52 protein-coding genes (1 of these 52 cut by a window edge) are annotated in these 55,639 nt (G+C 65.4%); 23 read left to right on the top strand and 29 right to left on the bottom strand.

All coding sequences use genetic code 11. From position 1 onward, the window contains the following. The 3 genes from pnp to VQ065_RS27090 form a co-directional block, all read left to right on the top strand. Positions 1–2,018, top strand: the 3' portion of a protein-coding gene (gene pnp / locus VQ065_RS27100) for a polyribonucleotide nucleotidyltransferase (RefSeq protein WP_003095181.1). It extends 88 nt beyond the left edge of the window; only the last 2,018 of its 2,106 coding nucleotides appear in the window; its start codon lies off the left edge, out of view; it ends in the stop codon at positions 2,016–2,018. 272 nt (positions 2,019–2,290) lie between these two features. Further along, positions 2,291–2,635: a BON domain-containing protein gene (locus VQ065_RS27095; RefSeq protein WP_003095177.1), complete on the top strand. Its 345-nt coding sequence runs from the start codon at positions 2,291–2,293 to the stop codon at positions 2,633–2,635. Positions 2,636–2,684: 49 nt separating this feature from the next. Beyond that, entirely contained in the window at positions 2,685–2,882 is a 198-nt protein-coding gene (locus VQ065_RS27090; protein ID WP_003095174.1) for a CsbD family protein, read from the top strand. A 59-nt stretch (positions 2,883–2,941) separates the two neighbouring features. Here the strand turns inward: VQ065_RS27090 and VQ065_RS27085 are convergent, their stop codons facing one another. From VQ065_RS27085 to dksA, 16 genes are all read right to left on the bottom strand, one after another. After that, a complete protein-coding gene (locus VQ065_RS27085) occupies positions 2,942–3,256 on the bottom strand; it encodes a DUF2845 domain-containing protein (RefSeq protein ID WP_003095173.1) in 315 nt (104 codons plus the stop codon). Then, entirely contained in the window at positions 3,253–3,546 is a 294-nt protein-coding gene (locus VQ065_RS27080) for a DUF2845 domain-containing protein (RefSeq protein ID WP_003100541.1), read from the bottom strand. The genes VQ065_RS27085 and VQ065_RS27080 overlap by 4 nt, the downstream gene beginning before the upstream one ends. A 4-nt stretch (positions 3,547–3,550) precedes the next feature. Beyond that, on the bottom strand, positions 3,551–6,820 hold the full coding sequence (locus VQ065_RS27075) for a DUF748 domain-containing protein (RefSeq protein WP_003095164.1): 3,270 nt from the start codon (positions 6,818–6,820) through the stop codon (positions 3,551–3,553). 124 nt (positions 6,821–6,944) lie between these two features. After that, positions 6,945–7,826 carry an oxygenase MpaB family protein gene (locus VQ065_RS27070; protein WP_003095162.1) on the bottom strand — a complete coding sequence of 294 codons (882 nt, stop codon included), beginning with the start codon at positions 7,824–7,826 and terminating at the stop codon, positions 6,945–6,947. A 96-nt stretch (positions 7,827–7,922) separates the two neighbouring features. Then, positions 7,923–9,860, bottom strand: coding sequence for an acetate--CoA ligase (acs, locus tag VQ065_RS27065; protein WP_003095161.1), 1,938 nt, complete (start codon positions 9,858–9,860; stop codon positions 7,923–7,925). A 193-nt stretch (positions 9,861–10,053) separates the two neighbouring features. Continuing rightward, the gene (pgi, locus tag VQ065_RS27060; protein ID WP_003095158.1) at positions 10,054–11,718 is read right to left on the bottom strand and encodes a glucose-6-phosphate isomerase; all 1,665 of its coding nucleotides are present in this window, start codon (positions 11,716–11,718) and stop codon (positions 10,054–10,056) included. A gap of 88 nt (positions 11,719–11,806) precedes the next feature. Continuing rightward, entirely contained in the window at positions 11,807–12,187 is a 381-nt protein-coding gene (gene panD, locus VQ065_RS27055; protein ID WP_003095150.1) for an aspartate 1-decarboxylase, read from the bottom strand. 93 nt (positions 12,188–12,280) lie between these two features. Beyond that, positions 12,281–13,132, bottom strand: coding sequence for a pantoate--beta-alanine ligase (panC, locus tag VQ065_RS27050; protein WP_003095149.1), 852 nt, complete (start codon positions 13,130–13,132; stop codon positions 12,281–12,283). Then, positions 13,129–13,929: a 3-methyl-2-oxobutanoate hydroxymethyltransferase gene (gene panB / locus VQ065_RS27045; RefSeq protein WP_003095147.1), complete on the bottom strand. Its 801-nt coding sequence runs from the start codon at positions 13,927–13,929 to the stop codon at positions 13,129–13,131. Before panB ends, panC begins: the two co-directional genes overlap by 4 nt. 249 nt (positions 13,930–14,178) lie before the next feature. Beyond that, on the bottom strand, positions 14,179–14,667 hold the full coding sequence (gene folK / locus VQ065_RS27040; RefSeq protein ID WP_003095144.1) for a 2-amino-4-hydroxy-6-hydroxymethyldihydropteridine diphosphokinase: 489 nt from the start codon (positions 14,665–14,667) through the stop codon (positions 14,179–14,181). Continuing rightward, positions 14,664–16,067 carry a polynucleotide adenylyltransferase PcnB gene (locus VQ065_RS27035; protein ID WP_003095142.1) on the bottom strand — a complete coding sequence of 468 codons (1,404 nt, stop codon included), beginning with the start codon at positions 16,065–16,067 and terminating at the stop codon, positions 14,664–14,666. The genes folK and VQ065_RS27035 overlap by 4 nt, the downstream gene beginning before the upstream one ends. A gap of 899 nt (positions 16,068–16,966) precedes the next feature. Further along, on the bottom strand, positions 16,967–18,403 hold the full coding sequence (cbrB, locus tag VQ065_RS27030; RefSeq protein WP_003095138.1) for a two-component system response regulator CbrB: 1,437 nt from the start codon (positions 18,401–18,403) through the stop codon (positions 16,967–16,969). A gap of 26 nt (positions 18,404–18,429) precedes the next feature. Further along, positions 18,430–21,381 carry a two-component system sensor histidine kinase CbrA gene (gene cbrA, locus VQ065_RS27025; RefSeq protein WP_340080490.1) on the bottom strand — a complete coding sequence of 984 codons (2,952 nt, stop codon included), beginning with the start codon at positions 21,379–21,381 and terminating at the stop codon, positions 18,430–18,432. Next, entirely contained in the window at positions 21,365–21,541 is a 177-nt protein-coding gene (locus tag VQ065_RS27020) for a hypothetical protein (protein WP_003095129.1), read from the bottom strand. The genes cbrA and VQ065_RS27020 overlap by 17 nt, the downstream gene beginning before the upstream one ends. Before the next feature lie 69 nt (positions 21,542–21,610). Next, positions 21,611–22,492, bottom strand: a complete 882-nt coding sequence (gene gluQRS / locus VQ065_RS27015; protein WP_014603534.1) for a tRNA glutamyl-Q(34) synthetase GluQRS — start codon at positions 22,490–22,492, stop codon at positions 21,611–21,613. 67 nt (positions 22,493–22,559) lie between these two features. Continuing rightward, positions 22,560–23,006 carry an RNA polymerase-binding protein DksA gene (dksA, locus tag VQ065_RS27010; protein WP_003095122.1) on the bottom strand — a complete coding sequence of 149 codons (447 nt, stop codon included), beginning with the start codon at positions 23,004–23,006 and terminating at the stop codon, positions 22,560–22,562. A gap of 192 nt (positions 23,007–23,198) precedes the next feature. On the opposite strand from dksA, the gene VQ065_RS27005 reads away from it, so the two are divergent. Both VQ065_RS27005 and sfsA read left to right on the top strand, forming a co-directional pair. Next, on the top strand, positions 23,199–24,371 hold the full coding sequence (locus VQ065_RS27005) for a pyridoxal phosphate-dependent aminotransferase (protein WP_003095120.1): 1,173 nt from the start codon (positions 23,199–23,201) through the stop codon (positions 24,369–24,371). Next, positions 24,371–25,078: a DNA/RNA nuclease SfsA gene (sfsA, locus tag VQ065_RS27000; RefSeq protein ID WP_003095118.1), complete on the top strand. Its 708-nt coding sequence runs from the start codon at positions 24,371–24,373 to the stop codon at positions 25,076–25,078. The genes VQ065_RS27005 and sfsA overlap by 1 nt, the downstream gene beginning before the upstream one ends. A 33-nt stretch (positions 25,079–25,111) precedes the next feature. On the opposite strand, the gene trmA is transcribed toward sfsA, so the two are convergent. Both trmA and VQ065_RS26990 read right to left on the bottom strand, forming a co-directional pair. Further along, positions 25,112–26,203: a tRNA (uridine(54)-C5)-methyltransferase TrmA gene (gene trmA, locus VQ065_RS26995; protein WP_003095115.1), complete on the bottom strand. Its 1,092-nt coding sequence runs from the start codon at positions 26,201–26,203 to the stop codon at positions 25,112–25,114. Further along, the gene (locus VQ065_RS26990; RefSeq protein WP_003095114.1) at positions 26,200–27,495 is read right to left on the bottom strand and encodes an NCS2 family permease; all 1,296 of its coding nucleotides are present in this window, start codon (positions 27,493–27,495) and stop codon (positions 26,200–26,202) included. Before VQ065_RS26990 ends, trmA begins: the two co-directional genes overlap by 4 nt. Before the next feature lie 413 nt (positions 27,496–27,908). Here VQ065_RS26990 and VQ065_RS26985 point away from each other — a divergent pair, with 413 nt between their 5' ends. Next, positions 27,909–28,385: a SecDF P1 head subdomain-containing protein gene (locus VQ065_RS26985; protein WP_014603535.1), complete on the top strand. Its 477-nt coding sequence runs from the start codon at positions 27,909–27,911 to the stop codon at positions 28,383–28,385. Between the two features lie 21 nt (positions 28,386–28,406). Here the strand turns inward: VQ065_RS26985 and ypfJ are convergent, their stop codons facing one another. Together ypfJ and VQ065_RS26975 are read right to left on the bottom strand one after the other, a co-directional pair. Further along, positions 28,407–29,300 (bottom strand): KPN_02809 family neutral zinc metallopeptidase, encoded by an 894-nt coding sequence (gene ypfJ, locus VQ065_RS26980; protein ID WP_003095112.1) that lies wholly within the window; start codon positions 29,298–29,300, stop codon positions 28,407–28,409. 67 nt (positions 29,301–29,367) lie between these two features. After that, positions 29,368–30,222: a PhzF family phenazine biosynthesis protein gene (locus VQ065_RS26975; protein WP_003095108.1), complete on the bottom strand. Its 855-nt coding sequence runs from the start codon at positions 30,220–30,222 to the stop codon at positions 29,368–29,370. Between the two features lie 169 nt (positions 30,223–30,391). Here VQ065_RS26975 and alaC point away from each other — a divergent pair, with 169 nt between their 5' ends. Further along, on the top strand, positions 30,392–31,627 hold the full coding sequence (gene alaC / locus VQ065_RS26970) for an alanine transaminase (RefSeq protein ID WP_003100170.1): 1,236 nt from the start codon (positions 30,392–30,394) through the stop codon (positions 31,625–31,627). A 58-nt stretch (positions 31,628–31,685) separates the two neighbouring features. On the opposite strand, the gene VQ065_RS26965 is transcribed toward alaC, so the two are convergent. Beyond that, positions 31,686–32,135, bottom strand: coding sequence for a DUF411 domain-containing protein (locus VQ065_RS26965; RefSeq protein ID WP_003095106.1), 450 nt, complete (start codon positions 32,133–32,135; stop codon positions 31,686–31,688). A 248-nt stretch (positions 32,136–32,383) separates the two neighbouring features. Between VQ065_RS26965 and VQ065_RS26960 the strand changes: the two genes are divergently transcribed. Further along, a complete protein-coding gene (locus VQ065_RS26960; RefSeq protein WP_003095105.1) occupies positions 32,384–32,833 on the top strand; it encodes a DUF4345 family protein in 450 nt (149 codons plus the stop codon). Between the two features lie 3 nt (positions 32,834–32,836). Here VQ065_RS26960 and VQ065_RS26955 read toward each other — a convergent pair whose 3' ends face one another. The 3 genes from VQ065_RS26955 to phuR form a co-directional block, all read right to left on the bottom strand. After that, the gene (locus tag VQ065_RS26955; protein WP_003095104.1) at positions 32,837–33,349 is read right to left on the bottom strand and encodes a DUF4136 domain-containing protein; all 513 of its coding nucleotides are present in this window, start codon (positions 33,347–33,349) and stop codon (positions 32,837–32,839) included. A gap of 80 nt (positions 33,350–33,429) precedes the next feature. After that, positions 33,430–33,777 carry a Rieske (2Fe-2S) protein gene (locus VQ065_RS26950; protein WP_003121065.1) on the bottom strand — a complete coding sequence of 116 codons (348 nt, stop codon included), beginning with the start codon at positions 33,775–33,777 and terminating at the stop codon, positions 33,430–33,432. Positions 33,778–33,879: 102 nt separating this feature from the next. Then, positions 33,880–36,174 carry a heme/hemoglobin uptake receptor PhuR gene (gene phuR, locus VQ065_RS26945; RefSeq protein ID WP_003095102.1) on the bottom strand — a complete coding sequence of 765 codons (2,295 nt, stop codon included), beginning with the start codon at positions 36,172–36,174 and terminating at the stop codon, positions 33,880–33,882. Between the two features lie 180 nt (positions 36,175–36,354). On the opposite strand from phuR, the gene VQ065_RS26940 reads away from it, so the two are divergent. The 5 genes from VQ065_RS26940 to VQ065_RS26920 are packed head-to-tail and all read left to right on the top strand — an operon-like array spanning position 36,355 to position 41,021. Then, positions 36,355–37,419 (top strand): hemin-degrading factor, encoded by a 1,065-nt coding sequence (locus tag VQ065_RS26940; RefSeq protein WP_003095101.1) that lies wholly within the window; start codon positions 36,355–36,357, stop codon positions 37,417–37,419. Positions 37,420–37,428: 9 nt separating this feature from the next. After that, a complete protein-coding gene (locus VQ065_RS26935; protein WP_003095100.1) occupies positions 37,429–38,322 on the top strand; it encodes a hemin ABC transporter substrate-binding protein in 894 nt (297 codons plus the stop codon). Between the two features lie 50 nt (positions 38,323–38,372). Then, entirely contained in the window at positions 38,373–39,356 is a 984-nt protein-coding gene (locus VQ065_RS26930) for a FecCD family ABC transporter permease (RefSeq protein ID WP_003121063.1), read from the top strand. Continuing rightward, complete coding sequence (locus VQ065_RS26925) at positions 39,356–40,123, top strand: heme ABC transporter ATP-binding protein (protein WP_003095098.1); 768 nt, start codon at positions 39,356–39,358, stop codon at positions 40,121–40,123. The genes VQ065_RS26930 and VQ065_RS26925 overlap by 1 nt, the downstream gene beginning before the upstream one ends. A 10-nt stretch (positions 40,124–40,133) precedes the next feature. Beyond that, entirely contained in the window at positions 40,134–41,021 is an 888-nt protein-coding gene (locus VQ065_RS26920) for a ChaN family lipoprotein (RefSeq protein WP_003095097.1), read from the top strand. A gap of 463 nt (positions 41,022–41,484) precedes the next feature. Here VQ065_RS26920 and cbpA read toward each other — a convergent pair whose 3' ends face one another. The 4 genes from cbpA to VQ065_RS26900 all read right to left on the bottom strand — a co-directional run bounded on the left by cbpA (position 41,485) and on the right by VQ065_RS26900 (position 44,887). After that, the gene (cbpA, locus tag VQ065_RS26915) at positions 41,485–42,282 is read right to left on the bottom strand and encodes a cAMP-binding protein CbpA (protein ID WP_003095096.1); all 798 of its coding nucleotides are present in this window, start codon (positions 42,280–42,282) and stop codon (positions 41,485–41,487) included. A 105-nt stretch (positions 42,283–42,387) separates the two neighbouring features. Further along, a complete protein-coding gene (locus VQ065_RS26910) occupies positions 42,388–42,660 on the bottom strand; it encodes a TfoX/Sxy family protein (protein ID WP_003095094.1) in 273 nt (90 codons plus the stop codon). Positions 42,661–42,885: 225 nt separating this feature from the next. Beyond that, entirely contained in the window at positions 42,886–43,233 is a 348-nt protein-coding gene (locus tag VQ065_RS26905) for a pentapeptide repeat-containing protein (protein ID WP_003095090.1), read from the bottom strand. 91 nt (positions 43,234–43,324) lie between these two features. Beyond that, the gene (locus VQ065_RS26900) at positions 43,325–44,887 is read right to left on the bottom strand and encodes a bifunctional aminoglycoside phosphotransferase/ATP-binding protein (protein WP_003095088.1); all 1,563 of its coding nucleotides are present in this window, start codon (positions 44,885–44,887) and stop codon (positions 43,325–43,327) included. A gap of 212 nt (positions 44,888–45,099) precedes the next feature. Here VQ065_RS26900 and mrcB point away from each other — a divergent pair, with 212 nt between their 5' ends. The 3 genes from mrcB to VQ065_RS26885 are packed head-to-tail and all read left to right on the top strand — an operon-like array spanning position 45,100 to position 48,549. Further along, positions 45,100–47,424 carry a penicillin-binding protein 1B gene (gene mrcB, locus VQ065_RS26895; RefSeq protein WP_003111352.1) on the top strand — a complete coding sequence of 775 codons (2,325 nt, stop codon included), beginning with the start codon at positions 45,100–45,102 and terminating at the stop codon, positions 47,422–47,424. Positions 47,425–47,440: 16 nt separating this feature from the next. Continuing rightward, positions 47,441–48,220 (top strand): penicillin-binding protein activator LpoP, encoded by a 780-nt coding sequence (gene lpoP, locus VQ065_RS26890; protein ID WP_003095080.1) that lies wholly within the window; start codon positions 47,441–47,443, stop codon positions 48,218–48,220. Then, positions 48,220–48,549, top strand: coding sequence for a YqcC family protein (locus VQ065_RS26885; protein WP_003095078.1), 330 nt, complete (start codon positions 48,220–48,222; stop codon positions 48,547–48,549). Before lpoP ends, VQ065_RS26885 begins: the two co-directional genes overlap by 1 nt. 107 nt (positions 48,550–48,656) lie before the next feature. Here the strand turns inward: VQ065_RS26885 and VQ065_RS26880 are convergent, their stop codons facing one another. After that, positions 48,657–49,109, bottom strand: a complete 453-nt coding sequence (locus VQ065_RS26880) for a DUF4124 domain-containing protein (protein ID WP_003095076.1) — start codon at positions 49,107–49,109, stop codon at positions 48,657–48,659. Here VQ065_RS26880 and VQ065_RS26875 point away from each other — a divergent pair. The 7 genes from VQ065_RS26875 (at position 49,099) to msrQ (ending at position 55,589) form a co-directional block, all read left to right on the top strand. After that, positions 49,099–49,371 carry a hypothetical protein gene (locus VQ065_RS26875; protein WP_152934532.1) on the top strand — a complete coding sequence of 91 codons (273 nt, stop codon included), beginning with the start codon at positions 49,099–49,101 and terminating at the stop codon, positions 49,369–49,371. The two genes, VQ065_RS26880 and VQ065_RS26875, sit on opposite strands and share 11 nt — an antisense overlap. A 288-nt stretch (positions 49,372–49,659) precedes the next feature. Then, entirely contained in the window at positions 49,660–51,384 is a 1,725-nt protein-coding gene (locus VQ065_RS26870; RefSeq protein ID WP_003095071.1) for an acetolactate synthase 3 large subunit, read from the top strand. A 2-nt stretch (positions 51,385–51,386) separates the two neighbouring features. Continuing rightward, the gene (ilvN, locus tag VQ065_RS26865) at positions 51,387–51,878 is read left to right on the top strand and encodes an acetolactate synthase small subunit (protein ID WP_003095069.1); all 492 of its coding nucleotides are present in this window, start codon (positions 51,387–51,389) and stop codon (positions 51,876–51,878) included. A gap of 42 nt (positions 51,879–51,920) precedes the next feature. Continuing rightward, entirely contained in the window at positions 51,921–52,937 is a 1,017-nt protein-coding gene (gene ilvC, locus VQ065_RS26860; RefSeq protein ID WP_003095066.1) for a ketol-acid reductoisomerase, read from the top strand. Positions 52,938–53,091: 154 nt separating this feature from the next. Continuing rightward, positions 53,092–53,907 (top strand): CDP-diacylglycerol--serine O-phosphatidyltransferase, encoded by an 816-nt coding sequence (gene pssA / locus VQ065_RS26855; RefSeq protein WP_003095061.1) that lies wholly within the window; start codon positions 53,092–53,094, stop codon positions 53,905–53,907. 60 nt (positions 53,908–53,967) lie between these two features. Then, entirely contained in the window at positions 53,968–54,981 is a 1,014-nt protein-coding gene (msrP, locus tag VQ065_RS26850; protein ID WP_003095056.1) for a protein-methionine-sulfoxide reductase catalytic subunit MsrP, read from the top strand. Next, the gene (gene msrQ / locus VQ065_RS26845; protein ID WP_003095055.1) at positions 54,981–55,589 is read left to right on the top strand and encodes a protein-methionine-sulfoxide reductase heme-binding subunit MsrQ; all 609 of its coding nucleotides are present in this window, start codon (positions 54,981–54,983) and stop codon (positions 55,587–55,589) included. Before msrP ends, msrQ begins: the two co-directional genes overlap by 1 nt. Positions 55,590–55,639 lie beyond the last annotated feature (50 nt).

Here is a 55,639-nt window from a genome sequence, read left to right as displayed (position 1 = left end):
TACTGGTCACCATGGACGACGTCAGCGTGCTGGTCACCGTGGTCGGCGCCAAGTCGCCGGCCGAAGGCCGCGACTTCTTCCCGCTGTCCGTGCACTACCAGGAAAAGACCTACGCCGCAGGCCGTATCCCCGGCGGTTTCTTCAAGCGTGAAGGACGTCCTTCCGAGAAGGAAACCCTGACCTCGCGCCTGATCGACCGTCCGATCCGTCCGCTGTTCCCCGAAGGTTTCATGAATGAAGTGCAGGTCGTCTGCACCGTCGTTTCCACCAACAAGAAGTCCGATCCGGACATCGCCGCGATGATCGGTACCTCCGCCGCCCTGGCGATCTCCGGCATTCCGTTCGCCGGCCCGATCGGCGCCGCCCGCGTCGGTTTCCATCCGGAAATCGGCTACATCCTCAACCCCACCTACGAGCAACTGCAGAGTTCCAGCCTCGACATGGTCGTGGCCGGTACCGAAGACGCCGTGCTGATGGTGGAGTCCGAGGCCGACGAACTGACCGAAGACCAGATGCTCGGTGCCGTGCTGTTCGCCCACGACGAGTTCCAGGCGGTGATCCGTGCCGTCAAGGAACTGGCCGCCGAAGCTGGCAAGCCGGCCTGGGACTGGAAAGCCCCGGCGGAAAACACCGTGCTGGTCAACGCCATCAAGGCAGAGCTGGGCGAAGCGATCTCCCAGGCCTATACCATCACCATCAAGCAGGACCGCTACAACCGTCTGGGCGAGCTGCGCGACCAGGCCGTGGCCCTGTTCGCCGGCGAGGAAGAGGGCAAGTTCCCGGCTTCCGAGGTCAAGGACGTATTCGGCCTGCTGGAATACCGCACCGTTCGCGAGAACATCGTCAACGGCAAGCCGCGTATCGACGGTCGTGACACCCGTACCGTGCGTCCGCTGCGCATCGAAGTCGGCGTGCTCGGCAAGACCCACGGTTCCGCGCTGTTCACCCGTGGCGAAACCCAGGCCCTGGTCGTCGCGACCCTCGGCACCGCGCGCGATGCCCAGTTGCTGGATACCCTGGAAGGCGAGCGCAAGGACGCCTTCATGCTGCACTACAACTTCCCGCCCTTCTCGGTAGGCGAGTGCGGCCGCATGGGCAGCCCGGGTCGTCGTGAAATCGGCCATGGCCGTCTGGCCCGTCGTGGCGTCGCTGCCATGCTGCCGACCCAGGACGAGTTCCCCTACACCATTCGCGTGGTTTCCGAGATCACCGAGTCCAACGGTTCCAGCTCGATGGCCTCCGTGTGCGGCGCCTCCCTGGCGCTGATGGATGCCGGTGTGCCGGTCAAGGCGCCGGTCGCCGGTATCGCCATGGGCCTGGTCAAGGAAGGCGAGAAGTTCGCCGTCCTGACCGACATCCTCGGTGATGAAGACCACCTGGGCGACATGGACTTCAAGGTTGCCGGTACCGACAAGGGCGTCACCGCCCTGCAGATGGACATCAAGATCAACGGTATCACCGAAGAGATCATGGAGATCGCCCTGGGCCAGGCCCTGGAAGCTCGCCTGAACATCCTCGGCCAGATGAACCAGGTCATCGCCAAGCCGCGCGCCGAGCTGTCCGAGAACGCCCCGACCATGCTGCAGATGAAGATCGACTCGGACAAGATCCGCGACGTCATCGGCAAGGGCGGCGCGACCATCCGTGGTATCTGCGAAGAGACCAAGGCCTCGATCGACATCGAGGACGATGGCAGCGTGAAGATCTACGGCGAAACCAAGGAAGCCGCCGAGGCCGCCAAGCTGCGCGTCCTGGCGATCACCGCGGAAGCCGAGATCGGCAAGATCTATGTCGGCAAGGTGGAGCGCATCGTCGACTTCGGTGCCTTCGTCAACATCCTGCCGGGCAAGGACGGCCTGGTGCACATCTCGCAGATCAGCGACAAGCGCATCGACAAGGTCACCGACGTGCTGCAGGAAGGCCAGGAAGTGAAGGTCCTGGTGCTCGACGTGGACAACCGTGGCCGCATTAAGCTGTCGATCAAGGACGTGGCTGCCGCCGAAGCTTCCGGCGTGTAAGTCGAGTCGTGATCGATGAAAACAGGGCCCTCGGGCCCTGTTTTCGTTTCCGCGACACGCTTCTCGGCGAAGGGGGCGAATCCTTGCATTTTGCAAGCCCTGTCATCGCCAATTCGGCATTCTGCAACCGTCTCGCTTCCAGCCTGTTTTTTAACTTATTGTTTTTAAAGGATTTTATTTTAGAGGAAAACTGGCACAGCGCTTGCGATATCTACTATGCAACTGACGCCAGGAATGGCTGCAGTTTTTCGAAATCCATAGGAGAAACCGCAATGAAATTCAGCAAACTCGCTATTGCCGCTGCTACTGCCACTGCTCTGAGCTTCTCGATGGCCAATGCGTTCGCTGCCCAGCCCATCAGCCTGGCGGCCAACGACACTATGCAGAAAACCGAAGAAGCGGTTTCCGATACCTGGATCACCAGCAAGGTGAAATCCAGCCTGATCGCCAACAAGAATGTCAGTGGCGTCGATATCAAGGTCGAGACCAACAAAGGTGTGGTTTCCCTTTCCGGCAACGTGAAGAGCGATGCCGAGCGTGACCTGGCGATCGAGACCGCCAAGGGCATCAAGGGCGTGAAAGCCGTTTCCGCCGATGGCCTGAAATCGGTCGAGTAAGCGCCCGGGCCGAACGACCCCTTTTCCCTCGTCACCAGGAGGAAGACCGATGAATTCCGATGTGATCAAAGGTAAGTGGAAGCAACTCACCGGCAAGATCAAGGAACGTTGGGGCGATCTGACCGACGACGATCTCCAGGCTGCCGACGGACATGCCGAATACCTGGTCGGCAAGCTGCAGGAACGCTATGGCTGGTCCAAGGAAAGGGCTGAACAGGAAGTTCGCGACTTCAGCGATCGCCTGTGAACAGGTAGAAAGAAGCCCCGCCGGGATTGCCCGGCGGGGCTTTTTCATGGGCGCTGGATTCAGTCGCCGCGCCGGCTCTGGATGGCGCTGAGGCGGTTGCCCTCGAAACGGACGAAATACAGCATGCCGTTCCATGGGCCATAGATCCATTCCTGGACCTCGACCTCGTAGCGCTTGCCCCATTCCCCGACGACCTCGCGATAACCCAGGCTGTCGCGGCTGCGTGGCTCGCCGCAGCGCGCAAGAACGTCGGCGCTGCTGTCGCCGGTGCTGACCAGGCGGCTGCCGCAACGCAGCGAATCGGCCTGCGCATGTGCCAATGGCAGCAGGGACAGCAGCGCCACCAGGCCGGTACGCGGAAGCGAGCGATTCAACGCTTGAACTCGATGCGTTTCAGCTTGTTGGCTTCGAAGGTCAGGATGTAGGTCACGCCGTTGCGCGGGCCGTACACCCACTCCTCGACCTTGAATTCCCGCCGATCGTAGCTGCCCAGGGTATAGCCGACGTCGTCGCGGTGATCCGGATCGCCGCACTTTTGCTGTACTTCGAAGGCCCGGTCGCCGACGCTGACCAGCGCACTGCCGCAACGCATGGTGTCGGCCTGCGCGCTCGCGCAGGCAAGGTAGAGCAGGGGGGCCGCGAGGGCGGCGAATCGCTTGTGCAAGGTATCACTCGCTATCCAGGTGCAATTGGGTGTCGACATTACCCTTGTCTTCGCCTTCGGCGAAACTGACGTCGATCAAGTAGATGCGATCGTCCGGCAACTGGCCTTTCTCCACCAGGTAATCCTTGATCCGGGTGGCCCGGGCCTGGCCGATCTGGCGCAGCAGCACCTGGCTCTTGGCCCAGGAAGCGATCACCGCTTCACGCATCTTCGCGGTGCGTTCGTCGCTGTCCAGTTCTTTCCACTCGGCCGGTGGCTGCTGCTTCAGGCGGGTCCGGTAGATGCCTTCGAGCAGCGGTGCCTGCATGTTCTCCGGTACCTCGAGTTGCTTGGCGTCGCTCGGGACCTTGTCGCCGCGACGCTGGAGCATGCGGTAGTAGGTGTTCTGGTATTCCAGTTCGAGACGCTTGGCGCCGATCGAGGGACCGTCAGCCGCGGCGGAGGCCACGCCTTCCACTTCCAGGCGCAGCGCCGGCCGCTCCTTGAGCGCATCGGCGAGCTTGTCGAGGTTGGCCTGGGCTTCCGGCGTCAGCTCGTCGCTGCCCGCGGCGAAGGGTACCGTGCCGAGATCCTCGTTGCCGCCGGCGGCGAGGCCGGCGATGAACTTGAACGGCGCCTGCACGGCGCGCAGGACCAGGTTGCGCAGGGTCTGCCAGACGATCGGCATGACGCTGAACTCCGGGTTGTTCAGGTCGCCGGCCACCGGCAACTGGATATCGATGTTGCCCTTGGTGTCCTTGAGCAGGGCTACCGCCAGCTTCACCGGCAGGTCCACGGCATCCGGGCTGTCGACCTTCTCGCCGAGTTGCAGGCCTTCCAGCAGGACCTTGTTTTCCGCCTTCAGTTGGCTGCGTTCGATCTGGTAGTGCAGGTCCAGGTTGAGTCGCCCCTTGCGGATGCGGTAGCCGGCGAACTTGCCGGAATAGGGCGTCAGGGTGGTCAGCTCGACGCGCTTGAAGCTGGTGGTGATGTCGAGCTTCTTCAGCGGGTCGAATGGGTCCAGTTCGCCGGCGATGGTCACCGGTGCGTACTTGTCGACCTTGCCCTTGATGTCCACCTTGGCCGGCTGCGAGTTGCGCGTGTCGAGGGTGCCGACTTCGCCGCTGAGCTGCTGGATGGCGGTACCGAACGGCGGCATCAGGGTCAGGTCGGCGAAGTTCGCCGAGCCGTTGTTGATCCGTACGCCGCCGATGTGGATGCCCAGCGGCTTGCTCGCCGGCGCGTTCTTGCTTTCGGCGGCGGCCTTGCCGGACGAACTAGCCGGTTGCGGGATGATCAGCTCGCTGACGTTGGTGCTGCGATCTTCGTTGATGATGAAGCGGGCGTAGGGCTCCTCGAAGGACACGCTCTGGATCGACAGGCTGTCCTCGTGCCGATAGGCGAGGCCGTTGAGGGTCAGCTTGGTCCATTTGACGAAGTCGCGGTCCTTGATGGTATCCAGGGTATGCAACTGGCTGACTTCGGCGCTGCCGTCGACGCTGAAGGCCAGCGGCTCGACGCTCTTCAGGTCGACCGCCAGCTCGCTGCCAAGGAAGCCGCTGCGCAGTTCCAGGCGGATGAACGGCGAGATGTAGGCCTGGGCCACGCGCAGGTCGATGTCGCGGGTACTGACCTTGAGCCTGGCGCTGACCGGGTCGAGCACCACCTGGCCGCTGGCCTGGACCTGGCCGCGGTTGCCGAGGCCGGTCTTGAGCTTGAGGTCGAAGGGGGTCTTGCCGAGGCTGTCGACGTTCTGCAGGTCGAGGTCCAGCGGGCCGACTTCCAGCGGGACCTCGGTGGCCGGCTGGCGATCCACCAGGTGCGCCTTGTAGCCGCGCAGCTGGGCGTCGCGCAGGACGATGTGCCAGGGCTTGGCGGGCGTCTCCGCGGCGGCTTTCGTACTTTCCGGCGGAGGCGTCTTTGCAGTGTCGGCGAGCTGTTGCGGAGAGTCGCTGGCCGCCTTGTCGATTTCCGCAGTCTTGGCCGTTTCCTGCCCGGTTGCCTTGCCGGTCTTCGGAGCCTCGCTCGTCTCTTGCTTGGCTACTTTATCGGCAGCGCCGCCTTCCGCGACTTTGGCGGACTCTTTGTCGTCCGTTGCCCTTTCCGTCTCGGCGACGCTGGCGTTCTTCTCCGCCGGCCTGTCCTTGCTCGCTTCGCCCGAGGCTATCGCGGCTGCCTTGGCGGCACCGTCGGTTGCCGGTTCGCGGGTGGTCTTCGCCGCGTCGGTCGGGGCAGCGGCGGGATCGGTGTTTTCCGCCGGCTTGGGTGCAGGCGCCTTGCGTGGCGGCGGAGTGAAGTCGGCGAACAGTTTCTGCCAGTCGAGCTGGCCGTCCTTCTCGCGCGCGGCCCAGGCTTCCAGGCCCTGGCTACGGACTTCGCCGAGCACCACTTCCTGCTTGGCCAGGTCCAGGGTGGTAGCGGCCACGTCGAGGCTGGCGAGCTTGGCCAGCGGCTTGCCCTGGGGCGAATTGATGCTGAAGTCGGCGAGTTTCAGCGCGGCCTTGTCGAGCAGCAGCTGGGTGTCCTTGGACAGGTCCAGGCGATAGTCGCTGGAGAGGCTGACCACGCCGTTCTCCAGCACCAGCGGGGCATTGTCGCGGACATAGGGCCACCAGGCCTTGAGCTGGATATCCTTGACGCTCAGGTGGCCCCTGGACGTGATCGGCACCAGGGTCAGGTCGCCTTCCCAGTCGAGGCGGCCGCCGTTCGGGCCGGTGGCGAGCAGGGTCATCTTCGCGCCGTCGTCGGGCAGGGTGCTGAGGTTGTGCAGCTCGAAGCCCAGCGGATCGAAGCTGAAGTCCACCGGCTCGCTCGGTCGCAGGTCCTGGAAGTGCAGGCTGCCCTCGGCCAGTTGGATGCGGTCGATGCGCAGCGGGAACGGATCGCTCGGCTGTTCAGGCTCGGGCGATTCGCTCGGCGGGATCCTGAACAGGCTGGCCAGGTTGAGCTGGCCCTTCTCGTCGAACAGCAGTTCGGTATGCGGACCTTCCAGCTCGACGTCGGCCAGGTGCAGCTGGCGTTTCCACAGGCTGTCCAGCTGCAGGTTGGCGTACAGCCGGCGGAAGGCGAGCTGGGGGTTCTTCTCCTCGCCCAGGCGCAGACCCCAAAGGGTCAATTCCAGGCTGAAGGGGTTGAATTCGATACGTTCGAGACGTGCGGGGACGGTGGCGTATTGCGCCAGTTGCTGGTTGGCGACGCGCAGCCCGATGCCGGGTATGAGCAGGAAGCCCAGCAGGCAATAGACGAGGAAGGTGATCAGCAGGGCGCTGACAGCGCGTTTCAGTCCTTTGGGCATGGCTCTCTTTCGTTTTCCGTTCTAAGCGGTGCGTTGGAGTATGGCACGGCCTCAAGGTTCCGACCGTGATTCGCGCCGTTTCAGAGCCTTTGGACGGGTATTCTTGCTGTCACGGCACGAAAGTTCAGTGGCTCACTGGCGGCAGACCCATGCGCCGGCAGGCTCGATGCATCGAAGCGTTGCGCACCGCCCAGCGCAGCAAGGGTACGCTGCGCCTGACGCTGCCGCGGATCAGGCGGCGTTGCAGCGGACTGAACGGGAGGTCGAGCATCGATCCGGCCCAGTCCGGCAACAGCTCGGCGCCTGCGCGCAGCATCAGCGCGCCGAACGGCCTGGCCAGGGTGCTGGGCGCTGGTGCGTTGAAGAGAATCCGCACCACTTCGCGGGTGCGTTCGTCGCAACGCAGGCGTGGACGCATGGCCTCCAGGTAGGCGGCGATCTGCTCGCGGTCGCGCGGCACCGCGCGGGCGCCGAGGCGTTCGGCGACCAGGGCGATTTCCGAGTAGTAACGGTCCTGCTCGCTGCCCGGCAGGTCGGGATTGAGATAGCGCAGGTAGGACTTGAGAAAGCTGCTGACCTCGGCGACATGCACCCAGGTCAGCAGGTCCGGGTCGCTGGCGGAGTAGGGCGTGCCGTCGGGCAACTGGCCAATGACGCTTTCGTGGATGCGCCGGACCCGCTCGATCAGTCGCTCGGCATCGGCCAGCGGGCCGTAGGTGGTGGCCGAGATGAACTGACCGGTACGACGCAGGCGCCCGAGCAGGTCGTCGCGGAAATTGGAGTGGTCCCACACCCCCGCCAGGGCCAGCGGATGGAGCATCTGCAGGAGCAGCGCTCCGATGCCGCCGATCATCATGCTGCTGAAGTCGCCGTGGACCTTCCAGCAGGCGGCGTCGGGGCCGAACAGGCCCGGATCGCCTTTCGGCAACTCGAAGTCGACACCGCCGACGGCGAGCCCGGTAAGGCTCAGCACCTGGCTTTCGATATGGCGACGGACGCTTTCCATGGGGGCTCGCTACGACGGGGCAGGCACGAGCTTAACCCAGGCGCCGGAGAGACTGGAACCGTCCCGCGCCGCAGGGCGGCGGGACGGTTGCGCGGGTCAGCGGTTGAGGCGGTTGTCGATCAACCCCTGCACCACTCCCGGATCGGCCAGGGTCGAGGTATCGCCGAGACTGTCCAGCTCGTTGCAGGCGATCTTGCGCAGGATACGCCGCATGATCTTGCCGGAGCGGGTCTTCGGCAGGCTGGGCGCCCATTGCAGGTGATCCGGCTTGGCGAAGCTGCCGATCTCCTTGCCGACCAGGGCCAGCAATTCCTGTTGCAGCGCCTCGCTGGGCTGACTGCCGGCCATCAGGGTGACGAACGCGTAGATGGCCTGGCCCTTCACGTCATGCGGGCAGCCGACCACTGCCGCCTCGGCCACCGCATCGTGCAGGACCAGCGCGCTCTCGACCTCGGCGGTGCCGATCCGGTGTCCGGAGACATTGATCACGTCGTCGACCCGGCCGGTGATCCAGTAGTAGCCGTCCTCGTCGCGGCGCGCGCCGTCGCCGCTGAAGTAATACCCGGGGTAGGGCTTGAAGTAGGTGTCGATCATCCGCTGGTGGTCGCCGTAGACGCTGCGGATCTGACTCGGCCAACTGGCCTTGATCGCCAGTACGCCGCTGCCCGCGCCGTCGATTTCCTTGCCTTTCTCGTCGAGCAGCACGGGTTGCACGCCGAAGAACGGGCGGGTCGCCGAGCCTGGCTTCAGCGCAGTGGCGCCGGGCAACGGGGTGATCAGGATGCTGCCGGTCTCGGTCTGCCACCAGGTGTCGACGATGGGGCAGCGCTTCTCGCCGACCACCTGGTAGTACCACTCCCAGGCCTCCGGGTTGATCGGCTCGCCCACCGAGCCGAGCAGGCGCAGGCTGCTGCGCGAGGTCTGGCGGACCGGGGCGTCGCCTTCGCGCATCAGCGCGCGGATCGCGGTCGGCGCGGTGTAGAAGATATTCACCTGGTGCTTGTCGATCACCTGCCAGAAACGCGAGGCGTCCGGGTAGTTGGGCACGCCCTCGAACATCAGGGTGGTGGCGCCGTTGGCCAGCGGGCCGTAGACGATATAGCTGTGTCCGGTGACCCAGCCGACGTCGGCGGTGCACCAGTAGACGTCGCCATCGTGGTAGTCGAACACGTACTTGTGGGTCATCGCCGCGCCGAGCAGGTAGCCCCCGGTGGTGTGCAATACGCCCTTCGGCTTGCCGGTGCTGCCGGAGGTATAGAGGATGAACAGCGGGTCCTCGGCGTCCATCGCTTCCGCCGGGCAGTCGGCTGAGGCCGCGTGGAGCGCCTCGTGGTACCAGATGTCGCGGCCTTCGACCCAGGGTATGTCGCCCTGGGTGCGCTCGACCACCACCACGGTGGAGACGTCCGGGCAGTCCTTCAGCGCCTTTTCCACATTCTGCTTCAGCGGGATGTACTTGCCGCCGCGCACGCCCTCGTCGGCGGTGATCACGGTGCGGCAGTCGGCATCGAGGATGCGGTCGCGCAGCGAGTCCGGCGAGAAGCCGCCGAACACCACCGAGTGCACCGCCCCGATGCGGGCGCAGGCGAGCATGGCGTAGGCGGCCTCGGGAATCATCGGCATGTAGATGCAGACCCGGTCGCCCTTTTCCACGCCGCGGCTCTTCAGCACGTTAGCCAGGCGGCAGACGTTGTGGTGCAGCTTGCGGTAGGTGATGTGCGCGGATTCGCTGGGGTTGTCGCCTTCCCAGACGATCGCGATCTGTTCGCCGCGGCGTTCCAGGTGGCGGTCGATGCAGTTGTAGGCGACGTTCAACTGGCCGCCCTTGAACCAGGTGGCCTGGCCTTTCCTCAGGTCGCCGTGGTGGACGCTGTGCCAGGGCTTGAACCAATCGAGGAAGGCCTTGGCCTGCTCGCCCCAGAACTCGTCGGGGTTCTCGACGGATTGGCGGTACAGGCGCTGGTAGTCGTCGTCGTTCAGGTAGGCACGCTGGCGGACGGCGTCCGGCACCGGGTGGACGCTGATCTCGAACATGGCGGTTTCCTTTGTTTTTCTGCTCCGCAAGGTGTCGAGAGACCGCACGCGGCCCCTCTTCAGGTTCGACCAAGGGTGGGCCAGGCGAGTGCCATGTTCAAGTGCCAAAGGCGCGAGCGGGGAAGGCGCCGGGGTCAATCGCCGGACGGAATGAAAAAGCCCGGCCTAGGGCCGGGCTTTGGGGAGAGGCGGATCAGCCGCGATGGCGGCCGCGGAAGAAGTCGATCAGGCCTTGGGTGGAGGCGTCCTCGGCCGGGGTTTCCTCGCTGCCGACCAGACGCGAATAGACACCCTTGCCGAGTTCCTTGCCAAGCTCCACGCCCCATTGGTCGAAGGCGTTGATGCCCCAGAGGATGCTCTGTACGTAGACCTTGTGCTCGTACATGGCGATCAGCGCGCCGAGGCGGCGGGCGCTGATGCGCTCGACCACCAGGGTGTTGCTCGGTCGGTTGCCCGGGATCACCTTGTGCGGCGCCAGGCGCTGCACTTCGGCTTCCGGCAGGCCCTTGGCGCGCAGTTCGGCCTCGGCCTCCTCGCGGCTCTTGCCGAGCATCAGCGCCTGGCTCTGCGACAGGCAGTTGGCGTACAGCCACTGGTGATGGTCGGCCACCGGGTTGTAGCTGCTCACCGGGACGATGAAGTCCGCCGGGATCAACTGGGTGCCCTGGTGCAGCAACTGATGGTAGGCGTGCTGGCCGTTGCAGCCGACACCACCCCAGATCACCGGCCCGGTGCCGCTGGTGACTGGCGTGCCGTCCTGGCGCACGCTCTTGCCGTTGGATTCCATGTCCAGTTGTTGCAGGTGGTCGGTGATATTCCGCAGATAGTAGTCGTAGGGCAGGATCGCGTGGCTGTTCGCGCCCCAGAAGTCGCCGTACCAGACGCCGAGCAGGCCGAGCAGCACCGGGATGTTGCGTTCGAACGGCGCGGTCTGGAAATGCTGGTCCATGTTGTAGGCGCCGGACAGCAGTTCCTTGAAGTTGGAGATGCCGATGGACATGGCGATCGGCAGGCCGATGGCCGACCACAGCGAGTAGCGGCCGCCGACCCAGTCCCACATGGGGAAGATGTTTTCCTCGCGGATGCCGAAGGCGATCGCGGCCTCCTTGTTGCTGGAGACGGCGATGAAATGGCGGTAAAGCTCTTCCTCGGTGCCGCCCTGGGCCAGGTACCAGGCGCGTGCGGCCTGGGCGTTCTTCAGGGTTTCCAGGGTCCCGAAGGACTTGGAGGAAACGATGAACAGGGTGGTCTCGGCGTTCAGGCGGCTGGCCAGTTCATGGAACTCGCTACCGTCGATGTTCGCCAGGTAGTGGCAGCGCACGCCTTTCTGGGCGAACGGCAGCAAGGCTTCGGATACCAGTTGCGGGCCGAGGAAGGAGCCGCCGATGCCGATGTTCACCACGTCGGTGATCGGCTTTTCGGTATGGCCGCGCCACAGGCCGTTGTGCACGTAGCCTACCAGCTCGGTCATCTGGTGCAGGACGCGGTGGACTTCCGGCATCACGTCGACGCCATCGACCAGCACCTTGTCGCCGATCGGTCGACGCAGCGCGGTATGCAGTACCGGCCGGCGTTCGGAGGCATTGATCGCCTCGCCGTCGAACATCGCCCTGATTGCGTCGCTCAGCCGTGCCTCCTCGGCCAGCTTCACCAGCAGGTCGATGGTGTCCTGGCGAATCAGGTTCTTCGAGAAGTCGAGGAACAGCCCACAGGCGCTGAAGGAAAACCGCTTGAAGCGCTCCGGATCCTCGATGAACGCCTGGCGCATCCTGAAGTCCTGCAGTTCCTGGCGATGGGCGGCCAGGGCGCGCCAACTGTCGAGTTGCGTGGCATCCAGCGGAGTGAGGTGGTGCTTCATGGCTGACCTTCTGGTTGGAATTCGATGGCGCACTTATTTGAACATGAAAAAGCCCGGATGAAACCGGGCTTTATCCAGAGGGGCGAGGTCAGGCGACCTGTATCGGAATCGCCTCGCTGGTATGGCTGAGCTGGTTGCCCGGCGCCATGTACAGCATGCGCGGCTTGTGGCTGGCCAGTTCGGCTTCGCTGTAGTGTGCGTAGGCGCAGATGATCACGCGGTCGCCGACCTTGGCCTTATGTGCCGCGGCGCCGTTCACCGAGATCATCTTCGAGCCGTTCTCGGCGCGGATCGCATAGGTGGTGAAGCGCTCGCCGTTGTCGACGTTGTAGATCTGGATCTGTTCGTACTCGCGGATTCCGGAGAGGTCCAGCCAATCGCCGTCGATGGCGCAGGAGCCTTCGTAGTCGAGGACGGCATGGGTGACTTCGGCGCGATGCAACTTGGCTTTGAGCATGATGGCGTGCATGGGGCGACTCCTATCGGGTCCGCGGGGGGCGGCAGAGTATGGCGAGTCCGTGGTGAGCGCTCAAGCCCCCGGGAACCGGGGGCTCGGCATGCGTCAATCGAGGTGGACTGAGAGGTTGTCGATCAGCCGGGTACTGCCCAGGTAGGCGGCGACCAGGATCACCAGTTGGCGGTCGCCGGGTACCCCGGGGCGCAGGCTGATCGGCTCGCGGATTTCCAGGTAGTCGGGGCGCAGCCCGGCCTGTTCCAGGGCCTGGCGGGCGTCGGCGAGCAATGCCGGGAAGTCCTCGGCGCCGGCGCGGATGCGTTCGCCGAGCTGCCGAAGGGTGCGGTAGATCGCCGGGGCGGCGGCGCGCTGCTGCTCGTCGAGGTAACCGTTGCGCGAGGACAACGCCAGGCCATCGGCGGCGCGCACCGTCGGCTCGCCGAAGATCTGCACCGGCAGGTTGAGGTCGCGGACCAGCTTGCGGATCACCGCCAACTGCTGGAAATCCTTTTCGCCGAACAGCGCGAGGTCCGGCTGGACCATGTTAAGCAGCTTGCTGACCACGGTCGCCACGCCTTCGAAATGGCCGGGACGACTGGCGCCGCAAAGGCCTTCGGAGACGCCGGGAACATGGATGCGGGTCTGCCCGTCCATGCCGTCGGGGTACATTTCCTCGACGGTCGGGGTGAACAGCAGGTGGCAGCCGGCTTCGAGCAGGCGTTCCTGGTCGGCTGCGAGGGTTCGCGGGTATTTGTCGAGGTCTTCGCTGGGGCCGAATTGCAGCGGGTTGACGAAGATGCTGACGACCACGAAGTCGGCGCGTTCGCCGGCTTTCTTTACCAGCGCGGCATGGCCGGCGTGGAGGTTGCCCATGGTCGGCACGAAGCCGATGCGCTTGCCTTCGCTGCGGGCGCGCGCCACCGCGGCTCGCAGTTCACGGACGGTCTTGACGGTGTTCATGCGTTGAATCCGTGTTCGGCGGCGGGGAAGGACACGTCCTTGACGGCGCGGACGTAGGCCGCGATGGCGGCTGGGATGCTCTCCTGGCCTTGCATGAAATCCTTGACGAACTTGGGCGAGCGGCCGGTCAGCGAGAGACCCAGCATGTCGTGCATGACCAGCACCTGGCCATCGGTCGCCGCACCGGCGCCAATCCCGATCACCGGGATCTTCACCGCCTGGGTGATCTCTTCGGCCAGCACGCTGGGCACGCACTCCAGCAGCAGCATGGCGGCGCCGGCCTGCTCCAGGGCGATGGCATCGGCGCGCAACTGGCGCGCCTGAGTTTCCTGGCGGCCCTGGACCTTGAAGCCGCCGAACAGGTTGACCGCCTGCGGGGTCAGGCCGAGATGCGCGCAGACCGGCACGCCCATCTGTGCCAGGCGGGCGATCGGCTCCGCCAGCCAGGCCCCACCCTCCAGCTTGACCATGTGTGCGCCGGCCTGCATCAGGCGGACCGCGTCGGCAAGGGTCTGGGCCACGGAATGGCTGGATTCGAAGGCCAGGTCGGTGACGATCAGGGAACCTTTGTTACCGCGTTTCACGCAGGCCGTGTGATAGGCCATTTCCTCGTTGCTGACCGGCAGGGTGCTGTCGTGACCCTGCAATACCATTCCGAGCGAATCTCCGACCAGAAGCACGTCCACGCCGGCCTGGCTGGCGGTGTGGGCGAAGGTGGCGTCGTAGCAGGTCAGCATGGCGATCTTCTCGCCGCTCTGCTTCAACCCTTGCAGGGTGGTCAGGGTTACATCAGGCATGGAAAGGCTCCTCGTTGGGCCGGTGATGAGCCGGCGCGGGGCAAACGGCCACTTATAGTCCGGATGGGGTGGCTCGAAGTCAATTGCAGGTGTTACCGCATTGTTACGGCGTTACTGCCATTGCCGAACGCCGCGCCGCCTGCGGTTGCGCGCGCAGTGTACGCCCATCCGCGGCGTCCTTCGTCAGCTTTTCGGTAACAGTGTGAAGAGCCCGCCGCGAGGTATCCGCGCAGCGGCGGGCAGGCAGGGTCAGGCGCCCGGAAGGCGTTCGATGCCCTCGAACGGACAGGCCGCGAGCAGCTCCGGCAGGTGGCGGCCATCGGGCAGGCGCAGGTCGGGGGCGAGATCGGCGAGGGGATAGAGCACGAAAGCGCGCGCCTGCATGTGGTAGTGCGGCACCTTCAGGCGCGGCAGGTCGAGCAATTGTTCGCCGAACAGCAGGATGTCCAGGTCGAGCGTGCGCGGACCCCAGCGCAGGTCGCGGACGCGCCCCTGTTCCAGTTCGATGGCCTGCAGGGCGTCGAGCAGGTCGAGCGGCGCCAGGTTGGTGTCGAGGGCCGCCACGCCGTTGACGAAGCGCGGCTGGTCGGCGGGGCCGAGCGGGTCGCTGATATAGAGCGGCGAGACGGCGACCAGGCGGGTCTCGGGAAGCCGCTCGAAGGCATCGAGGGCAGCCTGGATCTGCTCGCGCGGTTCGGCCAGGTTGCTGCCCAGCGCCACGTAGACGCGCTGGATCATTCGCCGCTTCCGCCGCTGCCTTCCTTGCGCGGCCCGCGGCGCCGACGGCCGCTGTTGCCGCCGCGGCGACGCTTGCGCGGGGCGCTGCCGTCTTCCTGGCTGACCAGGTCGCGGATCATGTTGCGCCGCTCGCTGTCGCTGACTTCCTGGTAATCGGTCCACCATTGGCCAAGCCCTTCGGTTTCCTCGCCGGCGCTTTCGCGCAGCAGGAGGAAGTCGTAGCCGGCGCGGAAGCGCGGGTTTTCCAGGAGCAGGTCGGCGCGCTTGCCCTGGCGTCGCGGCAGACGTTCCTGCATATCCCAGATCTCGCGGATCGGCAGGGTGAAACGCTTGGGAATGGCGATCCGCTGGCACTGTTCGCTGATCAGTTCGTGGGCGGCTTCCTGCATCGCTGGGATGGCCGGCATGCCTTTCTCCTGCAACTGCGCGACGCGCGCCGGCAGGGCCGGCCAGAGCAGTGCGGCGAAGAGGAAGGCCGGGGTTACCGGCTTGCCCTGGCGAATGCGCGCATCGGTATTGGCCAGGGCCTGGCGGATCAGCTTGCCGGTGTAGTCGGGGTTGGCCTGCAGTGCCTTGGCGCTGGCCGGGAACAGCGGCGCGAACAGTTCGTACTCGACCAGCAGCTCGAAAGTGCGCTCGGCCCGGCCGGCGAGGAACAGCTTGAGCACCTCGTCGAACAGGCGCGCCGAAGGGATTTCCCGCAGCAGCGGGGCCAGCCGGCGAATCGGCGCGGCGCTGTGCTTTTCGATCTCGAAGTCGAGCTTGGCGGCGAAACGTACCGCCCGCAGCATCCGCACCGGGTCTTCCAGATAACGCTGCTCCGGATCGCCGATCAGGCGGATCAGGCGATTGCGGATGTCGTGAACGCCATTGGCGTAGTCCAGCAGCCGCTCGCTGGTGACGTCGAAGTACAGGGCATTGATGGTGAAGTCGCGGCGCTGGGCGTCGTCTTCCAGGCTGCCATAGACGTTGTCGCGCAGGATGCGGCCGCTTTCGTTGCTGGACGCGCGGCTATCGCCATCGTCCTGGCCTTCCGGATGATGGGCGCGGAAGGTGGCGACCTCGATGATCTCGCGGCCGAAGTGCACGTGTACCAGTTTGAAGCGGCGGCCGATGATCCGCGCGTTGCGGAATTCGGCGCGGACCTGCTCCGGCGTGGCGCTGGTGGCGACATCGAAGTCCTTGGGAGCGATGCCGAGCATCTGGTCGCGTACGCAGCCCCCGACCACGTAGGCCTGGTAGCCGGCCCGCTGGAGGATCTCGACGACCTTGACGGCGTTCCGGCTGAACTGGTCCCGGCGCAGGGAATGCTGGTTGTTACCGATGACTTCCGGGGTTGTACGGACGGCGCGCGGACGGCGCAGGGGGGAACGAATGGTCTGGATCAGCTTTTTCAGCATGGATGTGTTATCGGGAGCACGATGTGGGTGATTGCACGCCTGCGTTGCTCAAACAGGACGGACGTCGGGTAATGCTGCGGCATTATCAGGACCTCTCGGGCGAGGCGTGTTCTGTACCCGTTGAATGTTTGGCCCCGCGACGCACAGGGCATCCCGGGCGCCGGAACCGACTGCGCCATGCATCCTGACAGAAACGAACAGGGGCCGTACATCCTGTTCCCGCGAAGCGGGAGAGGGCCGGGAAGGCTGCGGTGAATCTGGCAAGGCATGCGGATGGCCGCATAGTCTGCGCGGATTCTAGCATTGGATGGGGAAATGGTGTAAGGCGAAGGAAAAACGGGGAAAACGGAGGGAGGGGTGAAGCTACTGGGGGAGCCGAAGCTCCCCCCCAAGTAGGTGCGTGCTTTGTTTTTATTATGATTTCGGGCTTGTTGTTTTTGTTTGTCGACCCGTCCCTTGAGCCAGTCGCTTCAGGGATATCTCCCAGGCTGGGAGTTCAATAGCAAACGGATTGCTTTGGTCGCTGATGCTGCCATGATCGTCGAGCGATCCAACCAGTCTGTGCGCTGCCTCGAGGCAGTTTTATTCTTCTTCCGACTGGCTGCGGGACGGGTCCCGACAGCAACTCCTCTCCAAAAGAATCAGTTAGCTGCGCCTCCGCGATTTTGTTTTTGTTGTGCTGGAGTCGTTACGTGTTGTTTTTATTGTCTTCGTCGTTGCTTGTTATTGTTGTTGTGCCAATACATAAGCAGATGCCGTGCCAGTTTTTCGAAACCCAGTAAAATCAAGGGGTTGAGGTTTTTGGTGGGTCGGCGGAGGGCACAAAAAAACCGGGTTCCCGTTACCGATGAACCCGGTTTCTGTTACGCGGCACGTCCGCGGTAACAGGTTGCAGGGTGTTACGAGTCGGCCGAGGCCCCTGATTTGCGTCGCGGAATGCCCAGGCGCTGGCGGCGTTCCCACAGGCATTTGCGGCTGATGCCCAGCTTGCGGGCCAGCTCGGTCTCGGTCATGTGGTCCTGGTGCTCGAGGACGAAGTGCTGGAAGTAGTCTTCCAGCGAGAGGTCCTCGGTGGGCTCGTGGTTGCTGGCCGCGGCGCCCGCCGGGCCGAGGCCGAGGTCGGCGGCGAAGTCGTCCTCGAGGTCGTCCAGCTCAATGTCGATACCCAGCAGGTCGGCGTGGATTTCCTGGCTCTCGCTGAGGATCACCGCCCGCTCGATGGCGTTTTCCAGCTCGCGCACGTTGCCCGGCCATGGGTAATGGCGGATCGCCTGTTCGGCGTCGTGGGCGAAGCTGAGCGGCGCGCGCCCCATCCGGGTGCACTGGCGAGCCAGAAAGGCGCGGGCGATCTCCATCACGTCGTTGCCACGCTCGCGCAGGGCGGGCAGCTTCAGCGAGATCACATGCAGGCGGTAATAGAGGTCTTCGCGGAATTGCCCGGTCTTGGCCAGGGTCTTCAGGTCGCGGTGGGTGGCGGCGATCAGGCGCACGTCGACCTTCTGCGATTGCACCGAGCCGACCCGGCGGATCTCGCCTTCCTGCAATACGCGCAGCAGGCGGGCCTGGGCCTCCAGCGGCAGCTCGCCGATCTCGTCGAGGAACAGGGTGCCGCCGTCGGCCGCTTCGACCAGCCCGGCGCGCCCGGCGCTGGCACCGGTGAAGGCGCCTTTTTCATGGCCGAACAGCTCGGATTCGATCAGGGTTTCCGGAATCGCCGCACAGTTCACCGAGATCAGCGGCGCCTTGGCGCGCTTCGACAGGTTGTGCAGGGCGCGGGCGACCAGTTCCTTGCCGGTGCCGGACTCGCCCTGGATCAGTACCGTGGAGTCGGTCGGCGCGACCTTGCGAATCTTGCTGTACAGCTCTTGCATCGGCGCACAGGAGCCGATGATGCCTATCTCGCCGTCGGCTGCCGCCGGGCTGGCGCCGCGCTCGCCGCCGGCCTTGCCGCCGTTGGCGGAGACCGGGGCCGCGCTGCGGTTCTCCTGGCGGTCCTTGAGGATGCGCGCCACGGCCTGGAGCATTTCGTCGTGGTCGAAAGGCTTGGCGATGTAGTCCACCGCGCCCATCTTCATCGAATCCACCGCCGAACGCAGGCTGGCGTAGCTGGTCATGATCAGCACCGGAATGCCTTCGGCGAGCTTGATCAGTTCGGTGCCGGGGGCGCCCGGCAGGCGCAGGTCGCTGACCACCATGTCGAAGGAGGGGATGGTGTAGCGCTCCTGGGCTTCCTGCACCGAGCCGGCTTCGCTGACCTGGTACTGGTTGCGCTCCAGCAGGCGTCGCAATGCAGATCGGATAATGGTTTCGTCTTCGACGATCAGAATATGTGCCATGTATTCAGCTCTCTCGACGTGCTCGTCTACAGCTCGGCCGTCGGGCCAGGGTGCCGCGGCAGGGTCACGCGGAAGCGGGTGCCGCCTTCTCGCTGGTGATCCGTCGGGCTCTCGATGGTTATCTGTCCATAATGCTCTTCCACGATCGAATAGACCAGTGCGAGGCCGAGCCCGGTCCCCTTGCCGGGGTCCTTGGTGGTGAAGAACGGTTCGAACAACTGGTCCATGATCGCCTTCGGGATGCCGCTGCCCTCGTCCTCGACGACCAGGTCCACGGTATGTTCCGAGGCTTCGCTGCGGACCCGGATCGCGCCGCCCGGCGGGCTGGCGTCGCGAGCATTGGAGAGCAGGTTGATCAGCACCTGGGCCAGGCGCTGCGAGTCGCCCTCGACCCAGTGCGCCGGATCGCAGAGGTTGAAGAACTCTACTTCGACGCTACGCCGGTTCAGCGACAGCAGTCCGATGGCCTCCTGGGCGACTTCGCTCAGGCACACCGGTTCCAGGGCCTGCAGGTGGCTGCCGGAGTGGGCGAAGCTCATCAACGACTGGACGATGCGCGATACGCGCTTGGTCTGGTCGAGGATCTGCTCGCTGATCTCGGTCAGCTCGCCGTCGCCTTCGCGTTCCTCGCGCAGGTTCTGCGCCAGGCAGGCGATGCCGGTGATCGGATTGCCGATCTCGTGGGCTACCCCGGCGGCAAGGCGGCCGATGGAAGCCAGGCGCTCGGAGTGGACCAGCTTGTCTTCCAGCAGTTGGGTTTCGGTGAGGTCTTCCACCAGTAGCACCAGGCCGCTGTTGCCCGGCGCCAGGGGTTCCTCGATGGCCGCCTTGTGCAGGTTCAGCCAGCGGGTGTGGCCGTCGTAGACCAGGCGCTGTTTGTGCAGGTGCTCGTCGGGGGCGTCGATGAAACGTTCCAGCAGGCCCTTCCAGGGTTCGGGCAAGGCCGACAGGCGCGAACCGACGACCTTCTGCGCGCCGACCCCGGTGAGTTCCTCGATGGCGCGGTTCCACATCAGCACTTCCTGGTCCTTGGCCAGGGAGCAGACGCCCATCGGCAGGTCTTGCAGGGTCTGCCGGTGGTAGCGGCGCAGGGTGTCGAGTTCGGCAGCCAGGCCAGTCAGCCGGGAGTGATAGTCCTCCAGGCGGCTCTCGATGAAGTGGATGTCCTCGGTGACATAGCTTTCTTCGCTGGTCTTGTAGGGAAGGAAGGTCTCCACGATGTCCTGGGCGACACTGGGACCCATCAGCCCGGAAAGGTTCGCCTCGATACGGTCGCGCAAGCGACGCAGGGCATAGGGGCGACGTTCGTCGAAGGGCAGGTGGAGATCGCGCAGGGCCTGCTCGACCTCCTTCTGCACGGTCTTGGCGCCCAGCGGCTTGGCCAGCTGGCTGGCGAACTCCTGCGGCGAGCCGGCGAACAGTTCGCGGCGTTGCGGACGGCGTACGTTGTCCACCGCGCAGGCCTCGGCAGCACCTTTTTCCTCGTCGCTGGCCTCGGTGAACAGCGAGACCAGGGTGAACACCAGCACGTTGGCCGCCAGCGAGGACAGCGCCGCCAGGTGCCAGTTGGAGTCGTCCAGCACGTAGATCACGTCGAACAGCGGCAGGTACAGGCCCTGTACGTTCCCCATCAGGGGCAGCAGCATGGTGATCGCCCAGACCAGCATGCCGGCGATCAGCCCGGAGATGAAGCCGCGGCGGTTGGCGGTCGGCCAGTACAGCACCGAGAGGGCGCCGGGAAGGAATTGCAGGGTGGCGACGAAGGACACTATGCCCAGGTTGGAGAGGTCCTGTTCGGCGCCCAGCAGCAGGTAGAAGGCGTAGCTGGCCATGATGATGGCGACGATCAGCAGGCGCCGGGTCCATTTCAGCCAGCGGTAGATGTTGCCCTGCGCCGGCGGCTGGTAGAGCGGCAGCACCAGGTGGTTGAGGACCATTCCCGAGAGCGCCAGGGTCATCACGATGGTCAGCCCGCTGGCGGCGGAGATGCCGCCGATGAAGGCGGCCAGGGCCAGGGCCGGGCTGTCCACCGCCAGGCCGAGGCCGATGGTGTAGTACTCCGGTGTGGTCGAGGCGCCGAGGCGCAGCCCGGCCCAGAGGATCGGCGGTACCGCAAGGCTCATCAGCAGCAGGAACAGCGGCAGGCCCCAGCTGGCGGAAATCAGCGCGCGCGGGTTGAGGTTCTCGGTGAAGATCATGTGGAACATGTGCGGCATCACGATGGCCGCGGCGAAGAACACCAGCAGCAGCGTTCGCCATGGACCCTCGGCCAGCGGCGTGTGCAGGGTGGTCAGCGCGGTCTGGTTCTGCAGCAGCCAGACTTCCAGGCCTTCCGGCCCGCCGAAGACGCCGTACAGGGCGTAGAGGCCGATACTGCCGAGCATCACCAGCTTGACCAGCGACTCGAAGGCGATGGCGAACACCAGTCCCTCGTGGCGTTCGCGGGTGGCGATGTGGCGAGCGCCGAAGAGGATCGCGAACAGGGTGATCAGGGTGCAGAAGACGAATGCGACCCGCTCCTGGGCCGGGTCGCGGGTGAGAATGCTGATCGAGTCGGTGACCGCCTGGATCTGCAGGGCCAGCATCGGCAGCACGCCGATCAGCATGAACAGCGTGGTCAGGGCGCCGGCCCAGGTACTGCGGAAACGGAAGGCGAAGAGGTCGGCCAGCGAGGACAGCTGGTAGGCGCGTGTCACCCGCAGGATCGGATAGAGCAGCACCGGGGCGAGCAGGAAGGCCCCGGAAATCCCCAGGTAGATGGCGAGGAACCCGTAGCCGTACTGGTAGGCCAGGCCTACCGTGCCGTAGAACGCCCAGGCACTGGCGTAGACGCCCAGCGACAGGGTGTAGACCAGCGGGTGGCGTACCAGCCGGCGCGGCACGTAGCCGCGCTCGGTGATCCAGGCGATGCCGAAGAGGGTGGAGAGGTAGGCGACGCTGATCAGGATCAGCTGGGTCAGGCTAAAGCTCGTCAGCATCGCGCTGGCTCTGCAGGATGAAAGTGACCACGATGAGGATCAGCCACAGCAGGTACGGGCGGTACCAGGCGCCGTTGGGGTCGATCCACCAGTCCATGATGGCGGGGGAAAAGAGATAGATGCCCACGACCAGGAGCAGGACCAGTCGGTAGATGTACATGCCGCTTCCCTCATGCTTGGGCCGGCAGGCTACAGGCTGCGGGTGGGTGCCGGCAAGCCGCCGGGCGGGCTACAGGCGTTCCTCGGGAAGGGTAGCGCAGCGCGGGATGCGCGTGGCGTCCCAGTGCGCCACGCCCCAGGCCAGCGCCTCGCTGGCGCTGGCCTGGGCCAGTTCGGCCGGCGGCCGCTGGCCGAGCGCGCGCAGGGCGCGGGTCAGCGGCGCGGCGGCCTGCTCGGCGGGCAGTGGTGGGGAGCGGTAGGACTTGCCGAGCTTGTGCCCGTCCGGCTGGACGATCAGCGGCACGTGCAGGTAGCGCGGCTGGCTCAGCCCCAGCAGTTCCTGGAGGTAAAGCTGGCGCGGGGTCGAGTCGAGCAGGTCGGCGCCGCGGACGATGTCGGTGATGCCCTGCCAGGCGTCGTCCAGCACCACCGCCAGTTGGTAGGCGTAGAAGCCATCGCGGCGCTGGATGACGAAATCGCCGACCTCGCGGCCGAGATGCTGGCGGACTTCGCCCTGCACGCGGTCGACGAAGCGATATTCCAGCTCCGGCACGCGCAGGCGGATCGCCGCGTCCTCGCGGGCGTGCCCGGCGTCGCGGCAGAAGCCCGGGTAGATCCCGGCGAATCCCTCAAGCTGTTTGCGCGAGCAAGTGCAGGCGTAGGCCAGGCCGCTGCACAGCAGTTGCTCGACCACTGCGGCGTAGGCCGGGAAGCGTTCGCTCTGCCGCTCCACCGCGCCGTCCCATTCGAAGCCGTAGCGCTCCAGGGTTTCCAGGATCGCCTGCTGGGCGCCCGGGACTTCGCGGGGCGGGTCGAGGTCTTCCATGCGCACCAGCCAGCGGCCGCCGACGGCACGCGCGTCCAGGTAGGAGGCGACGGCCGCCACCAGGGAACCGAAGTGCAGGTAGCCGCTGGGCGTCGGGGCGAAGCGGCCTACATAGGAAGAGCTCATGGCGCGGGCGGTGCGGCGGGGAACGGCGGAAACGAAACGGGGCGCCTTGGCGCCCCGTCGGTCCGGCTCAGGAGCCGAGTTGCTTCTCGCGGATTTCCGCGAGGGTCTTGCAGTCGATGCAGAGGGTCGCGGTGGGGCGCGCCTCCAGGCGACGGATGCCGATCTCGACGCCGCAGGAGTCGCACCAGCCGTACTCTTCGTCTTCGATCAGTTGCAGGGTCTCGTCGATCTTCTTGATCAGCTTGCGCTCGCGGTCGCGGGCGCGCAGTTCCAGGCTGAATTCTTCTTCCTGGCTGGCGCGGTCGGCCGGATCGGGGAAGTTGGCCGCTTCGTCCTGCATGTGATGCACGGTACGGTCGACCTCTTCCATCAGCTCCTGTTTCCATTTGTTCAGGATCGCGGTGAAGTGCGCGCGCATGCGCTCGCTCATGTACTCCTCGCCCTTGGTTTCCTGATAGGGTTCGAAGCCGCGGGTCATCTGCTGGCTGCTCTGTTGTTTTGCTTTGGTGGACATGAATGGCCGCCTCTCACTTTCGCTAATCCTGTCCGCGGCAGGGTTCCCTCGCCGGCTCTCCGGCCCCGCGGTCGCAAGCGGGCGAACTTACCAGAACGATAACCTTGGCGCTACTCCCGGTTGTCGAGGCTGGTGTCGCCCGCGTAATGGCTTGGTTAGAATCGGTTTTTCCTCGCAAAGTTCGGAATATCCATGGCTACCTCCTATAGCGCGCGCAGTCGGGCCATCGAGCCTTTCCATGTCATGGCCCTGCTGGCGCGGGCCAACGAGTTGCAGGCCGCCGGCCACGATGTGATCCACCTGGAGATCGGCGAGCCGGACTTCACCACGGCCGAGCCGATCGTCGAGGCCGGGCGCGCCGCCCTGGCCGCCGGGCATACCCGCTACACCGCCGCCCGCGGCCTGCCGGCGCTGCGCGAGGCGATCGCGAAATTCTACGGCGAACGCTACGGGGTCGACCTCGACCCGCAGCGCGTGCTGGTCACTCCGGGCGGCTCCGGCGCCCTGCTGCTGGCCAGCAGCTTGCTGGTCGACCCCGGCCGCCACTGGTTGCTCGCCGACCCGGGCTACCCGTGCAACAGGCATTTCCTGCGCCTGGTGGAAGGCGCCGCGCAACTGGTGCCGGTGGGGCCGGACAGCCGTTACCAACTGACGCCGGATCTCATCGAGCGACACTGGGATTCAGACAGTGTAGGCGCTCTGGTGGCGACGCCGGCGAATCCGACCGGGACCCTGCTCGATCGCGACGAACTGGCCGGCCTGTCGGGCGCCTTGAAGGCCCGCGGCGGGCACCTGGTGGTGGACGAGATCTATCACGGCCTGACCTATGGCGTGGACGCCGCCTCGGTGCTGGAAGTCGACGACGACGCTTTCGTCCTGAATAGTTTTTCCAAGTATTTCGGCATGACCGGCTGGCGCCTGGGCTGGCTGGTGGCGCCGGCAGCGGCGGTGCCTGAGCTGGAGAAGCTGGCGCAGAACCTCTACATCAGCGCGCCGAGCATGGCCCAGCAGGCCGCGCTGGCCTGTTTCGAGCCGACCACCATCGCCATTCTCGAAGAGCGTCGCGAAGAGTTCGCCCGCCGTCGCGACTTCCTCCTGCCGGCCCTGCGCGAGCTGGGTTTCGGGATCGCCGTGGAGCCGGAAGGCGCCTTCTATCTCTACGCCGATATCAGTGCGTTCGGCGGCGATGCCTACGCCTTCTGCAAGCACTTCATCGAGACCGAGCACGTGGCCTTCACCCCGGGGCTGGATTTCGGCCGCCACCAGGCCGGCCACCACGTGCGTTTCGCCTATACCCAGAACCTGCCGCGCCTGCAGGAAGCGGTGGAGCGGATCGCCCGCGGCCTGAAGAACTGGCGGCCCTGATGCGTTTCGAGCAGCCACTGGAAGAAGGCCGCCTGCTGCGTCGCTACAAGCGTTTCCTCGCCGATATCAAGAGCGCCGGCGGCGAGCGCCTGACCATCCACTGTCCGAATACCGGTTCGATGCTCAATTGCATGAGCGAAGGCTGCCGGGTCTGGTTCAGCCGCTCCAACGACCCCAAGCGCAAGCTGCCGGGGACCTGGGAGCTGAGCGAGACCCCGCAGGGCCGCCTGGCCTGCGTCAACACGGCGCGGGCCAACCGCCTGGTAGAGGAGGCGCTGCTGGCCGGGGACATCGCGGAGCTTGCCGGTTTCACCGCTCTGCGCCGGGAAGTGGCCTACGGCGTGGAGAACAGTCGCGCCGACTTTCGCCTGGAATACCCCACGGGCGCACTGTTCATCGAGGTGAAGAGCGTCACCCTGGGCTTCGACGAAACCGCCGTGGCGGCCTTTCCCGACGCGGTGACGCTGCGCGGCGCCAAGCACCTGCGCGAACTGGCGGCGCTGGCGCGGGAGGGGATCCGCGCGGTGCAGCTGTACTGCGTGAACCTTTCCGGGGTCGAGGCGGTGCGCCCCGCCGACGAGATCGATCCAGCCTATGGCAAGGCGTTGCGCGAGGCGGCGCAAGCGGGCGTCGAGGTGCTGGCCTATGGCGCCGAGGTGACGACGGAAGGATTGCACCTGGCGCGGCGCCTCCCGGTGCGACTCTGAGGCATGGCCGCGCCGTGGGGCGCGGCCACTCGCTCAGCGGCGTTCGAGCAGGACGCCGCTTTCCATGTGGTGGGTGTAGGGGAACTGGTCGAACAGCGCGCAGCGGCTGATCCGGTGCGTGTCGTGCAGTTGAGCGATGTTCTGCGCCAGGGTTTCCGGGTTGCACGAAATGTACAGGATGCGCTCGAAGCGCCGGGTCAGCTCGCAGGTGTCCGGATCCATGCCGGCTCGTGGCGGATCGACGAAGACACTGCCGAAGGCGTAGCTCTTCAGGTCGATGTCGGCCAGGCGGCGGAACGGGCGAACCTCGTTCAGCGCCTGGGTCAGCTCTTCGGCCGACAGGCGCACCAGGCTGACGTTGTCCACCGCGTTGTCGGCCAGGTTGGCCAGCGCCGCATTGACCGAGGACTTGCTGATCTCGGTGGCCAGCACCTTGCGTACCCGGGTGGCCAGGGGCAGGGTGAAGTTGCCGTTGCCGCAGTACAGTTCGAGCAGGTCGTCGTCGCGCTGGCCGAGCGCCTCGTAGGCCCAGCCGAGCATCTTCTGGTTGACCTCGCCGTTGGGCTGGGTGAAAGCCCCCTCGGGCTGGCGGTAGCGGAAGCGCCGGCCGGCGACCGACAGTTCCTCCTCCACATAGTCGCGTCCGACGACGATACGCTTGCCGCGCGAACGCCCGACCAGGTTCACGCCCAGTTCCGCCGCGAGCTTTTCCGCTGCCTGTCGCCAGGCGTCGTCGATCGGCCGGTGGTAGCAGAGGGTGATCAGCGCGTCGCCGGCCAGGGTGGTGAGAAACTCCACCTGGAACAGCTTGAAGCCCAGCGCCGGGTCGGCCCAGGCCGCCTTCAGGCGCGGCATCAGTTCGTTGATGCGGCGGCTGGCGATGGGGAAATCCTCGATCAGGATCGGCGTGTGCTTGTCGCCCTGCTCGAACATCGCGTAGTAACGCTTCTCGTTGCCGGTTTCCCGCCACAGGCGGAATTCGGCGCGCAGCCGGTAATGCTCGCGCGGCGACTCGAAGACCTCCGGCGCGGGTGCCGCGAACGGGGCCAGCAATCCGGCGAGGCGGGACTTCTTGTCTTCCAGTTGCGCGGCGTAGGCGCTGGGGTCGAACTGTGGACGGCTCATGCGTTGAAGAAGCCCAGCTTGATCACGAACAGGACGGAGAGGATCACCAGCGCCGGGTTCAGTTCGCGCCAGCGCCCGGACAGCACCTTGATCGCGGTCCAGGATATGAAGCCGAAGGCGATGCCGGTGGCGATCGAGTAGGTGAACGGCATGGCCAGCGCGGTGACGACCACCGGCGCGGCGACGGTGATATCTTCCCAGTCGATCTCTGCCAGGCCCGAGGCCATCAGTACGGCGACGAAGAGCAGCGCCGGGGCGGTGGCGAAGGCCGGTACGCTGCCGGCCAGCGGGGCGAAGAACAGCGCGAGGAGGAACAGGATGGCGACGACGATGGCGGTCAGGCCGGTGCGGCCGCCGGCGCTGACGCCCGCGGCGGACTCGATGTAGCTGGTGGTGGTCGAGGTGCCCAGCAGCGAGCCGCCCATGGCGGCGGTACTGTCGGCGATCAGCGCGCGGCCCATCTTCGGCATGTGGCCGTCCTTGCCCATCAGTCCGGCGCGCTTGGCGACGCCGATCAGGGTGCCGGAGTTGTCGAACAGGTCGACGAAGAGGAAGGCGAAGATCACGCTGACCAGGCCGATGTCCAGCGCGCCCTTGATGTCCAGTTGGAGGAAGGTCGGCGCCAGCGACGGCGGCATCGAGACCACGCCGCCGAACTGGGTCACGCCGAGCAGGATGGCGATGGCGGTGACCACCAGGATACCGATCAGCACCGCGCCGGTGACGCTACGCGCCTCCAGGGCGACGATCAGGATGAAGCCGAGGGTGGCGAGGATCGGCGCCGGCTTGGTCAGGTCGCCCATGCCGATCAGGGTTGCCGGGTTGTCCACCACGATGCCGGCGTTCTGCAGGGCGATCAGTGCGAGGAACAGGCCGATGCCGGCGGCGATCGCCGAGCGCAGCGGCAGGGGGATGCTGTTGATGATCCATTCGCGGATGCGGAAGATCGACAGCAGGAAGAACATGGTGGCGGAAATGAACACTGCGCCCAACGCGACCTGCCAGCTGTGGCCCATGTGCAGCACCACGGTGTAGGTGAAGAAGGCGTTGAGGCCCATGCCGGGGGCCAGGGCGATCGGGTAGTTGGCGATCAGGCCCATGATGGTCGAGCCGATGGCCGCTGCCAGGCAGGTGGCGACGAACACCGCGCCCTTGTCCATGCCGGTCTCGCCGAGGATGCTCGGGTTGACGAAGAGGATGTAGGCCATGGTCAGGAAGGTGGTGATCCCCGCCAGGATCTCGGTGCGCACCGTGGTGTTGTGCGCCTTTAGTTGAAACAGCTTTTCCAGCATGTTGGATTCCCCTGAATGTGCTCTGCAACGATCCCCATGGCGCCAGCAGAAGTGGCCGGCCGCGGAGCCGGCCGCCGACCAGGGAAAACCGAATTTCCGCGTGGCGGGCGTTGCATCGCTGTCTCGTCGGCGCGGTATCGCGAACGATCCCGGCAGACGGCTGAGTCCCGAAAATGCGCGAGCCGCATGAAACGACCCACGCACGCCAGGGGCCTCGCGGCGGCCTGCGTGGGGTTCATACGGCTCGAAAAGGCGCGCATCATACCAGTTCGCGGGAGATGGGTGAATTTCCGCCAGTCTAGTCGATCGTCGCTTCGCGGAAGGGCCTGCTCGCCCGCCCGGCGCGGGCGGCGTTAACATAGGCGTTGGCGTCCGGACGGACGCTCCGCCCAGGTTTTCTGCAGTACCTCATCATGAAACGCTCGAAACTCGCACTCCTTCCGCTGGGCCTGGCGCTGCTGCTGGCCGCCTGCGCCAGCGATCCGCTGCCGATCCCGCAGCACAGCTTCGGGGTCTATGCCACCGCCTGCACGCCTTCCGCGGCGTTCCGCACCCTGGCCGACCCGCAGGGCAAGGCCATGCTGGTGGCGCTGAAGCCCAGCCTGACCCAGGCTGACGTACTCCGCGCCGAGGTCCTGTACGACCAGAACGGTCGACCCGGCGTCGAAGTCACCTTCACCGAACCGGCCGCCCGCCGCCTGGCCGCGCTGACCGGCGAGGCCCGGGGGCGCACTCTCGCGGTACTGGTGGACGGGCGCCTGCGCCTGGCGCCGCGGGTGCGCGAGCCGATCCGCAACGGCAAGGTCTATCTCGACGGGTTGGCTTCGGTCTACGAGGCCAGGGAACTGGCCGATCAGTTGAATGCGCTGGGAAGCCAGCCGGGGCGCTAAGCGCCCGGCTGGCGGCGAGGCTCAGAGCGTCTGGGCCTTGAAGGTATCGCAACTGGCCGGCGAGCCGCTCTCGAAGCCGGTCTTGAACCAGCGCATGCGTTGCGCCGAGGAGCCATGGGTGAAGGAATCCGGCACCACCATGCCGCGGCCCTGGCGTTGCAGGCGATCGTCGCCGATGGCGTTGGCGGCGTTCAGGGCTTCTTCGATGTCGCCCGGCTCCAGCCAGTTCAGCCGCTGCTGTGCACGGTTGGCCCAGACCCCGGCGAAGCAGTCCGCCTGCAGTTCCTGGCGTACCGACAGGCCGTTGGCGCCCTCCATGCGCGCGCCGCGCTGGCGGGCTGCGTTGATCTTGGCCGAGATGCCCATCAGGTTCTGCACGTGGTGGCCGACCTCGTGGGCGATCACATAGGCCTGGGCGAAGTCGCCGGCGGCGGAGAAGCGCTGTTCCATCTCGCGGAAGAATTCCAGGTCGAGGTAGACCCGGCGGTCGGCCGGACAGTAGAACGGCCCGGTGGCCGACGAGGCGAAGCCGCAGGCGGAATTCACCCCATTGCTGAACAGCACCAGCTTGGGCTGTTGGTATTGTGCCTGGCCGCTGGCGAAGATCTGTTCCCAGGTGTCCTCGGTGTCGCCGAGGATCGAGCGGACGAACTCGCTCTGCTCGTCATTGGCCGCCGGGGCCCGACCGCCGGCCTGCTGCTGGGTGGCCGGCGCCGGGCTGTCCATCTGGCCGAGCAGCGACCCGAGGATCTGCATCGGGTCCTGGCCCATCAGCAGGCCGACCACCACCACGATGGCCACCCCACCCAGGCTGAGGCCCTTGCCGCCGATGCGCATGCCGCCACCGCCGCCTGCGCCTCCTTCGCCCCGGGCATCAATCACGTTGTCACTGCGTCGTCCTTTGCGCCAGAGCATGGCGGTTCTCCTGTACGTTTCGCTTCTTCAGTGTTGTCGTCGTCCGCCGCCAGCGCCACCCCGACCGTCAGGCCGAGGTCAGCAGCTCGGCGCGGGCGAGCAGTTGGACGTGGCCGCCGACCCTGACGCTACCGTCTGTCGCGACCTGGACGTCGAGCCGGCTCGGCCGCTCGAGGAAGCGTCCCTGGTGCAGGACGAAGGGTTCGCCGCGCGCGGCAAGCCCGTATTCCACCAGGTAGGCGGCGACCGGACCGGCAGCGCTGCCGGTAGCCACGTCTTCCACCAGCCCCAGGCTGTCCCAGGTGCGGCCCTCGCGCCCGTCGACGTCGAGCAGATAGACAAACGCCGCGCCGAGTTTATCCAGGGCTTCTTGCAAATCGTTGACCTGACGGGCTCGACCCAGCGCCTCGGCGGTTACCGGCAGGAGCAGGTAGGGCAGGCCGGTGCTCACCACCCGCGGTGGATGCCCGGACAGGTCGTTGGCCGATAGCGAGAAGGCTTCGGCGAACCAGCGGCAGGTCCCGGCGTCCGGGGTGGCGCCGAATTCGGCGCGGCCCTGGTCCATCTCGGCGTAGAAACCGCTGCCCGCCCGCACGCTGCGCAGGGCCACCGATTTGCTGGCCAGGTGCAGCGTCCAGTGCTGTTCGTTGTCGCCGCCGCGCAGGTGATGGAGCAGGGCGGCGGCGCCGAGCAGCGGGTGGCCGGCGAACGGCAGTTCTTCCTCCAGGGTGAAGATCCGTGCGCGGAAGGCCCGTGGGTCGTCGCCCGGTAGCAGGAAGATCGATTCGAACTGGCGCAGTTCGCGGGTCCAGGCCTGCATGGCGGCGTCATCGAGGGCGCTGGCGTCGTCGAATACGGCCAGGCCGTTGCCGGTGAGCGGACGCTCGGCGAACACATCGAGTTGCCAGTAGCGTCGGGACATGGGCCTTTTCCTGTGAAATGGAATGAAAAACGCGAGGGGGGACTCGACAAGCAGCCTATCGGCCTTTATGTTCGCCGACAAGAAAGCGCCTGGCTGGCGCTTTCCAGGCCGCCGCAGCGGCCGGCGTCGCTCGGACGGTTCCGGGCGCTTACGTTACTCCGAGGACAGCATGGCTGAATCACGCCCTGCGCGCCGTTTCGCGCGCATCGACCGCCTTCCCCCCTACGTTTTCAATATCACCGCCGAACTGAAGATGGCCGCTCGTCGCCGTGGCGAGGACATCATCGACCTGAGCATGGGCAATCCCGACGGGCCGACCCCGCCGCATATCGTCGAGAAGCTCTGCACCGTCGCCCAGCGCGAAGACACCCATGGCTACTCCACCTCGCGTGGCATCCCGCGCCTGCGCCGGGCCATCTCGCACTGGTACCGTGACCGCTACGACGTGCAGATCGACCCGGAAAGCGAAGCCATCGTCACCATCGGCTCCAAGGAAGGCCTGGCGCACCTGATGCTGGCGACCCTCGACCATGGCGACACCATCCTCGTGCCCAACCCGAGCTATCCGATCCATATCTACGGTGCGGTGATCGCCGGCGCCCAGGTGCGCTCGGTGCCGCTGGTGCCGGGCATCGATTTCTTCAACGAGCTGGAACGGGCGATCCGTGAATCGATTCCCAAGCCACGCATGATGATTCTCGGCTTCCCCTCCAACCCGACCGCGCAGTGCGTCGAGCTGGACTTCTTCGAGCGCGTGGTGGCGCTGGCCAAGCAGTACGACGTGATGGTCGTGCACGACCTGGCCTATGCCGACATCGTCTACGACGGCTGGAAAGCGCCGTCGATCATGCAGGTGCCGGGCGCCAAGGACATCGCCGTGGAGTTCTTCACCCTGTCGAAGAGCTACAACATGGCCGGCTGGCGGATCGGCTTCATGGTCGGCAATCCCGAGCTGGTCTCGGCCCTGGCGCGGATCAAGAGCTACCACGACTACGGCACCTTCACGCCCCTGCAGGTGGCGGCCATCGCCGCTCTGGAAGGCGACCAGCAGTGCGTCCGCGATATCGCCCGGCAGTACCAGCAGCGCCGCGACGTCCTGGTGAAGGGGCTGCGCGAGGCCGGCTGGATGGTGGAGAACCCGAAGGCCTCGATGTACGTCTGGGCGAAGATCCCCGAGCCCTACGCGCATCTGGGCTCGCTGGAGTTCGCCAAGAAGCTGTTGCAGGACGCCAAGGTCTCGGTGTCGCCGGGGATCGGCTTCGGCGACTACGGCGACGATCATGTGCGTTTCGCCCTGATCGAGAACCGCGACCGCCTGCGCCAGGCGGTGCGCGGGATCAAGGCGATGTTCCGCGCCGACGGGCTGCTGTCGCCGCAGAGGAAGGTCGATAGCCTGGCGGAGTGATCCTCACGTCCTGCTACAAGGAAAAACGCCGTTTTCCCTGGGGAAAACGGCGTTTTCGTTAGCGTCCCGGGTACTCCGCCAGTACCGAGGCCTGGCCGCTCCTGGTCAGGCCGACGACCTGGTAGGCGTCCTGGCGGTCGCCCATTTCCATGCCCGGCGAGCCGACCGGCATGCCCGGTACGGCGGCGCCGACCAGGTCGGCGCGTTCGCGCAGCTTGAGGATGTCGGCTGCCGGCACGTGGCCTTCGACGAACTTGCCGTCGATCACTCCGGTATGACAGGAGCCCATGCTGTAGGGCACGCCGAGACGGCTCTTGACTGCGCTCATGTCTGCTTCCACATGGTCGGTGACCTTGAAACCGTTGGCTTCGAGGTGCTTGATCCAGTCCTTGCAGCAGCCGCAGTTGGCGTCGCGGTGGACGTCGATGGCCAGCGGTTCGGCGGCCTGGACCAGGGAACCGTGGAGCAGGGTGGCGGCCAGGACGGCCAGGGGTGCGAAGCGGCGCATGGGATTCTCCTTGCTGCGAGCGAATGCCGGGAGCATACCGCTGGCACCCGCCGCCACCCAGCCGGTGAGCTGTATCCACTTGTGACGAAGCGATGCGCTGCCCGCCGCGCCGGGTTGCCGTTGGGCAGGGACGGATTGTCGCAGCGAACTCGTCGGCGCGGTTTGGGTCTGCTGTCCTTAGGGTTGCCGGGGCGTTCGCCGCCGGTGTCGAACTGACCGCTGGGGCAACAGGCCCGAGGAGAAAGGGGATGCTCTTCGCCCGTTTGGTTTTGCTGGTTCAGGCGCTGGTATGGGGCGCGCTGGGAGTGCTGTACTGGGTGCGTCCCTACGAGATGGCCAATCTCAGTGGCATGCTGCTGATGGAGCCTTCGGCGGTCAGCGATGCGCGGGTGTTCTATGGCGGCCATCAGTTTGCCCTGGCGTTGTTCCTGCTGTTCGCCCTGCGCCGGGCTTCGCTGGTGCAGCCGGCGTTGATCCTGGTAGTGCTGCTGCAATCGATCCTGACCCTGTCGCGGCTATTGATTGCCTGGATCGAGGGCGGGATGGAGGCCGACGGCAACCTGTTCGGCCTGCTGTTCCGCGGCGCAATGGCTGCCCTGGGGATCGCCGCCCTGTGGTGGCTGCAACGGCGGCCGCCCCGGCTGTCGGCACCCGGCGAGAGCGCCGAGCGTCGCGAGGACGACTTCGACGGCCTGTGACATTCAAGGTTGACTGCGACTCGGGAAGTCCTTCAGCAACTGCGCGACGCCGCGGTCGAACGCTTCCTGGGTCAGCGCCGGATCGTGCAGTTGGCGGCTCAGCACGCTTTCCAGAAGGACCCTGCCGTTGCTTTCGTCAAGGATGCGCAGCGCCAGCCTGGCCTCGGTGTCTTCGGTCAGTTGGGTCTGGGTGAAGACGCCATCCTGGGTGATCACCGGGCGCATTTCCAGGCCCGGCTGGCGTTGCAGGCCGAGGGCGTAGATCACCCGCAGGTCGCCGTGTTCCGCCTGGTAGCGATAGCCCTTGGCCTCCAGGGCGCGGCGCACGGCCGTATCGAAACGCTCCTCGAAGTCGATGCGGTGCCCCTCGGCGCGTACCGCCTGGATGAAGAAAGTCCGGTAATCCGCCGCTGTTACGCCAGGGGCGAGCCGTACGGGGCCCGGTTCATTGCGGCAGGCATAGAGCAGCAGGCCGAACAGGAGCAGCAGGACGAAGCGCAGGCTGAATCGGCGCATGGCGCGTTCCTTCCTCTTTTTTATCTTTGTGCCGCAAGCCTAGCCGTTGCCTCGCGGCTTGCCGCCCATCCCCCGTTGGGTCAGTCGTCCAGCTCCACCCAGAGGCCTTCGGCGTCTTCCCGGCAGGGCAGGGCGCGCAAGCGCTCGCCAGCGCAGGGGCCGGCGACGCACTCGCCGGACTCGATGAGGAACAGCGCGCCGTGGCTGGCGCAACGGATCAGGCTGGCGCTGTCGTCGAGGAAGGCATCGGGCTGCCACTCCAACGGGATGCCGCGATGCGGGCAGCGGTTCAGGTAGATGTAGGCGCGGCCGTCGCGACGCACCGCGAACAGCCGCCGCTCATCGACGAGGAAGCCGCGGCTGTTGCCTTCGGCGAGATGGGAAGAGGGACACAGGTGGATCATGGGCGCTCCGTTTGCCGGGATCATTATCCCTGATCCGGAGGACGGCTTTCACCTGTGGCATGGAAAGCGCCCGGCATGGCCAGGCGCTGGGTATGGGGGCACTTCCGTGTGCGAAGGGGTAACGGGTCAGATGTCCCAGACCAGGTTGACCGCGAAATTGCGGCCTGGCTGGGACAGTCGGTCGATGTTGGCCGGGGCCAGCGCCGAAGCCTCGCCGACGCTGTCGTAGCCGCGCACGTCATCCCACAGCCAGTATTTCTTGTCGGTCAGGTTGTAGAGACCGGCGTTGAGGGTCAGGTCCTTGCTCAGCCTGTAGTAGGCGCTGAGGTCGAGGACGCCGAAGCCCGGGGTCTTGAACTGGCTGGCGGTGCCATCCGGGGTGTGGAAGGTGCTGTCGTCGACGCGATCCTTGCGTTTGACCAGGGTCCAGCTGAGCAGCCCGCCGTAGTTGCCGTCTGCTTCGTCGTAGCCCAGGCCGAACACTCCGGTGAGTGGGTTGACGCTGTTGATCGGCTCGCCGTTGTCCTTGTTGCGACCGTAGGCGTAGGCCACGCTGCCCTGGGTGTAGAGCCCCTGCGGCGCGCCGAAGGCGCCCAGCTCCAGGCGGCCCTTGAGCTCGACGCCCTTGATCACCGCCCGCTCGATGTTGTTGGACTGGAAGGTCTGGCCGTTGCCGCCGGTGCTATCGGTATTCAGGGCGTCTTCGTCGATGAAGTCGCGATATTTGTTGTAGAACACCGCTACGCCGAAGCTGCCTTCGTCGAACTTGCCGCGCAACCCGGTCTCGAAGCTCTGGCTCTTTTCCGGCTTGAGGTTGGGGTTAGGCTCGATGTGGTAGCCCGCCTGCAGGTTCTCGAATCGACCGTACAGCGCCTTGGCGGTGGGCGTGCGGAAGCCCTGGGCGTATTGGCCGTACCAGGTGTAGTGCTGGGCGAAGTCGTAGGTCACGCCGAACTTGGGCGAAACCCGGTGCCATTTCTTGTCCGACTCGTCGACCGCGGTGTTCTGGCTCTGCTTCATGGTGCGCAGGAACTCGTCGGTGATGTGCGGCTCCATGCGCGTGTAGTCGTAACGCAGGCCGGGAGTGAAGGTCCAGTCGTTCCAGCTGATGCTGTCCTGGGCGAACAGGGCGTAGGTCTTCACCGTCGGATCGGGAAAGTCGCTGCTGCGTTCCAGGGCATCGCGCGGGCTGTCCGCGCCGGTGTCCAGGTTGGTGCCGGTGCCGCTGCGCATGCCGGTGACCTTCTGGTGCTTGAGATTGATCCCGTAGCTCAGCAGGTGCTCGGTCTCGCCGATGGCGAAGCTCTTGTCCAACTGGCTGTCGAAGACCCACAGGCGTTCCTTGTAGGTAGTGTCGCGGGTACGCAGGACCTTGCGGGTGATCGGGTAGTAGAACTCGCGGGTCGCCTGGTCGGTCTTCGCCAACTGGTAGTTCAGGCTCCACTGGATGCGATCGGCGACCGGGCTGTCGAGCAGGAAATGGTGCTCCAGGCCGTAGCGCTCGCGAGTCAGGGTGTCGTTGCCCTTGCGCCACTGGTACATGCCGCCCGGCAGCATGCTCGGCGGGATGGCCGGCTTGCCCTTGTCGTACGGGCCGCCATAGGCGCTCTTCTGGTCGGTATCGACGTCGCTCTTGTACTTCTCGAAGACCAGCCCGAAGCGGCTGCCCTCGGCGTAGTTCCAGCCCAGCTTGCCGAGCAGGCTGTAGCTGTCGGCGTCTTCCGGGTTGGCTTCGCTGCGCGAGAGCCCGGTGCCGCCGTGGCCGCCGTTGGATTCGGTCTCGTGGCCCTGGCGGTAGCCATAATGCAGCAGGCCGTCGAAGTCGTCGGCGCGGCCGGCGACGGTGGCCGAGGTCAACCAGGAGTGGCTGGCCGACTCGTAGCCGGCCTTCAGCCGGGCGCCGACGTCCTTGCCGTCCTTGATGATGTCCGACGGGTCGAGGGTGAAGTAGCTCACCGCGCCGCCGATGGCGTTGCTGCCGTACAGCGCCGAGGCCGGGCCGCGAAGGATTTCCACGCGCTTTACGATGTCCGGATCGACGTAGTTGCGGTGGGTCTGCGCGTAGGGGCCGCTGAAGAAGTCGTTGGGCAGTTCGACCCCGTCGATCTGCGTAAGGATGCGGTTCCCGTCGATGCCGCGGATGTTGTAGCCGGTGATCCCGGCACGCTGGCCGGCGCCGCCGACCGAGACTCCCGGTTCGTAGCGCACCAGTTCCTTGATGTTGTTGACGTTCTGCCGGTCCAGTTGTTCGCGGGTCTGCACGCTGACGGTGCTTGGCACCGAATCCACTGCCTGCTCGGTACGGGTGGCGGTGATGGTGGTCGGGGTCAGCGGGACGGCGTTCCCCGCCAGGGCCAGGGAAGGGCTGAGCAACAGCAGGGCCAGGCAGGGGCGCAGGGCGAAGGGCGGGGAGAGCGGCATGTGGGACTCCTTGGGTCGGGCCGGTGGCGAATAGCCAGGGGGACGTCGGGCGCACAAGGTACTGCCAGAAAAACGCTAATGCAAATAATTATCAAATGGATTCAGATATGCGTTTTGTGGCAAAGTTCACCTGTTTTTGCGCGTAGCGCGACCGAACCGGATATGCCCGAGGAACCGTCGATGAGCAGCACTCCCAGCCTTTCCCATTCCCCTGCCGAGCTTTACCGCGCCTGGCAGGACCTGCGCGCCGAGCGACCGCAGCTACGCGCGCGCGACGCCGCCGCGCTGTTGCAGGTCAGCGAAGGCGAGCTGGTCGCCAGCCGGGTCGGCATCGATGCCGTGCGCCTGCGGCCGGACTGGGCCGCCTTGCTGCCGGCGCTCGGCGAACTGGGGCCGATCATGGCGCTGACCCGCAACGAGCATTGCGTCCACGAACGCAAGGGGCCGTATCGCGAAGTGACGGTCTCTGCCAATGGGCAGATGGGCCTGGTGGTCTCGCCGGATATCGACCTGCGCCTGTTCCTGGGGGGGTGGAACGCCGTCTTCGCCATTGCAGAGGAGACAGCGCGGGGTACCCAGCGCAGCATCCAGGTGTTCGACCAGCAGGGCGTGGCGGTGCACAAGGTGTTCCTTACCGAGGCCAGCGACGTCCGCGCCTGGGAACCGCTGGTCGAGCGCCTGCGGGCTGCCGAGCAGGATGCCGTGCTGGCGCTGCACGAACCCCGCGCACCGGCTGCGGCGCTCGTCGATGCGCAGATCGATGCCGCCGCCTTGCGCGAAGGCTGGGCCGCGTTGAAGGACACCCATCATTTCCACGCCCTGCTGAAGAAGCATGGCGCGCAGCGCACCCAGGCGCTGCGCCTGGCTGGCGGCGAATGGGCCGAGCGCCTAGACAAGGGCGACCTGGCGAAACTCTTCGAAGCGGCGGCCGAAAGCGGATTGCCGATCATGGTGTTCGTCGGCAACGCCCACTGCATCCAGATCCATACCGGGCCTGTGTGCAACCTGAAGTGGCTGGACGACTGGTTCAACGTGCTCGATCCGGAATTCAACCTGCACCTGAAGACCACCGGCATCGCCGAGCTTTGGCGGGTGCGCAAGCCGAGCACCGATGGCATCGTAACCAGCTGGGAGGCCTTCGACGCCGACGGCGAACTGATCGTGCAACTGTTCGGCGCACGCAAGCCCGGCGAGCCCGAGCGCGACGACTGGCGCGAACTGGCCGAATCCTTCAAGGCGCTCTGAGGAGAGATCATGCGTATCGATCGACTATTCAACGGGTTGGCGCTGGGCATCCTGCTCGGCACCGGCATGGCCCAGGCCGCCGAGCTGCCGCAACGCTGGGTGAGCGCGGGCGGCTCGCTGAGCGAATGGGTGGTGGCGCTGGGCGGCGAGAGCAAGCTGGTCGGGGTGGACACCACCAGCCAGCATCCGCAGGCGCTGAAACAGTTGCCGAGCGTCGGCTACCAGCGCCAACTGGCTGCCGAGGGCGTGCTGGCGTTACGCCCGGATATCCTCATCGGCACCGAGGAAATGGGGCCTCCGCCGGTACTCAAGCAGCTCGAAGGCGCCGGCGTGCGGGTCGAGACCCTCTCCGCCAAGCCGGATCTGGAGGCACTGGAAAGCAATCTGAAGAAGCTCGGCGACTGGCTCGGCGTGCCCCAGCGCGCCGAGGCCGCCGAACTTGACTATCGTCAGCGGCTGCGGCGCCAGGCGGACTGGATCGCGGCCGCGCAGAAGAGTCAGCCGGCCCCGGGCGTCCTGCTGGTGATCGGCAACGCCGGGGGTCAGTTGCTGGTAGCCGGGCGCAATACCGGCGGCGATTGGGTCCTGAACCGAGCCGGAGCACGCAACCTGGCTACCCATGAGGGTTACAAGCCGATCTCGGTGGAAGCCCTGGCAGCGCTCGATCCGGTCGCGGTGGTGATCGCCGACCGCAGCCTCGAAGGTGATGCGGCGCGTGCCGCGCTGCTCAAGCAGAACCCCGGCCTCGCCGCGACTCGCGCGGCGCGTGACGGACGTCTGCTGGTGCTTGACCCGACGCTCCTGGTGGGCGGCCTCGGTCCGCGCCTGCCGGATGGCCTGGCGGCTCTCTCCGCAGCCTTTTATCCTTCCGCGAAACCGCTGAGTACGGAAGCCGCCCATTGAAATCGGTTGTTCGCCCCCGCGCACTGTTCGGTGCGCTGGGGATTTCGCTCGTGTTGGTCCTCTGGTTGTCCCTCGCCCTCGGTCCCGTCAGCCTGCCGCTGGGCGATACCCTGCGCGCCGCGCTGCGCCTGGCCGGGCTGCCGCTCGATGGAACGGGCCTGGCCCAGGCGGAAATGATCCTCGGCCAGATCCGCCTGCCGCGGACCCTGCTCGGCCTGGCCGTGGGCGCGGTGCTGGCGCTGTCCGGGGTGGCGATGCAGGGCCTGTTCCGCAACCCGCTGGCCGATCCAGGGCTGGTCGGGGTGTCCAGCGGCGCGGCCCTCGGCGCGGCGCTGGCCATCGTGTTCGGCGCCTCGCTGGGTGGCTTGCCGGCGTTCCTAGCGCCCTACCTGCTGTCGCTGTGCGCCTTCGGCGGCGGCCTGGGGGTGACCTGGCTGGTCTATCGACTTGGCCGCCGCGATGGCCAGACCAGCGTGGCCACCATGTTGTTGGCAGGGATCGCCTTGACCGCGCTGTCCGGCGCGGTGATCGGACTGTTTACCTATCTCGCCGATGACGCCACCTTGCGTACCCTGACCTTCTGGAACCTGGGCAGCCTGAACGGCGCCAGCTACCCACGACTCTGGCCGCTGCTGCTGGTGGCGCTGCTGGTGGCCTGCTGGCTACCGCGCCGGGCAGATGCGCTGAACGCACTGCTGCTCGGCGAGTCCGAGGCCCGTCACCTGGGCTTCGACGTCGAGCGATTGAAGGCCGAACTGGTGCTTTGCACTGCCCTCGGCGTCGGCGCCGCAGTGGCGGCGGCGGGGATGATCGGCTTCATCGGCCTGGTGGTGCCGCACCTGATCCGTCTGGTTGCCGGTCCGGATCATCGGACGTTGCTGCCGGCCTCGATGATGGCCGGCGCCATTCTCCTGCTGCTTGCCGACCTGCTGGCGCGCCTGGCGCTGGCTCCGGCGGAGTTGCCGATCGGCATCGTCACGGCACTGATCGGCGCGCCGTTCTTCCTTTATCTGCTATTGCGGGGGCGGGCCTGATGCTGCGCGTGGAGAACCTGTCCATCCGCCGTGGCGGAAAGACTGTACTGGAAGGCCTCGAACTGGAGCTGCGGCCTGGCGAGATGCTCGGCGTACTCGGCCCCAACGGCGCTGGCAAGAGCACCTTGCTTGGCGCTCTCTGTGGCGAACTGGAGCCGGCCGAAGGGCTGGTGCTGCTCGACGAGCGCGGCCTCGACGACTGGCCGGGCGTCGCTCGCGCGCAGCGCCTGGCGGTGCTGCCGCAGAGTTCGTCGCTGGGCTTCGCCTTTCCGGTGGAGGCGGTGGTCGGCTTCGGTCGGCTGCCCCATTCCAGCGGCCGCGAGCGCGATGTGCAGATCGTCGCCGAGGCCTTGGCGGCGGCCGACGCCAGCCATCTGGCCGGGCGCAGCTACCTGGCGCTGTCCGGCGGCGAACGCCAGCGCGTGCACCTGGCGCGGGTGCTGGCGCAGCTGTGGCCGGGCGAGCCGGGGCAGGTGCTGCTGCTCGACGAACCGACCTCGGCGCTCGACCCGCTGCACCAGCACACTACCCTGCAGGCGGTGCATGATTTCGCCCGCCGCGGTGCCTCGGTGCTGGTGATCCTCCACGATCTCAACCTGGCCGCGCGCTATTGCGACCGCCTGCTGCTGTTGCAGAATGGTCGCCCGCACCTGCTCGGTACGCCCGAGGAAGTCCTGCGCCCCGAGCCGTTGCGCGCGGTGTTCGGCCTCGAGGTCCTGGTCCAGCGTCATCCCGAGCGAGGTCATCCGCTGATCGTCGCCCGTTGAAGGAGTCGCCATGCGCATTCGCCTGTTCGCTTTCTGTCTGCTGCTGGGCGGCTGCCAGTCCCAACTGCCGCCGCTGCCTGATTGGCAGAGCCCGGAAGGGCGCGACGATCCGCAGACGGGACGAATCGTCGAATTACGCAGCGGCGTGACGCTGAGCCCGCAGCAACTGGTCGCACGCCTGGCGGCCGCGCCGCGAGTGATCGTCGGCGAGAAGCACGACAATCCCGATCATCATGCCGTGGAGCTGTGGCTGGCGCAGGCCCTGGGCGAATACCGGGCGCAGGGCAGCCTGCTGCTGGAAATGCTCGATCCCGGCCAGCAACCACGGGTGGATGCGGTCCGCGCACAACTCGGGAACGGCAAGCCGGTGGCGAACCTGGAGCAGGCCCTGGACTGGCAGAAACGTTGGGACTGGACGCAGTACGGACCCCTGGTGTCCTGGGCGGTTGCGCAACCCGCGCCGTTGCTGGCGGCGAACCTCCAGCGAAGCGAGATCATGCGCATCTACAGGGAGCGACCGCCGCTTCCCGGAACGGCCTCCAGGCGTGACAGCGTGCGCCTGCCGCTGCTTGCGCAGATTCGCGAATCCCACTGCGGCATGCTTCCCGACGATCAATTGCCGGCGATGCTCGCCGTCCAGCAGCAACGCGACCGCCGCATGGCCGAGCGTCTTCGCGATGCGCCACTGCCGGCGATGCTCGTCGCCGGCAGCTTCCACGCCCGACGCGACCTCGGCGTACCGGTCCACCTGCGCGACCTTGGTGCGGAGAAGGGCACTCAGGTACTGATGCTGGTCGAGGCCGGGCAGGCGGTAACGACGCGTGAGGCCGACTACACCTGGTACACGCCGGCACAGCCGGACAAGGACTATTGCGCGGAGATGAAGAAGGCACGTTGAAGGAAGGGCGCGAGGCCTGGAGCCGCGTATCGCGCTACGTTTTCGCGGGCAAAAAAAGACCCGGCAAAGTGCCGGGTCGAAACCGTGATTAGCCTGATGAGGAGATAATCTGAAGAGTCCGACTGCTTGGTCTCTCAGCTTACCTGCTGGCCTCGCGACCAGTTGGTGTAATAATAAATATTCTCATTATCAGGTCAAGCCGGTTCTCATTCATTCCATCGCCAGCCGATGAACGGTCGTCTCCGGCCGAATCGCAGGCAAAAAAAGACCCGGCAAAGTGCCGGGTCAAAAACCGTGATTAGCCTGATGAGGAGATAATCTGAAGAGTCCGACTGCGTGGGTCTCTCAGCTTACCGGCTGATCTCGCGACCAGTTGAGTGATATAATAATGATTCTCATTTCCATGTCAAACGCTTTCGCCAAACTTTTCTGCTAGCTAGTCGCGAGCCCTCTGGAATGGGCCTCAGGCGCTGCGGCGCAGGCGCAGTTGGGTCACTTCCCGGTTAAGCAGGTCTATCCGCCGGGCCATGCCTTCGATCAGGCTATGGGCGATTCGCGGGTTGTTCTGCATAAGGCCGAGGAACTGCTCCTTGGGAATCACCATCACCGTGCAGGGTTCGCTGGCGACCACCGTGGCGCTGCGTTTCTCGCGAGTGAACACGGCCATGGCGCCGAAGATCTCGTCCTTCTGCACATCGCCGACTTTCTGGCCGTCCACCAGCGCTTCGGCGTGCCCTTCGATGATGATGAATACATGATCCGCATCGTCGCCCTGGCGGATCAGCGCCTCGCCCGCGGCGAAGTGGCGGAAGCCGGTGGCCGGGCGGACTTCCGGCTGCTTCAGGTGCGCCAGCGCATCGCCGAGCAGGGCAGTCTGTCCGATCAGGTACTGCAATAGCAGTTCCTGACGTTCCTGGTCAGCATGGATGTGCTGGAGCAGCGCATCGCGCGAATAGGGCAGCAGGCGGATCGGCTCTTCGTTGGCATGCCGGCAGGCGGGGAGCTCGAGTCCGCGTCGAAGTCCGAGGAGGTCGCCTTCCTGGAGGTAGAACAGTGGGCGTTCGTCGACCAGCGCATGCAGCAGGCCGCTTTCCACCAGGAATACCTGGTCGGCGGGCAGCTCGCGTTCCAAGTCGTCGCTACGTTCCAGTTCCAGGGCGGGGCCGCTGGGTGCCAGGCCTTCGAGCAAGCGGTGAGGGATTCCCTGCAGGCGATTGATCAATTGGTCGGCATACGCCGGTTGCTCGCCGAGTAGATACATGGCCATTTCCTTGAGCTGCCTGGTCGGGAGAGGAGGTACGAACGTCCACGAGACGATAGGTGGGCGCCCGGGGGGGAGTAAATATCTTCCCGTGGCAGGTGTGAGCTAGCTCTTGTTTCGCACGGGGAAAGTCTCCAGCTCGCCGAGCAGTGCGGCCTTGTGGTCTGGGGACAGCTCGTTCCAGTGAACGTCGAGGAGTGCGCCTTCGATGGCATAGAGCAGGACTTTCGAGGCTCGGAAGCCGCGCGCGCGGACCGCGCGATAGGCTCCCACCGAGCCGAGCCGACGCAGATCGGTGGCGCTGTGGATACCCACGGCATGCAACCATTGGGTCGAGGTTTTCCCGAGGTTTTTCAGGTTCAGCAGTTCGTCGTTCATCGTCGGTCCTTGCGATGCCGCTCAGAAGCGTGATGGCGCGGAACTGCCTGGAACCGGTCCGGAGCCGACAGGGCCGGCGCGATGGAGCGAGATGGCCGACGCGAGCGGCCTTCGCCCTTACGATCCGGCGTAGGCGGTCCGGGACCGATCCTCAGCCGGCCGGGTACCTGCCAGAAGTGTAGCGGCCTCCCGGCAAAACGTGGCCTGGCGTGGTCCTTCCGCTTCTCAGGGCTCCGGCAGGTAGCGCAGGCGGGTGCCGAAGTTTACCGACATGCGGATCTCGTCCGGCGCCAGGCGCAACGGGAAATACGTACCGGATATCTGCGCATGGGCCAGGCTGGCGCCCTCCAGGCGCGCCTCGCGCAGATCCACGCCGCGCAGGTCGGCGCCGCGGAAATAGGCATCGCTGAAGTCGACGCGGGCGGCATCCAGCAGACGCAGGTCGAGGCCGCGGAAGTCGCCGCCGGCCAGGTCGATCCAGCCGTCGGCCGGCTTCTGTCGGTTGAAGCCTTCGATGTCTTCGGCGTGGAGCAGTTGGTAGAGCGGCGAGTCGAGCTGACGGGGCGAGTTCATGGGCGGCGTCCTGCGCAGAAGGCTCGCCGTGAGTATAGAAGAGCAGCGGCACGGCGCCCGCCCTGGAGGGGCGGGCGCCGTGGCAGTTCGTTCAGAGACCGGGCAGGCGCTGGCGAATGCCGTCGACCAGCCCGTCGAGGCTGGCCGCGTCGTGGGTGTCGACGCGCTTGCTCTGGACCGTCTCCGCCGCTGTCAGCGGCTCGCGGGTAGCCTGCTGGGTGCGGATCACGTCGAGAGTCGCGTCGGACGGGTCCTTGCCTTCCGCCTGGCGTTGCGCAAGCCAGCCGGCGATCACCGCTTCGGGCGCCTGGCAGTCGAGGATCAGGAACGGCACGCCGGTTTCTTCCGCGATGTGGCAAGCGGCCTGGCGCTGATTCTGCTTCAGGTAGGCGGCGTCGATCACCACCGGATAGCCGGCTTGGAGGATCTTCGCGGCCAACTGGTGAAGGTGCGCATAGGTCGCTTCGCTGGCCTGGCTGCTATAGATGCCGGCGGCGAACTGGCCCCTGTCGTGTTCCGGCTGCTCGCCGAACAGACGCTTGCGTTCGATATCCGAGCGCAGGCGCACGGCGCCCAGAGCCTCCACCAGACGCATGGCCACCTGGCTCTTGCCGACCGCGGAGACACCATGGGTGACCGCCAGGAAGCGCGAGGGAATGGCGCTGTAGCTTTCCGCCAGGTTGGCGTAGTTGCGGTACTGGCGCAGGGTCGCGGCGCGCTGCACGGCATCGGTCTGGTAGCCGAGGCTGAACAGCGCGACCTTGGCGCGGACCATGGCGCGGTAGGCCTTGTAGAAGTTCAGCAGTTCCAGGGCCTGGTAGTCGCCGGTGTGTTCCAGATAGAGGCTGACGAAGCGTCGAGCGTGGCACTTCAGGCCGCGATCTTCCAGGTCCATCGCGAGGAAGGCGAAGTCGGCGCAGACATCGGTGAAACGGAACGGCTCGTTGAATTCGATGCAGTCGAACAGCACTACCCTGCCGTCGATCAGCGCGGCGTTGCCCAGGTGGATGTCGCCGTGGCATTCGCGGATGAAGCCCTTCGCCTTGCGCTCCTGGAGCACCGGCAGCAGGCGTTCGAAGCTGCTTTCCGCCCAGGCTTCGAGGGCATCCAGCTGTTGCAGGTCGGCCTTGTCCTTGAGCAGCGGGCGAACCTGCTCGAAATTCTGCCGCACCGGCGCCATGCAGGACTCGGCGGTGCCCAGCGGGTGCTCCAGCGGCACCTTCGGAGTGTTCTGGTGGAAGTGCGCGATCTGCTCGGCCAGTTCGTCGATATGCTGGTTGGACAGTTCGCCGCGGCCCTGGATTGCCGCCAGCAGGTTGTCCTGCGGGAACTGGCGCATCTTCAGCAGGTATTCGATTGCCTCGCCGTCGCCGCCGATCCGCGGCGCCTCTTCGCTGCCGGTGATCGGCAGGACCTCCAGGTAGAGATCGTCGGTGAGGCGCTGGTTCAGGCGCAGCTCTTCGTTGCAATAGAAGCGGCGCTTGTCCAGGCTGGTGAAATCGAGAAAGCCGAAATCCATCGGCTTCTTGATCTTGTAGGCGTAGGGACCGGTCAACAGGACCCAGGAGATGTGCGTCTCGATGACCTCGAAGCGCTCCACCGGGTGGGGGTAGAGGGCCGGGTTCTGCAGGGCGGCGATCAGGGTCTGGCTCACGGGATATCCTTGCCTCTGAAATATGCGAAAACCCGCATTATGGCGGGAAGGGGTGACAGTGCAAACCTCGCTGGCGGATAGCAACCATTTGCCGGATCGCCGGTCGAATGCGCCGCGCTGCCGCCGCGCCTATCCACCGGGGCCGCGCAGACCGTGGATGCCGCCGATGCGGTGTCTGTCCGCTGTGGATAAAGTACGTATAATGCGCCGCCATGACGCGTCCCCGATCCCCCCGTTCCCGTAACAGCAAAGCACGCCCGGCACCCGGCCTGAACAAATGGCTCGGCTGGGCCCTCAAGCTCGGCCTCGTCGGCCTGGTGCTCCTCGCCGGCTTCGCCATCTATCTCGATGCCGTGGTGCAGGAGAAATTCTCCGGCCGGCGCTGGACCATCCCGGCGAAGGTCTATGCCCGCCCGCTGGAGCTGTTCAACGGCCTGAAGCTGAGCAGGGAAGACTTCCTGCGCGAACTCGACGCCCTCGGCTACCGTCGCGAGCCCAGCGTGAGCGGCCCTGGAACCGTATCGGTGGCGGCCAGCGCGGTCGAACTCAATACCCGTGGCTTCCAGTTCTACGAAGGCGCGGAACCGGCCCAGCGCGTGCGCGTGCGCTTCAACGGCAACTATGTCAGCGGGCTGAGCCAGGCCAACGGCAAGGAACTGGCGGTGGCGCGCCTTGAGCCGCTGCTGATCGGCGGCTTGTATCCGGCGCACCATGAGGATCGCATCCTGGTCAAGCTCGACCAGGTGCCGACCTACCTGATCGACACCCTGGTCGCGGTCGAGGATCGCGACTTCTGGAACCACCATGGCGTGTCGCTGAAATCCGTGGCCCGGGCGGTGTGGGTCAACACCACGGCCGGCCAGCTGCGCCAGGGCGGCAGCACCCTGACCCAGCAGTTGGTGAAGAACTTCTTCCTGAGCAATGAGCGCAGCCTGAGCCGCAAGATCAATGAAGCGATGATGGCGGTGCTGCTGGAACTGCACTACGACAAGCGCGACATCCTCGAGTCCTATCTCAACGAGGTGTTCCTCGGCCAGGATGGGCAACGAGCGATCCATGGCTTCGGCCTGGCCAGCCAGTATTTCTTCAGCCAGCCGCTGGCCGAGCTCAAGCTCGACCAGGTGGCGCTGCTGGTCGGCATGGTCAAGGGACCGTCCTACTTCAACCCGCGGCGTTACCCGGATCGTGCGCTGGCGCGGCGCAACCTGGTGCTCGACGTGCTCGCCGAGCAGGGCGTGGCGACCCAGCAGGAAGTCGACGCCGCCAAGCAGCGCCCGCTCGGCGTTACCCGGCAGGGCAGCATGGCCGACAGCTCCTATCCGGCCTTCCTCGACCTGGTCAAGCGCCAGTTGCGCCAGGACTACCGCGACGAGGACCTGACCGAGGAAGGGCTGCGCATCTTCACCAGCTTCGATCCGATCCTGCAGGAGAAGGCCGAGACCTCTGTCAACGAAACGCTCAAGCGCCTCAGTGGGCGCAAGGGAGTCGACCAGGTCGAGGCGGCGATGGTCGTGACCAATCCGGAAACCGGCGAGATCCAGGCCCTGATCGGCAGTCGCGACCCGCGCTTCGCCGGCTTCAACCGGGCCCTGGACGCGGTGCGGCCGATCGGTTCGCTGATCAAGCCGGCGGTCTACCTGACCGCTCTCGAGCGGCCGAGCAAGTACACCCTGACCACCTGGGTGCAGGACGAGCCCTTCGCGGTGAAAGGCCAGGACGGCCAGGTCTGGCGACCGCAGAACTACGACCGGCGCTCGCATGGCACGATCTTCCTGTACCAGGGCCTGGCAAACTCCTACAACCTGTCCACCGCCAAGCTCGGCCTCGACGTCGGTGTGCCCAACGTGCTGCAGACCGTCGCCCGGCTGGGTATCAACCGTGACTGGCCGGCCTATCCGTCGATGCTGCTGGGCGCCGGTTCGCTCAGTCCGATGGAGGTCGCCACCATGTACCAGACCATCGCCAGCGGCGGCTTCAACACGCCGTTGCGGGGGATCCGCAGCGTCCTCACTGCCGACGGCCAGCCGCTCAAGCGCTATCCGTTCCAGGTCGAACAGCGCTTCGACTCGGGCGCCGTCTACCTGGTGCAGAACGCCATGCAGCGGGTCATGCGCGAAGGCACCGGGCGTTCGGTGTACAGTCAATTGCCGTCGTCGCTGACCCTCGCCGGCAAGACCGGCACCAGCAACGACTCGCGCGATAGCTGGTTCTCCGGTTTCGGCGGCGACCTCCAGGCTGTGGTCTGGCTCGGTCGCGACGACAACGGCAAGACGCCGCTTACCGGCGCCACCGGTGCCTTGCAGGTGTGGGCCAGCTTCATGCGCAAGGCGCATCCGCAATCGCTGGAAATGCCGATGCCGGAGAACGTGGTGATGGCCTGGGTCGACGCGCAGACCGGGCAGGGCTCGGCGGCGGATTGCCCGAATGCCGTACAGATGCCCTATATTCGTGGCAGCGAGCCCGCCCAGGGCCCAGGCTGCGGGAGCCAGAACCCCGCCGGCGAGGTGATGGACTGGGTACGTGGCTGGCTGAATTGATCCGAGAGGACCTGACGTGAAGAAGATTTTCGTATTCGCCGCGCTTGCCGGCAGTGCCGTGCTCGCGGGCTGCGCCAGCCCGCAGCACGGGGCGATCCCGGTGGTGGATTCCGGTACTCCGGTGTCCAACCAGGAAAGCGGCGGTTTCCGCATCACCCGTACCCAGGTACCGCGTACCCAGCAAGGCGCCGCCACCCAGGGCATTCCCCAGGGCGGCGACTCCGGTGTGGTGGTGATGGTGCCGCAGGGCGCCAATTCCGCACCGATCCAGACTTTCCCGGCGCAGTCCGGCGCCGCGCCGATCAGCAGCGCTCCGCTCGGCACCGGCACCCAGTACCAGGCTCCGCCCAGCAGCGCCTCCACGCCACCGCTGGGTGGCAGCTACAACATGCCGCCCAGCGGCGCCAGTCGTTCCGCGCCCACCGGCATTCCGGCCTCCGGCTCGGCCGGCAGCCTGGCGGCCGACGAGCAGTTGGACGGGCCGGTCCTGGCGATGCTCACAACCGCCCAGCAACAGCAGGGCAGCGGCGACCTGAACAGCGCCGCCGCCAGCCTCGAGCGAGCCCAGCGCATCGCTCCGCGCGAGCCGCAGGTGCTCTATCGCCTGGCCCAGGTGCGCCTGGCCCAGGGCGATGCGGCCCAGGCCGAGCAGGTCGCGCGCCGTGGCTTGAGCTACGCCAATGGCCGGCCGGCCTTGCAGGCCGGGCTCTGGGAACTGATCGCCCAGGCTCGGGAGAAGCAGGGAGACTCCGCCGGCGCTGCGCTGGCCCGGCAGAAGGCCAAGGTCAGCTCCTGATGGATCGACGGGTCTATGCGCTGGCCGACCAGTTGTTGCTGATCGAGCGTGAGTTGCGTGCCCTCGGCTGGTGGAGCGAAAGCAGCCCCGCCCCGGAAGCGCTGGCCAGCCCCGAGCCGTTCTGCGTGGATACGCTGGCGCTCGAGCAATGGCTGCAATGGATCTTCCTGCCACGGATGAAGCTGATTCTCGAAAGCGACAGCGCCTTGCCGCAAGCCTCGGGTATCCTGGCCATGGCCGAGGTGGCCTATGCGCAGCGTGGCGAGGAAGTCGCCGGCCTGCTGGCGGCGCTTGGCGAGTTCGACCGGCTGATCGGCGGGTCGTCATGAAGCTTCGGCAGTAAAGAAAAACCCGGCTACAGGCCGGGTTTTTCTTTGCTTCAAGCAAGGCGGAGAGCCGGGTCAGCCCCATGCTGCGGGACGGGGCTGTGTTCGCCTCAGCGGCAATTCTCCTGGATCGCCTTTTCGGCCTTGGCGATTCGCTCCTGGCGTTCTTCCTCGCCGAGGCGACGGAGTTCGCCCTTGCCTTCGTCGACCCTTACGCGCGGGTTGTTCTTCAGTTGCGCGAGGTTGTTGCGGGTCTCTTCGCAGAACTGCTTGCGCTCGGCCTCTTCCTTCGCCACTTGCTGCTTCACCTTGTCGTCGATCGCCTTCTGCTCGGGATCGGCCGGTTTCTGCTGGATGGTCGGTGCCGGGGTCGAGGGGGGCAGGGGGAAGTTGTCCGGTGGCGGGGCGGTCTGGGTATTCACCGTGGTCGCTTGCGCACCTTGCGGCGGTTGTGCGCCGAAGTGGGTGACGCCCTCGGCGTCGACCCATTTGTAGATCGGGGCGGCCATGGCGAAAGAGGAGAGGGCGAGCAACAAGCTGGCCGGGAGGATCATGCGTCGCATGCGGAGTCCTTGGAATGCGCTAACTGCGGCTAACTATAACCAAATCCGCCAGCGCGGCATGCTGCACGGCATCACAACCGCCGCCGGAGACGGCCTCGCCGTGGCAAGTCCTCGCGGGAATCATGGGCATTTTGGAAAAGTTTGCTCTAAATCGGAATTTTCTAGCCATAAAATCTGTTTTTGGTCATTGATCAGCTTTTTTATGGAAGGGTATGGCAGCTTCCTTGGAATTTTTTTTGATAATTTTCAGAATAAAGCTTGACTTGCGTTCGACGAATGCGAAGAATCCAAGCTCGCTGTAGCGGGCCGTCTGCAACCCAGTCCCCTCTCCGGCAGACCATGAGGTGCCTACCCGCGCCGAAAGTTACACCCTGCTTCGCGTTACCTCGCGCTGGGTGGAAGAGCTCCGTAACACCAGGCGCCCTTCCAAGTTTGCTCAATCGGCAGTTGACGTAGCCGGTGACTACCGTCACCCATGCTCTGCCGGGCAGCCAACCGAATTTCGGTCGCCCGCCCTTGGGTGGCCGTATAGCGTTCTAGAGGTGAAAACGTGGAGCTTTTATCTGGCGCTGAAATGGTCGTCCGCTCGTTGCGCGACGAAGGCGTTAAGTACATCTACGGGTACCCGGGTGGTGCCCTCCTGCATATCTACGACGCGCTCTTCAAGGAGCACGACGTGACCCACATCCTGGTGCGCCACGAACAGGCGGCTACCCATATGGCCGACGGCTACGCCCGCGCCACCGGCAAGCCCGGTGTCGTGCTGGTGACTTCCGGCCCGGGCGCGACCAACGCCATCACCGGTATCGCCACCGCATACATGGACTCCATCCCGATGGTGATCCTGTCGGGCCAGGTGCCGAGCAACATGGTCGGTACCGATGCGTTCCAGGAAACCGACATGGTCGGGATCTCCCGGCCGATCGTGAAGCACAGCTTCATCATCAAGCATCCCTCGGAAATTCCCGAGGTGATCAAGAAGGCCTTCTACCTGGCGCAGTCCGGTCGTCCGGGGCCGGTGGTCGTGGATATTCCGAAGGACATGGGCGACCCGACGCAGAAGTTCGAATATTCCTATCCGAAGAAGGTCAAGTTGCGTTCGTACAGCCCGGCCGTTCGCGGTCACTCGGGACAGATCCGCAAGGCCGCCGAGATGCTCCTGGCCGCCAAGCGCCCGGTGGTCTATTCCGGCGGCGGCGTGATCATGGGCAATGCCGCGGCGCCGCTGACCGAGCTGGCGCAGATGCTCAACCTGCCGGTGACCAACACCCTGATGGGCCTCGGCGGGTATCCCGGCGCGGACCGCCAGTTCCTCGGCATGCTCGGGATGCACGGCAGCTTCACCGCCAACCTGGCAATGCATCACAGCGACGTGATCCTCGCGGTCGGCGCGCGTTTCGACGACCGGGTCATCAACGGCGCGGCGAAGTTCTGCCCGAACGCCAAGATCATCCACATCGACATCGATCCGGCGTCGATTTCCAAGACCATCAAGGCCGACATCCCGATCGTCGGCCCGGTGGACAGCGTTCTCACCGAAATGGTCGCGATCGTCAGGGAAATCGGCGAGACCCCGAACCAGGATGCCCAGGCTGCCTGGTGGAAGCAGATCGACGAGTGGCGTGGTAACCGTGGGTTGTTCCCGTACGACAAGGGCGACGGCAGCATCATCAAGCCGCAGACCGTCATCGAGACGCTCTACGAGGTTACCCATGGCGATGCCTTCATCACCTCCGATGTCGGCCAGCACCAGATGTTCGCCTCGCAGTACTACAAGTTCAACAAGCCCAATCGCTGGATCAACTCCGGCGGTCTCGGCACCATGGGCTTCGGCTTCCCGGCGGCGATGGGCATCAAGCTCAACTTCCCGGACGACGATGTCGCCTGCGTGACCGGCGAGGGCAGTATCCAGATGAATATCCAGGAACTGTCTACCTGCCTGCAGTACGACCTGCCGGTGAAGATCGTCAACCTGAACAATGGTGCCCTGGGCATGGTCCGCCAGTGGCAGGACATGCAGTACAACAGCCGTTATTCGCATTCCTACATGGAATCCCTGCCGGACTTCGTCAAGCTTGCCGAAGCCTACGGGCATGTCGGCATGCGCATCACCGACCTGAAGGATCTGAAGCCGAAGATGGAGGAGGCGTTCGCCATGAAGAATCGCCTGGTCTTCCTCGACATCCAGGTGGACGCCAGCGAACACGTCTATCCGATGCAGATCCGTGACGGCGCGATGCGCGACATGTGGCTGAGCAAGACGGAGCGTACCTGATCATGCGACACATCATTTCCCTGCTGCTGGAAAACGAGCCAGGCGCATTGTCCCGCGTGGTCGGCCTGTTCTCCCAACGCAACTACAACATCGAAAGCCTGACCGTGGCGCCGACCGAGGACCCGACCCTGTCGCGTCTGACGCTGACCACCGTGGGGCACGATGAGGTGATCGAGCAGATCACCAAGAACCTCAACAAGCTGATCGAAGTGGTCAAGCTGGTGGACCTGTCGGAAAGCGCTCATATCGAGCGCGAGCTGATGCTGGTGAAGGTCAAGGCCACGGGCGCCCAGCGCGCCGAGGTCAAGCGCACCACCGATATCTTCCGTGGGCAGATCGTCGACGTCACCAGTAGCGTCTATACCGTGCAGCTGGCGGGTACCAGCGACAAACTGGACAGCTTCATCCAGGCCATCGGCACCGCGTCGATCCTGGAAGTGGTCCGCAGTGGCGTCACCGGCATCGCCCGTGGCGACAAGACTCTGAGCATCTGAACTGAAAGCAGGCCCGCGAGGCCTTACTGAAGGGGAATTCCCATGCGCGTTTTCTACGATAAAGACTGTGACCTCTCGATCATCCAGGGCAAGAAAGTTGCCATCATCGGCTACGGCTCCCAGGGCCACGCCCATGCCTGCAACCTGAAGGACTCCGGCGTCGACGTCACCGTGGGCCTGCGTAGCGGCTCCGCCACCGTGGCCAAGGCCGAAGCGCACGGTCTGAAGGTTGCCGACGTGAAGACCGCCGTCGCCGCAGCCGACGTGGTCATGATCCTCACCCCGGACGAGTTCCAGGGCCGCCTGTACAAGGAAGAGATCGAGCCGAACCTGAAGAAGGGCGCCACCCTGGCCTTCGCTCACGGCTTCTCCATCCACTACAACCAGGTCGTCCCGCGCGCCGACCTCGACGTGATCATGATCGCGCCGAAGGCACCGGGTCACACCGTGCGTTCCGAGTTCGTCAAGGGCGGTGGCATCCCTGACCTGATCGCCATCTACCAGGACGCTTCCGGCAACGCCAAGAACGTCGCCCTGTCCTACGCCTGCGGCGTCGGCGGCGGTCGTACCGGTATCATCGAAACCACCTTCAAGGACGAGACCGAAACCGACCTGTTCGGTGAGCAAGCCGTTCTCTGCGGTGGTTGCGTCGAGCTGGTCAAGGCCGGTTTCGAAACCCTGGTCGAGGCCGGTTACGCGCCGGAAATGGCCTACTTCGAGTGCCTGCACGAGCTGAAGCTGATCGTCGACCTGATGTACGAAGGCGGCATCGCCAACATGAACTACTCCATCTCCAACAACGCCGAATACGGTGAGTACGTAACCGGTCCGGAGGTGATCAACGCCGAGTCCCGTGCTGCCATGCGCAACGCCCTGAAGCGCATCCAGGACGGCGAATACGCGAAGATGTTCATTACCGAAGGTGCGGCCAACTACCCGTCGATGACTGCCTACCGCCGCAACAACGCCGCTCACCCGATCGAGCAGATCGGCGAGAAGCTGCGCGCGATGATGCCGTGGATCGCAGCCAACAAGATCGTCGACAAGAGCAAGAACTAAGCGGCTCCGGCGACAGACGAAGAAACGCGGCCCCGGCCGCGTTTTTTCGTTCTTGCCTGGCGATCTGGTATAAAGCCTGGGCCGGCGGAGTTGTCTTCCTAGTCAGAAGAGCTGTCGGCATATTCGTACCCCATCAGTTCCCAAGGAATTGTCCATGAGTGAACGTCCCGAGGAGCCGAACAAGGCCTCCGACGAAGAAAGCCTGCTGCCCATCGACGAACATATAGAAGAAGGGCACGACGCCGAAGGGCGGAAGGTTCGTCACCGCGGTATCTACCTGCTGCCCAACCTGTTCACCACGGCGGCCCTGTTTTCCGGCTTCTACGCCATCATCAATGGCATGAGCGGCCAGTTCGCCAACGCCGCCATCGCTATCTTCGTGGCCATGGTCCTCGATGGACTGGACGGCCGCGTGGCTCGCCTGACCAACACCCAGAGCGCCTTCGGCGCCGAGTACGACTCGCTGTCCGACATGGTCGCCTTCGGTGTGGCGCCGGCGCTGGTCGCCTTCGAATGGGCGCTTGGCAGCCTCGGCAAGGTCGGCTGGATGGTCGCCTTCATCTACGTTGCGGGCGCCGCCCTGCGTCTGGCTCGTTTCAACACCCAGGTCGGCAAGGCCGACAAGCGCTATTTCATCGGCCTGGCCAGTCCGGCCGCCGCGGCGCTGGTGGCGGGCACGGTATGGGCGTTCAGCGATTTCGAGATCCAGGGCGCCAAGGTTGCCTTCCTCGTCGCCCTGCTGGTCGCCGCCGCCGGTGTGCTGATGGTCAGCAACATCAAGTACCACAGCTTCAAGGATCTCGACCTGCGCGGCCGGGTGCCGTTCGTGGCGATCCTTATCGTGGTGCTGGCCTTCGCCGTGGTCTTTACCGACCCGCCGCGCATCCTCCTGTTGCTGTTCCTTGCCTACGCGGCCTCCGGTCCTGTGCAATACCTGCTGCAGCTGCGTCGCCGGAAGCAGCCGAGCTGATGTAATTTCCAACGGGCTCCGTAGTCTACTGGCACAAAGCTGGTCATTGCGGAGCCCGTCATGCTGATCAAGATTCCCTCCCGTTCCGACTGTTCCGAGTCGGAAGTCACGTCCGAAACCCTCTACCTGTCCCGTCGGCGTCTGCTCGGTGCTTCCTTCGCCGGATTGGCGCTGGCCAGCGGCCTGCCGCGCCTGGGCTTTGCCGACGAACAGCGCTATGCCGGCGTCGAGCCGGTGCAGGCGCCGGGCTGGTTCGCCGAAAAGCTACCGCAGACCCGCTGGCAGGCGGTGGATGTCCAGGGGGAGGCGATCACGCCATTCAAGGACGCCACCCACTACAACAATTTCTACGAATTCGGGCCGAACAAGGGCGACCCGGCGGAAAACGCCTCGGCCCTGAAGACCGAGCCCTGGTCGGTGGTGATCGACGGCGAGGTCGGCAAGCCGGGTACCTATGCCCTCGAGGATTTCGTCAAACCCTACCAACTGGAAGAGCGCATCTATCGGCTGCGCTGCGTGGAAGCCTGGTCGATGGTGATCCCTTGGCTGGGCTTTCCCCTGGCGGACCTGCTCAAGCGGGTCGAACCCAATGGGCAGGCGAAGTTCGTCCGTTTCGAAACCCTGCAGCGTCCGGAACAGATGGTCGGCCAACGCTCCGGTTTCTCGGTGATCGACTGGCCTTATATGGAAGGCTTGCGCATGGACGAGGCGATGCATCCCCTGGCAATTCTGGCGGTGGGCATGTACGGGCGGCTGTTGCCCAACCAGAATGGCGCGCCGTTGCGCCTGGTGGTGCCGTGGAAGTATGGCTTCAAGAGCATCAAGTCCATCGTGCGTATCAGTCTGGTCCGCGAGCAGCCGAATACCACCTGGGAAAGCATTGCCGCCAACGAGTACGGGTTCTATGCCAACGTCAATCCGCAGGTCGACCACCCTCGGTGGTCCCAGGCCCGCGAGCGGCGCCTGCCCAGTGGCTTGTTCAGCCCCAATGTACGGGATACGCAGATGTTCAATGGCTACGGGAGCGAGGTCGCTTCCCTTTATAGCGGCATGGATCTGAGGAAGTACTACTGATGCGCTACTGGTATCTGCACCTTGCGGTATTCCTGGGGGCGCTGGCGGTGCCGGCCTGGTGGTTGTACCAAGCCTGGATCTTTGCCCTCGGACCTGACCCGGGCAAGACCCTGGTCGATCGACTGGGGCTGGGCGCCTTGGTATTGCTGCTACTCACCCTGGCGATGACGCCACTGCAGAAGCTGAGCGGCTGGCCGGGCTGGATCGCCGTGCGTCGCCCGTTGGGGTTGTGGTGCTTCACCTATGTGCTGCTGCACCTGAGCGCTTACTGCGTGTTCATCCTGGGGTTGGACTGGGGGCAGTTGGGCATCGAATTGAGCAAGCGTCCCTACATCATCGTGGGAATGCTTGGATTCGTCTGCCTGTTCCTGTTGGCGATCACTTCCAACCGCTTCGCCATGCGCAAGCTCGGTAGCCGCTGGAAGAAGCTGCATCGCCTGGTCTACCTGATCCTTGGGCTCGGCTTGCTGCACATGCTCTGGGTGGTGCGGGCAGACCTGGAGGAGTGGACCCTGTACGCTGTGGCTGGTGCGTCGCTCATGCTGCTGCGGCTACCCTCGATCGCTCGCCGCCTGCCCAGGCTTCGAACTCGTCACGGTGTTTCGTAATAAAAGTTTCAAATAAGTGTTGACGCCAGTTTCTATCTCCCTATAATGCG

The sequence above is a fragment of the Pseudomonas sp. KBN10P06128 genome (assembly GCF_037574945.1).
Lineage (GTDB): Bacteria > Pseudomonadota > Gammaproteobacteria > Pseudomonadales > Pseudomonadaceae > Pseudomonas > Pseudomonas aeruginosa.
Note: the sequence above shows the minus strand (reverse complement) of the source record. Positions and strands in the feature narration are given on the sequence as shown.

What these genes read in the sequence shown, in the direction of transcription:
- cbpA (WP_003095096.1), bottom strand. Translation starts at nt 42,282, where the DNA reads ATGTATCTACTCGGCGAGCAACCGGCGTATGCCGACCAATTGATCAAT.
- cbrA (WP_340080490.1), bottom strand. Translation starts at nt 21,381, where the DNA reads ATGCTGACGAGCTTTAGCCTGACCCAGCTGATCCTGATCAGCGTCGCC.
- dksA (WP_003095122.1), bottom strand. Translation starts at nt 23,006, where the DNA reads ATGTCCACCAAAGCAAAACAACAGAGCAGCCAGCAGATGACCCGCGGC.
- trmA (WP_003095115.1), bottom strand. Translation starts at nt 26,203, where the DNA reads ATGAGCCGTCCACAGTTCGACCCCAGCGCCTACGCCGCGCAACTGGAA.
- panC (WP_003095149.1), bottom strand. Translation starts at nt 13,132, where the DNA reads ATGAACACCGTCAAGACCGTCCGTGAACTGCGAGCCGCGGTGGCGCGC.
- VQ065_RS26965 (WP_003095106.1), bottom strand. Translation starts at nt 32,135, where the DNA reads ATGCGCCGCTTCGCACCCCTGGCCGTCCTGGCCGCCACCCTGCTCCAC.
- VQ065_RS26920 (WP_003095097.1), top strand. Translation starts at nt 40,134, where the DNA reads ATGCGCATTCGCCTGTTCGCTTTCTGTCTGCTGCTGGGCGGCTGCCAG.
- cbrB (WP_003095138.1), bottom strand. Translation starts at nt 18,403, where the DNA reads ATGGCACATATTCTGATCGTCGAAGACGAAACCATTATCCGATCTGCA.
- VQ065_RS26940 (WP_003095101.1), top strand. Translation starts at nt 36,355, where the DNA reads ATGAGCAGCACTCCCAGCCTTTCCCATTCCCCTGCCGAGCTTTACCGC.
- VQ065_RS26985 (WP_014603535.1), top strand. Translation starts at nt 27,909, where the DNA reads ATGAAACGCTCGAAACTCGCACTCCTTCCGCTGGGCCTGGCGCTGCTG.
- pgi (WP_003095158.1), bottom strand. Translation starts at nt 11,718, where the DNA reads ATGAAGCACCACCTCACTCCGCTGGATGCCACGCAACTCGACAGTTGG.
- VQ065_RS26910 (WP_003095094.1), bottom strand. Translation starts at nt 42,660, where the DNA reads ATGAACGACGAACTGCTGAACCTGAAAAACCTCGGGAAAACCTCGACC.
- gluQRS (WP_014603534.1), bottom strand. Translation starts at nt 22,492, where the DNA reads ATGAGCTCTTCCTATGTAGGCCGCTTCGCCCCGACGCCCAGCGGCTAC.
- VQ065_RS27020 (WP_003095129.1), bottom strand. Translation starts at nt 21,541, where the DNA reads ATGTACATCTACCGACTGGTCCTGCTCCTGGTCGTGGGCATCTATCTC.
- VQ065_RS26975 (WP_003095108.1), bottom strand. Translation starts at nt 30,222, where the DNA reads ATGTCCCGACGCTACTGGCAACTCGATGTGTTCGCCGAGCGTCCGCTC.
- msrP (WP_003095056.1), top strand. Translation starts at nt 53,968, where the DNA reads ATGCTGATCAAGATTCCCTCCCGTTCCGACTGTTCCGAGTCGGAAGTC.
- VQ065_RS26880 (WP_003095076.1), bottom strand. Translation starts at nt 49,109, where the DNA reads ATGCGACGCATGATCCTCCCGGCCAGCTTGTTGCTCGCCCTCTCCTCT.
- ilvN (WP_003095069.1), top strand. Translation starts at nt 51,387, where the DNA reads ATGCGACACATCATTTCCCTGCTGCTGGAAAACGAGCCAGGCGCATTG.
- VQ065_RS27005 (WP_003095120.1), top strand. Translation starts at nt 23,199, where the DNA reads ATGGCTACCTCCTATAGCGCGCGCAGTCGGGCCATCGAGCCTTTCCAT.
- VQ065_RS27075 (WP_003095164.1), bottom strand. Translation starts at nt 6,820, where the DNA reads ATGCCCAAAGGACTGAAACGCGCTGTCAGCGCCCTGCTGATCACCTTC.
- panB (WP_003095147.1), bottom strand. Translation starts at nt 13,929, where the DNA reads ATGCCTGATGTAACCCTGACCACCCTGCAAGGGTTGAAGCAGAGCGGC.
- VQ065_RS27035 (WP_003095142.1), bottom strand. Translation starts at nt 16,067, where the DNA reads ATGCTGAAAAAGCTGATCCAGACCATTCGTTCCCCCCTGCGCCGTCCG.
- VQ065_RS26935 (WP_003095100.1), top strand. Translation starts at nt 37,429, where the DNA reads ATGCGTATCGATCGACTATTCAACGGGTTGGCGCTGGGCATCCTGCTC.
- alaC (WP_003100170.1), top strand. Translation starts at nt 30,392, where the DNA reads ATGGCTGAATCACGCCCTGCGCGCCGTTTCGCGCGCATCGACCGCCTT.
- VQ065_RS27095 (WP_003095177.1), top strand. Translation starts at nt 2,291, where the DNA reads ATGAAATTCAGCAAACTCGCTATTGCCGCTGCTACTGCCACTGCTCTG.
- ilvC (WP_003095066.1), top strand. Translation starts at nt 51,921, where the DNA reads ATGCGCGTTTTCTACGATAAAGACTGTGACCTCTCGATCATCCAGGGC.
- acs (WP_003095161.1), bottom strand. Translation starts at nt 9,860, where the DNA reads ATGTTCGAGATCAGCGTCCACCCGGTGCCGGACGCCGTCCGCCAGCGT.
- VQ065_RS26955 (WP_003095104.1), bottom strand. Translation starts at nt 33,349, where the DNA reads ATGCGCCGATTCAGCCTGCGCTTCGTCCTGCTGCTCCTGTTCGGCCTG.
- VQ065_RS26925 (WP_003095098.1), top strand. Translation starts at nt 39,356, where the DNA reads ATGCTGCGCGTGGAGAACCTGTCCATCCGCCGTGGCGGAAAGACTGTA.
- VQ065_RS26905 (WP_003095090.1), bottom strand. Translation starts at nt 43,233, where the DNA reads ATGAACTCGCCCCGTCAGCTCGACTCGCCGCTCTACCAACTGCTCCAC.
- VQ065_RS26960 (WP_003095105.1), top strand. Translation starts at nt 32,384, where the DNA reads ATGCTCTTCGCCCGTTTGGTTTTGCTGGTTCAGGCGCTGGTATGGGGC.
- sfsA (WP_003095118.1), top strand. Translation starts at nt 24,371, where the DNA reads ATGCGTTTCGAGCAGCCACTGGAAGAAGGCCGCCTGCTGCGTCGCTAC.
- VQ065_RS26875 (WP_152934532.1), top strand. Translation starts at nt 49,099, where the DNA reads ATGCGTCGCATGCGGAGTCCTTGGAATGCGCTAACTGCGGCTAACTAT.
- msrQ (WP_003095055.1), top strand. Translation starts at nt 54,981, where the DNA reads ATGCGCTACTGGTATCTGCACCTTGCGGTATTCCTGGGGGCGCTGGCG.
- folK (WP_003095144.1), bottom strand. Translation starts at nt 14,667, where the DNA reads ATGATCCAGCGCGTCTACGTGGCGCTGGGCAGCAACCTGGCCGAACCG.
- VQ065_RS26950 (WP_003121065.1), bottom strand. Translation starts at nt 33,777, where the DNA reads ATGATCCCGGCAAACGGAGCGCCCATGATCCACCTGTGTCCCTCTTCC.
- VQ065_RS26990 (WP_003095114.1), bottom strand. Translation starts at nt 27,495, where the DNA reads ATGCTGGAAAAGCTGTTTCAACTAAAGGCGCACAACACCACGGTGCGC.
- VQ065_RS26885 (WP_003095078.1), top strand. Translation starts at nt 48,220, where the DNA reads ATGGATCGACGGGTCTATGCGCTGGCCGACCAGTTGTTGCTGATCGAG.
- VQ065_RS27070 (WP_003095162.1), bottom strand. Translation starts at nt 7,826, where the DNA reads ATGGAAAGCGTCCGTCGCCATATCGAAAGCCAGGTGCTGAGCCTTACC.
- phuR (WP_003095102.1), bottom strand. Translation starts at nt 36,174, where the DNA reads ATGCCGCTCTCCCCGCCCTTCGCCCTGCGCCCCTGCCTGGCCCTGCTG.
- pssA (WP_003095061.1), top strand. Translation starts at nt 53,092, where the DNA reads ATGAGTGAACGTCCCGAGGAGCCGAACAAGGCCTCCGACGAAGAAAGC.
- ypfJ (WP_003095112.1), bottom strand. Translation starts at nt 29,300, where the DNA reads ATGCTCTGGCGCAAAGGACGACGCAGTGACAACGTGATTGATGCCCGG.
- mrcB (WP_003111352.1), top strand. Translation starts at nt 45,100, where the DNA reads ATGACGCGTCCCCGATCCCCCCGTTCCCGTAACAGCAAAGCACGCCCG.
- VQ065_RS27090 (WP_003095174.1), top strand. Translation starts at nt 2,685, where the DNA reads ATGAATTCCGATGTGATCAAAGGTAAGTGGAAGCAACTCACCGGCAAG.
- panD (WP_003095150.1), bottom strand. Translation starts at nt 12,187, where the DNA reads ATGCACGCCATCATGCTCAAAGCCAAGTTGCATCGCGCCGAAGTCACC.